Below are 57,671 nucleotides of genomic sequence, written 5' to 3' on the forward strand. Positions count from 1 at the left end.
CCGGCATCAAAACCACACTGCTACGCACCGCCCACGCCTTCCACCACCCCGCCATGGCACCCCTGAAACAGCCCCTGCGCGAAGCCGCCGCAACCCTCCACCACCAACCAGCCACCATCCCGGTCATCACACCCACCCCCATCAGCCCCGAATACTGGGCCGACCACCTCGTCGAAACCGTCGACTTCCACCGCACCATCACCACCCTCCACACCCTCGGCACCACCACCTACCTCGAAATCGCCCCACACAGCACCCTCACCCCACACCTACACCACACCCTCGACCAGCCACACACCATCACCACTCCCAACCCCCACCACGCCCGCACCCAACTCCACCTCCACGAAGACCCCGGCACACCGGCGCTGCAGCCGCCCCCGCCCACCTACCCCTTCCAACACTCGCGGTACTGGCTGGACACGCCGCCACAGCGCACCGACCGTCCCGACCACGAGAAGCTGCTCTGGCAGGCCGTCGACGATCAGGACGCCGCAGCCGTGGCCGGGGTCCTCCGTCTGCCCGCCGACCGGCGGGACGCCCTGGACGCCCTGCTCCCGGCGTTGACCGCGTGGCGCCGCCAGGACCGCGTGCTGCACCGCCTCGCCTGGGAACCGGTCCCCGAGCAGGCCGGTCCGGCACAGACCTTCCTGCTCGTACGCACCACCGCCGCGCCACTGCCCGGGGACGGCATCACCGACCTGCCGGTGGCGCCCGGAGATGACGTCGCCGCCACGGTCCGCGCGGCGATCGAGCGGGAGCGCCCCGACGGCATCCTCGCCCTCGACGCGGCCGACGCCCTGGTGGTGGCCCGGCTGGATGTTCCACTCTGGGTGGTCAGCCGCGGCGCGCACGCGATCACCCCGGATGACCCGCCGGCCGACCCCGACCAGGCCGCGCTCTGGGACCGGGTGCGGACCGCCGCGGCCGCCGACCCGGCGGTCCCCTACCGGCTGCTCGACCTGCCCGCCGGCGCCACGACCGACCTCCGGCGGGCGCTGGCCGGCGACGAGCGGCAGGTGGCCCTGCGACCCGGCGGCCGGTACGCCCGCCGCCTCGTACCGGTGCCGGCAGCCGCCTCGGCGGTCCGGCCGGCACCCGGCGCCGACCCGACGGTGACGACCCTCGCCGAGATGGAGACCGCCGGCGCCCGTACCTCGTCGGTCTGCCTCGCCGTCGCACCCGGGCTCCAGGACACCGTCCCGGCCGTGCTGGACCGGGCCGGCGAGCTGGCGCCGGGCACCTACTTGCTGGCCGACCCGGCCACGACCGTCACTCCCGACGACATGTCCCGCCGGCTCTGGCAGCGCGTGCCCGCAGCCCTCGCCGCCCTGCCCGAGCCGGCGCCGACGGCGACGGCGACCACGGCCGTACCGCGGATCGCCGACCTACCGGCGGAGGGCCGGCTGGAGATCCTGCTGGCCTTCATCCGCGAGCAGACCGCCGGGGTGCTGGGCCACTCCGATCCGGACGCGGTCGGCGCAGACGCCGACTTCCTGAGCCTCGGCCTGACCTCGGTCACCGCGCTCGACCTGACCGCCCGCTTCAGCGCGGTGGGCCTCACCCTCAACCCCGCCGCCGTGTACGACAACCCGACGCCCGCCGAGCTCGCCGGTCACCTGCACGCCGAGCTCGGCGGCACCACAGATGAGTTGGAGGAACAGCCATGAGCAGTCCCATCGTGATCGTCGGCGCCGGGCCGGTCGGCCTGATGCTCGCCGGTGAGCTCGGCCTCGCCGGGGTCGAGACCGTGGTCCTGGAACGCCAGGCCGAACCGAACGAACACTCCCGGGGCGGGGCGATCAACTCGGCCGTGGTGGAGATGCTGACCCAGCGCGGCATCATGGACTCGCTGCGCGGCATCGGGATGGAGTTCCCGCTCGCCCAGTTCGCGCACCTCCCGCTGAACACCGCGCCGCTCGCCGGCCGGCACCCGTTCTCGTTCGCGATTCCGCACTCGCTGCTGGAGCGCCGGCTCGAGGAGTGGGCCGTCAAGCTGGGCGCCGACGTGCGGCGGGGCAGCGAGGTGACCGGACTGGCGCAGGACGCGGACGGTGTCGACGTCACCGTGCGGTCGGGCAGCGCGGAGCACACCGTACGGGCGTCCTACGTAGTGGGTTGCGACGGCGCAGACAGTGTCGTCCGTACGCTGGCCGGCATTGATTTTCCGGGAGTCGACCCGGTTTTCTACGGCATGCTCGGCGATTTCCGGGTCGGGCCGGGTAACCCGCTGCTGGCCCGGATCGGCTCCAACCAGTACGACCGGGGCATCTGCACGGTGGTGCCGACCGGTCCCGGCACGATCCGGGTCATCACCGGCGAGTTCGAGGTGGCCCCTCCGGACCCGACTGCACCCGTGACCGTGGCGGAGATGACCGCGGCGATCGCCCGCCTGGTCGGCGACGAGCTGGCCGGTGAGCCGTTGTGGATGACCCGCTGGGACGCGCGCACCCGGCAGGCGGAGAGCTACCGGGCGGGCCGGGTGTTCGTGGCCGGCGACGCTGCGCACGTGCACTTCCCGCTCGGCGGGCAAGCGTTGAGCACGGGCATCGAGGACGCGGTCAACCTGGGCTGGAAGCTCGCCGCGGCGGTGGACGGCTGGGCCGGACCGGATCTGCTCGACAGCTATCACGACGAGCGGCACCCGGTCGGCGCCCGGGCCTGTTCCAGCACCCGGGCGCAGACCGCGTTGATGCACCGGATGACCGAGATCGGCCCACTGCGCGAGATCTTCGGGGAGCTGATTGGATTTGCCGACGTCAATGCGTACCTGGTCCGGATGGCCGGTGGGCTGGACGTCCGCTACCCGATGCCCGGCGAGGGCGACCTGCCCGGCACCCGCCTGCCGGACGTGCCGCTGACGGTCGGCGGCGACGAGACGTCGGTGGCGCAGCTGCTGCATACCGGCCGCGGTCTACTGATCGATTTCACCGCCGAGGCGACGCTGCCGGCCGGCTGGTCGGATCGGGTCGACCACGTGTGGGCGACGCCGACCGACCGGATCGACGCGAAGGCGGTGCTCCTGCGGCCCGACGGCCGGGTGGCGTGGGCGGCCGGCCTGGCCGGCGGTGACCCGGTCGCCGCCCTGACCACCTGGTTCGGCGCGTCCCGGTAGCGGAGAGGGCGGGCGTCAACTTCGATTGACGCCCGCATCTTGTCAGGCTAGACTGACAGACATGACGGAAGCCGATATCGCGACCCTTCTGGCCGCCCACGATCCCGCCGTCGGCCTGCGGGCCGTCGGCGCGCTCCATCGGCTCGCCGAGCAGGTGGAGGCGGCGTCCGTGACCCGGGCCCGCGAGCAGAGGTGGTCCTGGGAGCAGATCGGGGACGCACTGGGCGTCTCCCGTCAATCCGCACACGCCAAGCACGGGAAATGAGGCTCTGATGTTCGAGCAGTTCTCCGCCGGGTCCCAGGCCCTGCTGTCCACCGCCCTGATCGAGGTCGGCCGCCGCGGTGACCGGCGCGTCAGCACCGAGCACCTGCTGCTCGGTCTGCTGCACGACACCGGCTCGCCCGCGACCCGCGCACTCGGGATCACCCTCGAGTCGGCCCGGGCCGCACTGGAGGCACTGGACTCCGAAGCGCTGGCCGCCCTTCAGCTCAACGTCACCGGGGTGCACCGCACGCCGCTGCCGCCTGCCTCCAGCCACGCGCCGTGGACCTCGGCGGCTCGCGCGGCACTCAAGCGCACCGCGGCGATCGCCCGCACCGGGCGGAGCCACTCCCTCGAGCCGCAGCACCTGCTGCTCGCTCTCCTCGAGACTCCCCGACCCGACCCGGTCGCGGAACTGCTGGACCGGCTGGGCGTCGATCGCGCCGCCGTGCGCGCCGCGCTGAGCGCGGGTCCGGCAGCGGCGGCCTGATCGGCACGCCGGTCAGCAGACGACGATCGTCACACTGAAGTGCGGCGGCTTCCTGGTCGGGTCACTGAGCTCGAAGGCCAGGAAGCCGGCCCGCCCGGCATAGACCCCGCTGGTGCCGACGGCCCGGAAGATCTGCGTCATCTGCCGGCCCAGCGCGTTGCAGTCGATCAGCCCGGTGATGTCCAGGGCGCCGTCGTCGAAGGTGGCCACACTCCGGTGTGCCTGCCACATGTGCGGCTTCATCTGCACCACGACGGCCCCACCGGTCATCGTGCCGACCCGGTTGCCCTTATCGTCGTGGAACGCCTCGACATACCGCACGGTAGTGCCCACGCCCGCGGTCTCCGGCGGATCGCTGACCGTGAGTTCCTCCGCGAACTCGGTCACGGTGCGTACCAGGCACCGGTCGACGGCCTTCGCGGGATCATCCACACCGGGCTCGTGAAGACCGGCCACGGTGGCGGCCGCCACGGCGAGCGCGTCCACGCTCAGCGGTCCCTGATCGCCCTGGTACGCACGCAGGGCGTCCGCACCGGCCTCCATGGCCCGCTCGTCCACGCCGGCGGCCACCGGCGGCGTTCCCTCAGTTGTCTGCGACATCGCTCAACTCCGCAATTCGATGTGAACCGTACGGTCGCTGCGACGCTACGGCGACGTTCTTAAGAGCCGCTTGCGCGCGGCTCGGCCGGGCCGGCCTTGGTCCGGATGGCCTCGAGCAGCCGAGCCTGCCGCAGCGTGTCCTCGTCCGGCGCCGCCCCGCGGCGTACCGCGGTGGCGAACGACCGCAGCGCGAGCGCCACCTGGTCCTCGGCGGGCAGCCGGATCTCCTCGACCCCGCCGCGGTGACCACGGCCGTGCCGTTCCAGGCGCAGCACCGGATGGAAGTCGGCGGGCGGGGTGAAGGCCCGGTCGACCACCACCCGGCCACGGTCGCCGATCACCTCGTACCGCGACGCATACGCGTGCCGCATGCCGAACGTCAGCACCGCCCGGACGCCGCGCGGACCGTGCAGAACGGCGGAGCCACCGTCCTCGACCGGGAATCGGTCATGGCTGGTCAACGTGGCCTCGGCCACCTCAAGCCGGCCGCCGAGGTGGTGCACCGCGGCCCGCACCGGGTAGAGGCCGATGTCGAGCAGCGCGCCGCCGCCCAGATCTGCGCGGTACCGGATGTCGTCCGGCGGCAGCTCCGGAATGGTGAACGCGGCCCGCATCTCGCGCACCTCGCCGATGGCACCGTCCCGGATGAGCCGGCGCACCACGACGTGCTGGTGATGGTGGATGAACATGACGTTCTCGGTCAGCACCAACCGCTTCCCGAAGGCCAGCGCCATCAGCTCCTCGGTGCGGTCCACCTCGGTGGTGAGCGGCTTCTCGGCCAGCACGTGTTTGCCGGCCTCGAGCGCCGCCTCGACCCACGGGGCGTGCAGGGCGGCCGGCAGCGCGATGTAGACCGCGTCCACGTCCGGCATCTCCAGCATTCGCGCGTAGCCCTGCACCGCGCGGCCGCCGAACCGGGCCGCGAACAGATCCGCCTTGGCCAGGTCGCGGCTCGCCACCGCGACCACGTCCACCTCGTCGAGCGCGCTGGCCGCGGGCAGGATCCGGCGTCTCGCGATGGAGGCGCAGCCCATTATGCCGAGTCGCACCGGAGTCATCGGAAATGTCATCGTCATGGCAGCGGATCCGCATTCCTGAATGGCGACGAAACGGCCGGATGAAGAGCGCAAGCGCAATTATGACAGGCCACGAGACCAACCATCGATAGCTCTTTCCGGTCCGGTGGTGCCGCCGAGGTGGACGTGCCGCTCGCCGCAACGTACCGGGATCACGGGAGCCCGACAAGGGAGTTAGCCCACGTGGGCCCACGATAGACGGCCTTTAGGGGGTGACCGGCGGACCGTCCGGTCACCCGCCTCCTGAGCCCCTAGGAGACCCCGACGGCCAGGCTAGGGGTATGCAACCCGTCCCGGTGAATTCATAGACTCTCGCTGGGACTCACGGGGGTCGCCGTCATTCTTCAGGGATCGGAGAGCCGACGTGCCATTGCTCGATGGCGATGACGACTTGTGGTTACGGCGATTCGACGGGGCGCCGCCGGACGGCGTACGGCTGGTGTGTTTCCCGCACGCCGGCGGCTCGGCGAGCTACTGGTTCACGCTGTCCCGCCTGCTGCGGCTCGAGGTCGTCGCGGTGCAGTACCCGGGCCGGCAGGAGCGCCGACGCGAGCCCCTGATCGACACCATCACGGAGCTCAGCGACCGGGTGTTCGAGGTGATCGACCGGCTGCCGCCGCGCCCGACCGCGTTCCTCGGGCACAGCATGGGCGCGGTCGTGGCGTTCGAGGTCGCCGAACGGCTGACCCGTGCGCACGGCACCGGCCCGGAGCACCTGTTCGTCTCGGGACGGCGCGGCCCGACCGTGCACCGAGCCGGCACCGTGCACCTGCAGGACGACACGCGCCTGGTGGCCGAGCTGCGCGGGGTCGGCGGGACCGACCCGCGCTTCTTCGACGACCCGGAACTGCTCGAGACCATCCTGCCGGTGACCCGCAACGACTACCGCGCGGTGGAGACGCACCACTGGGTGCCCGGCCCGCCGCTCGACTGCCCGATCACCGCGTTGGTCGGCGACCACGACCCACAGACCTCGGTGGACGACGCGCGGGCCTGGTCGGCGCACACCACCGGCGAGTTCGGCCTCCGGGTCTTCCCCGGCGGGCACTTTTATCTGGACGCGCACCGGCCGGCCGTCGCCGAGACGATCACGGTCGCGCTCGCGGGCGCACGCACACCGCTGACGTTTGAGGAGGCCGCTTCGTGAGGTATGAGGTTCTGGGACCGCTGCGCGTGACCGACGGTGGCACCCACACGTCGATCAGCGCCCAAAAAATCGAGACTGTCCTGTCGGTGCTGCTGATCCGATCCGACCAGATCGTCGCCCTCAGCCAGCTGATGGACGAGATCTGGGGCGAGGACCTCCCGCACACCGCCACGGCGGGCCTGCACGTCTACATCTCCCAGCTGCGCAAGTTCCTGCGCCGCCCGGATCGCCCGGACAACCCGATCGTCACCCGGCCGCCCGGCTATCTGCTCCGGCGCGGCACCGACGAGATCGACTTCCACATCTTCCAGCAGCTGGTCAACCAGGGCCGGTCCAGCATGCGGCAGCAGCAGCACGAAGAGGCGATGTACTGCTTCGAGGACGCGCTACGGCTGTGGCGCGGCCCGGTGCTGGGCGACCTGCGCGGTGGATACATCGTCGACAGCTTCGTCACCCACATGGCCGAGGCCCGGCTGGAATGCCAGGAGATGCTCGCCGAGGCGCAGCTCGTCCTCGGCCACCACCGCGAACTCGTCGGCCGGCTCTACCCGCTGGTCGCCGAGAACCCGCTCTACGAGGCGTTCTACCGCCAGCTCATGCTCGCCCTCTACCGCTCCGAGCGGCAGGCCGACGCACTCAAGGTCTACCAGACCGCCCGCAGTACGCTCCGCGAGGAACTGGGCCTGGAACCGTGCCAGGCGCTGCGCGACCTGCAGCGCGCCATCCTGGCCGCGGACGGCCGCCTGCAGCTCAACGCCGCCTGAGCCGCGCGGGGCGGTCACGCCCCGCGCCGGCCGGCCAGCGCCAGCATGAGCCGCAGCACCAGCACCTGGGGGCCGCGCACCCCACGCGCCCGCAGCAGCTGCAGGGTGGTCCAGAGCTGGGTCTGGCGCACGTGACCGGGCGCCGCGTGCACATCGTCGTGCTCGAGCAGCGCCAGGTTACGGACATTGCGCTTCAGAACCCGGACCTCGTCGTACGGAATGATCTCGTCGCGAAGACTTGCCGAGTACGCCAACGGGATGTCCAGCGACCGCAACTGCTCGTCGGTCAGCTCCCACCCGCCGACGCCCGGCCACGGGTCGGCGCCGGTCATGTGCACCAGCGAATCGGTGGTGATCCGGGGCAGTTTCGCCTGCCAGTCCGCGTCGGTGAAGAACGACCGGACCGGCGCGCCCACCGTGACCACACCCCGGATCCGCTGGTCCTCGACGGCGCAGCGCAGCGCCAGATGCCCGCTGAGGCTCAGCGCGGTCAGGTGGGTCCGCGACACGTCCGCGCGGTCGGCCAGTTCGTCCAGCAGCACGGACAACATCCGCCAGCTGTCCGGCGTGTAGGGCAGGGTGTTCTCGCCACAGGACGGCATCTCGGTGACCACCGCCGCCATGCCGAGCCGGCGAGCGTGCACCAGCATCGGCGCCCACTGCTCCTTGACGGTCACGTTGCCGCCGAGGAAGACCAGCAGCGGCTTGCGCTCGGTGACCGACAACCCGGCCGTCCAGCAGCGCACCCGGCCGTCGTCGAGCTTGATCTCGAGCGGCTGGATCTCCGGGTATGCGACGCACCACCGATCGACGGCGGCCACCGCCCGGTTCAACGCGTCCTGCCGGGCCGGGCCGTCGACGAACGGGAACCGGGCCAGGGCGTACCGCCGGGCCGCCCCCAGCAGGTCACCGGCCTGCTCGGCGTTCTCCGCCGACCGGCACCACTCGGCCACCCAGGACCCCGGCTCGGCGCCGTGGTCGGACTCGATCCGGCGCAGCACGTCGCGGAAGTCGTCCACCCGCTGGCCCCGGGCGTGTGCCTCGATGTACGCCTTGAGCTCGCTGACGTCGTTCATCATGATCCTTCCGGTGCGGTGGTGGCCGGTACGAGGCCGCCGTCGTACGGTGGGAACTTCTCCAGGCGTTCCTTGATCTCGCCGAGCACGTCGGCCGCCTCGGCGCCGTCGATGACCCGGTGGTCGAAGGTCAGGTTCAGCCGCATCACCGGCGCGATCGTGACGGCGCCGTCCCGCACCACCGGCCGGTCGGCGATCCGGCCGACGCCCAGCGTCACCGTGGTCCCGCCGACCGAGTGGAACCCGTCCACCGGACGGTGCCCGAGCGAGGTCACCGCGAACGTGCCCATCGTGTCGGCCCGGCGGGCCAGCGGCCGCACCCCCAGCCGGAATGCCAGCCGGCCCAGCGGACGGGGCAGCCGGTGCAGCGACCGCATCGCGGCGAACTCGGGCATCGTGTCCGGATCGCCGTCGCGGAAGTGGTCCACGTCCCGCTGGATCGTCTCCAGCTCGGCGGTGGCCAGCCCGCGCAGCACGGTGGAGACCACCACGCGCTCGCCGCCGACCTTCTTGTCCAGCGTGACCTTGCCGTTCACAGTGTCGAAGTAGGCCAACCGCGGCCGCCACCCGCCCCGGACAGCGGCGTTCGCCGCCGGATGCCCGCCGAGCACCCGCCCCGCGGAGTGCAGCACATAGGACACGACGGAGAACCGCCGATCGGCGGCGCGGGCCGCAGCCCGGTGCGCCCGGACCGCGGTCATGTCGATCTCGGTATCCAGGTGCACCGGGCTGAACTCCCGGATTCGGTCGAGAAAGAACAGCGTGTGGCTGCGCTCACGAGGCACCGGCGCCTGCCGGCTGTGGCTGGGGGTGGGTCGTGTGGTCGTCATCGGCGTCAGTCTCGGCGAGCCCCCTAAAGCTGCCCTTGCCGGACATCGCCGGGTGCCTTTGCCGCCGCGTTGTCGCGGCTTCAGGGATCGCTGGTGTCCTGCAGGCCAAAGAACCGAGGAGGCCCCGTGGTCCAGGAGAGGGCGCCCACGCGCCGCGGCCCCGACGATGTCCTGTCCCGATTCACCCTGTCGGCGTCGGCCGGGGATCAGGCGCTCACCTCTTTGGCCGCGTTCCACCGGTGGTGGGCGGGCCATTCCGCGAAACGTTTCTCGGTCAGCCGGGTGCCGTTCGCCGAGCTGGACGGCTGGTATCTCGATCCGGACACCGGCAACCTGCGGCACGACAGCGGCAAGTTCTTCTCCATCGAAGGGCTGCGCTACCGCACCGACGACGACCGGGACTGGACCCAGCCGATCATCAACCAGCCGGAGACCGGCATTCTCGGGATCCTGGTCAAGGAGTTCAACGGCGTCCTGCACTGTCTGATGCAGGCCAAGATGGAACCCGGCAACCTCAACACACTGCAGCTGTCCCCGACCGTGCAGGCCACCCGCAGCAACTACACGCGGGTGCACCGCGGCACCCTCACCCGCTACCTGGAGTACTTCCACGGCCGGCGGCGCGGGCAGGTGCTGGTCGACGTGCTGCAGTCGGAGCAGGGCGTCTGGTTCTGGCGCAAGCACAACCGCAACATGGTGGTGCTGGTCACCGAGGACGTGCCGGCCGACAAGGACTTCCACTGGCTGCCGCTGGACCAGGTGTACGCCCTGCTGCGCGTCGACAACCTGGTCAACATGGACGCCCGTACGGTGCTGGCCTGCATGCCGGTCGGCCCGCCGGTGCGCGTAGACCCGGCCGCCGCCGGCCCTTTCACCCGGGCTGTATGGAACTCGTACGACCCGGACGCCCCGGCGCTGCACTCACGCGCGGAGCTGCTCAGCTGGATCACCGACTGCAAGGTGGCCTGCGAGTGGAAGGTCGACAAGGTGCCGCTGAACCAGGTGCCGGACTGGACCACCACGGCGGACGAGATCGCGGGCGGGCCGGACGCCCGGTTCCGGGTCATCGGGGTCGCCGTGGGCGCGCCCAACCGGGAGGTCACCCACTGGAAGCAGCCGCTGCTCGAACCGCGGGAGCACGGCTTGGCCGCGTTCCTGGCCAAGCCGATCGACGGCGTGCTGCACCTGCTCGTCCAGGCCCGCGCCGAGCCGGGGCTGCGCGACCTGGTGGAACTGGCGCCGACCGTGCAGTTGCCCACCGTGCCGGGCACCCCCGAGACGGTGGCGTTCGCGGCCGAGGCGACCACCGCGGACACCACGCGGATCCGGGTCGACTCGCTGCTCTCCGAGGAGGGCGGCCGCTTCCAGCACGCACTCACCCGCTACCGGGTGGTCGAGGTGGGCGACGACTTCCCGCCGGCCATCCCGGAGAGCTTCCGCTGGATGACCGTGCACCAGCTGTCCGGGCTGCTCGAACACGGTCACTACCTCAACGTCGAGGCGCGGACGCTGGTCGCGTGCGTGCACTCGCTTCGCTGACAACCGAAGGAGTCACATGCGAGTTCTCTTCACCCCGATGGCCTGGCCCACCCACTACTACCAGATGGTCGGGCTGGTCTGGGCCTTCCGCGCGGCCGGGCACGACGTCCGGGTGGCCGCGCAGCCGGCCCTGCTGCCGGCGGTCACCAGCACCGGCGGGATCGGCGTTCAGGTCGGCGGCGGCTATGACCTGATGGAGGGCGTCGCCGACCTGGTCAAGGTGCGCAAGAGCGTGGACCAGGGCCCGAACATGGTGGGGCCGGGCGAGTTCCATGCCGACGTCCGCGCCCGGCTGCTCGAGCTGCGGATGGTGCCGCACATCAAGACCGCCGAGGACATGGCCGAGGACCTGGTCACGTTCGCCCAGGCGTGGCGGCCGGACCTGGTGGTCACCGACCCGCTCTGCTACGCCGCGCCGCTGGCCGCCGCCGCGGTCGGCGCCCCGGTGGTCAGGCATCTGTGGGGTCCGGACATGTCCCGGCACGTCGGCCTGCCCGGCACCGGCACCGGCCCCGAGGAGGACCCGCGGGCGGCATGGCCGCAGGGCCTCGTCGACGTCTACGAGCGGTACGGCGTCAAGCCGTCCGCCGACATCGCCGACGTCACCGTGGACACCTGCCCGCCGAGTCTGCAGCTGCCCGGCGTGCCGAACCGGATGCCGATGCGGTACACCGCGTACAACGGCCCGGCGATCGCGCCCAGCTGGGTGCTCGACGAACCGGACCGGCCGCGGATCCTGGTCACCTGGAGCTCGTCCTGGCAGGCGCTGATGACCGACGAGGCGTTCCTGGTGCCGCGCATCCTGGAGGCGCTGCGCCCGGTGGACGCCGAGGTGGTGGTGGCGGTCCGGGCACACGACCGGGCCCGCGTGCCGGAGACCACCGGCGACGTCCGGGTCGTCGAGGACATGCCGCTCAACCTGCTGCTGCCGACCTGCCGGGCGATCGTGCACCAGTCAGGCTCGGGGGCGGCATTGACCGCCGCGCTGTACGGCGTACCGCACCTGGCCCTGCCGCAGGTGGCCGACGAGGGCCTGGTGTGCGACCAGATCGTGGCCAGCGGCGTCGGCGTGGGACTCAAGGCCGACGAGGCCGACACCGGGGCGATCACCACGGCGGCCGCCTCGCTGCTGTCGGAAGAGAAGTTCACCATCGCGGCCCGCCGCATCCGTGACGAGCTGCTCGCCCAGCCCAGCCCGGCGGACGTGGTCCGCAGCCTGGAGAAGCTGCGCTGAGAGGCCACAGGAAAGCGGCCCGGGCGATTCGCCCGGGCCGCTTGGCAGTGCCTCGTCAGCGCATCAGGCGTTCCAGGTCGGCGGCCACCTCGGCCGGGGTCGGCTGGGCCAGCAGTTCGGCCTGCAGATCCCGGGCCGCGGCACCGACCTCGCCGTCGCCCAGGGCGGTGAGCACCGCCGCGGCGATCTCGTCGGCGTCCGTGCGGGCCGCGTTGAAGGTGATGCCTGCGCCCGTGCGGGCGACGTGCTTCGCGGTATCCAGTTGGTCGAGGATGCCGGCCACCAGCACCTGCGGCAGGCCCAGCGACGCCGCGGTCAGCATCGTGCCGGTGCCGCCCTGGTGCACGATCGCGTCGCAGGTGGGCAGCAGCAGGTGCAGCGGCATCTGCTCCACCACCCGCGCGTTCGGCGGGACCTCGCCGAGCAGCGCCCGGTCGGCCGTGGTCACCGTGGTGACGACCTCCACGTCGTACGCGGCCAGGCTCTTCAGGATCTGCGGGACCAGGAAACCCTCCGAGCCGGTCAGGTGGCTCGTGGTGGTGCCCCAGGTGAGGCAGACGCGGCGGCGCTCGGCCGGGGTGGACAGCCACTCCGGGATCTCCCCCGGGCCGTTGTACGGCACGAACCGGACCGGCGTGCGGTTCGGGACGTTGTCGAACTGCAGGCTCGCGGGGCACGGGTCGACGACCGCCGCGGCGTACTCGGCCCGGACCTCGACGCCGTACCGCTCGTAGAGAGCCTTGAGGCCGTCCGCCCAGATCTCCGGCCGGGCCCCGTTGCCGGGGAACAGCCCCATCTGCCGCTCGAAGGCCGGTCCGGTCAGATGGTGCGCGAACGGGACGCCGGCGATCTCCGCGATCAGCGGCCCGACCATGGCGAACGGGTTCGCGATCACCAGGTCGGGACGCCAGCCCTGCACGAACGGCACCAGGTCCGCGGCCATCGCCACGGCCGTCTTCACGAACGGGCCGAACTTGGCCTCCAGCGCCGGCTTGAGCACCTCGATCGGGATGTCCGGCAGCGCGGTGCTGTCCGTCTCGTCGTCCGGGTTGTCGCGGTTGTGCTGGGCCATCTGATTGGTGACAGCCTGGAACTCGGGCATGAAGTCGTAGTCCCGGCCGATCGGCAGCACGGTCAGGCCGGACTGCTTGACGGTGTCCACGACGTGCGGCTGGGCGGCCACCCGGACGTCGTGCCCGGCGGCCCGGAACGCCCACGCGAGCGGCACCATCGGCATGAAGTGCGTCGGTTGGGACCAGGGTATGAACAGAACCTTCACGGCGGCCTCTCTCGGTTGGCGTCAGGTGACGGTGAGCGCGACGGCGGCGACGTTGTAGCCCTGAGTGCCGCCCAGCATCAGCACCCGGTCGCCGGGCTCGACCTCGCCGGAGTTCAGCAGGTGGTCGAGCGAGAACACATGATCGCTCGCGCCGACATGCCCGATGGTCCGGCCGAAGTCCCACGTCGACAGGTTCATGCTGAGCCCCAGCGGGCCCATCACGTCGGCCTCGATCAGGGCCGCGCCGGCGTTGGTGAAGACCACCTTGGTCAGGTCGGTGGTTCCGATCCCGGCCTCGGCCAGCGTCTCCCGGGCGATCTCGGCGTACATGGTGCTGAAGATGCGGTGCATGTCGAGGGAGTCGAACTCGGAGCGCACGGCGAATTCCCGTGCACGGGCCGGCACGTCGACGGTGAGCATGGCGATCGACTCCTGGTCGGCCAGGTCCAGCGCGCCGCGGTGCAGTCCCTCCAGCTCCGGCAGGGTCCGCGAGTTCACCGCCTCGACCCGCGCCACCCCGGGGCTGCGGCTGAGCAGCACCGCGGAGGCGCCGTCGCCGAGCGCCATGCCGAAGCCGGCGCTGGTCCACCGCTGCAGATAGGGCGCGATGGCCCGCAGCGACGAGGTGACCAGTGCGGACGATCGGTCCCGGGCGGCGCTCAGCCAGGCCGCCGCCAGCTCGATCCCGGCCAGTGTCCCGTTGCAGCCCTGGTTGATCGCGAACGACGCGGCCCGCCCGCACTTCAGCTCCCGCAGCAGATAGCCGGGGGACGCCCAACCCTCCGGCGCCTCCCGGGACATCGGCGCGTGCACCAGCAGGTCCAGGTTCGACGGGTCGAGCCCGGCTCGCTGCAACGCCTGCCGGCCCGCTTCGACCGCCATGTCCGCCGCCGCCACCCCGTCGGCGACCGGCACCTCGACCAGGTCGCTCTCGAAGAACTCGTCCTCGTCGCACAGCCCCGCGTCGATCGCCGACTTCAGGCTGGCCCGGCCGGCGGGCAGGTGCACGCCGACCGAGGCGATGTGCAGATCCGGGGTGAGCATCAGAACGCCGGCGGGGCGACGGAGCGGATGTTGCCCAGGTACGGGTGCCAGAGGTGCTCCGGATCCTTCTCCACCGCGGTGACGATCTCCCGCATGGCCGGCAGCGCCTTCGGCTCCTCGTCGTCGTAGAAGTCGCCCTGGAGCATCTTCAGCACGTCGAGGCGGTAGCGCGGGTCCTGGACGAACGTGGTGAACAGGACGTTCAGGCGGTAGTAGATGGAGATGAACTCGTACCAGTGCGTCACCGCCCGGCGGATCTTGTGCTCGAAGGTGGCGAACCGGTCCTTCGAGTAGTCGCCCGCCTTGTGCGCGGCGATGATGTCCTTGCTGGCCAGCCGGGCGCTGTTGAGAGCGACGCTGACGCCGCTGGAGAAGATCGGGTCGACGAACCGGGCCGCGTCGCCGACGAGCACGAACCGGTCGCCGCAGATCTGCTTCATCGAGTAGCTGTAGTCACCCTCGGTCTTGAACGGGCGCAGCCGGGTGGCCTGCTTGAGCGCGTCGTGCAGCTCCGGGCGGCTGGAGATGAAGTTCCAGAAGAACTCTTCGCGGTCCTCGTTGGACTTCGAGAACCGCTCCTTCTGGGTGACCACGCCGACGCTGGTGATCGTGTCGGTGATCGGGATCTGCCAGACCCAGGTGTCCTCGATCGGCAGGAAGTGCACGTAGATGTAGTCGACCTTGTTAGGCGCGACGGCCAGTGCCTCCCGGTCCAGGTTCTCGAACCAGCTGTGGATCGCGTACTGGTTGAACACCGGGTCGGGCACCTTGAGGCCGAGCTGGCGACCCAGCGTGGTGTGCCGGCCGGACGCGTCGACGACCATGTCGGCGGTGAAGGTGGTGGTGTGCCTGCCGAACCGTACGTCCAGCGACGCCCGGTCCGGGTCGGAGTCCAGATCGACCTTCAGCACCCGGCCGCCGCTGACCACGTGAGCGCCCAGGCTCTCCGCGTGCTTGAGCAAAATCAGGTCGAACTGGCCACGGTCCACGTGGTAGGTGTAGTCGCGGTCGACGCCGAGTTGGTCACGCTCGACGAACTGGACCTCGGCGGTCCAGTCGTGGTCGAGCATGTCGTTGAGCGGAATGTTGCGGGACTCGGCGGACGTCCATGCCGCGCCGTACTTCTTCGGGAAGTTCGCCGCGTCGATCGCGTCCATCACGCCGATCTCGTTGAGCACCGGCGTGGCCGCCGGTACCAGCGACTCGCCGATGTGCTCGCGCGGGAACATCTCGCTCTCGAAGACCACCACCGACAGTCCGGCGGCGGCCAGGTAAGAGGCGGCGGTCGCCCCCGCCGGACCCCCGCCGATAACCGCGACGTCGAAGTCAGAAGCCATGCCTCTCCCCCTGCCCGGCCCGCCTTCTGGCGGGTCATACGAATGTGCGCAACGATTCACCGGCGGCCTTAAGGCAGCCTTGTGGGTGCCCGTCAGGGCTGTGCCGAGACCTCGGCGACGAGGTGCTCGGTGATCGCGAGGACGCTCGGCTGGTGCCACAGCAGGGTGGCCGGCAGTTTCCGGCCGAAGCGCTGTTCCAGCCGGCGCCGGATGATGATCGTCATGACCGAGTCCAGGCCCTGCTCCATCAGGGGCCGGCGGACGTCCAGGGCGGTGGTGGCGAGCCGCATCTCATCGGCGATCTGGGCGCGCACCACCTCAGCACGCGGTTGCCGAGCTCCTCGCGGGACAGGCCGGTGAAGCTCCCCCCCGACGGCCGGTTTCCGTCCGTCTCCGGGCCGGTGGCGAGATCTCGCAGCAGCGGCCCGCGTTCCTGTCCCTCGGTGAGCGGCACGGTGCGCAGCACGGCGACGTACCCCGTTCCGGTACGCGCGGCGCGGTCCCACGCGCTGAACGCCCCGGCGGCCGAGATGTCCGTGACGCCCTGCGACCGCAGCCACCGGTCGGTCGCCTCGTTCACCGCCATGCCGTACCCGCGCCAAGAGGTGAGGCCGAGACTCGTGGTGTCAGGCCGGTGCGCCGCGAGGGCGTCCAGGAACGTGTTGGCGGCACCGTAGGTCGCCTGCCCGGGCAGGCCGAGCAGCTGCCCGCAGGAGGAGAACAGCACCATGAAGTCGAACGAACCGGGCGGGAACAGCCGATGCAGCACCCAGGCGCCGTCGGCCTTGGGCCGCAGCACGGTGCGCAGCGACTTCTCGTCCACATCGGTCGCCAGCCGGTCTTCGAGCACCCCGGCGGCGTGCACGACGCCGGCGATCGGTGGCAGGCCGGTCGCGTCCGGGGACAGCTCCCGGGCGGCGGCTCCGGCATCCGCGACGTCCAGCCCGATCACCCGGACCGTCATGCCGCGAGCCTCGAGCGCCCGGACTCCGTCGATCCGGCGCCGGGTCTCCGGGTCGGCCGGATCGGCCCAAGCACTGCGCGGCGGGAGTCCCTGCCGCCCGGCCAGGATCAGCCGCCGGGCGCCGCGGCCGGCCAGCCAGGCCGCCACCTCCAGGCCGAGCCGGCCCAGACCGCCGGTGATCAGATAGGTGCCGTCCGGGCGGCAGCTCACCGGGTCGCCGGTGGCCGGGCTCTCGGCGCGGCGCAGGCGGGACGCGAAGGCCGCACCGTCCCGGATCGCGACGACGTCCTCGCGGACGTCCGAGCGCAGCACGTCGAGCAGGACGGCGGCCAGGTCCGCTCCGGGTAGGCCCTCCCCCGGCAGGTCGATGGTGCCGCACCACAGGTCGTCCTGTTCACCGGCCAGCACCCGGCCCAGGCCCCACATCGCCGAACCGGCCAGGTGAGCCTCGTCCGTGCTCTCCCGCACCCCGGCGGTGATGCCCCACAACCGGGCGCCGGGTTGCCCGATCAGCTGCCGCGCCGTGCCGATCAGCAGCGCCGCGGACCGGGCGGCCACGTCGGGCACCGGCTCGCCCGGCTTCGGGACCGCGGCCACCACCAGCACGTCGGCGGGTGCGGTCAGCTGCAGCGGCCCGGCCTCCGCGACGGCCCGGCAGCGGGCGCCGGCCTACGCCAGTGCGGCCAGCATGGCGGGCTCGGCGCCGACCAGCACGAGGTCCCGGGCCTCCGCCCCCGGGGCCGACTCCAGCGGCTGCCAGGTGAGTTCGTGTACCAGCTCCGCCGGTCCGGCCGCTTCGTCCATCGAGCCGTACCGCAGGCCGTCCAGCCGGGCGACCGTGCCGCCGCGGGCGTCGTCGACGGCCACGTCGAGCTCGCCGTCGCGCACGGTCACCTGGATATCCACCGTCTCCGGTGGCACGCCGGCGAGCCGCAGCCGGGCGAGGCCGGCCACCATGCGCAGCCGGTCCGGACCGCCAAACGCGGCCGGAGCCACCGAGAGCACCGCGTCCAGCACGGGTGCCCAGGTGTCCGCCGGGCCGACCTCGACTCGGGCGCGGATCGCGTCGTCGCCGCGGAGCAGCTCGGTCACGGTCCAATCGAACGCCATGGTGGGCACGCCGACGGCGGTGAGCAGGCGCCGGACCGCGGCCGGGTCGCCCGGGCGCAGGCGGCGGGCGCGCGGCGGCGCCTCCACCGGGCCCTCGGCGGCGGTGGCGACGGCGTGCTGCAGCCAGTCGCCGTCACCGGACCGGGAGGCAAGCCGGACAGTGCCGTCCTCGGCGACCACCTGCACCTGCCGGGCCTCCGCCGCCACCACCAGCGGCAGCCGCAGGTCCACGTCGTCCAGCGCAGCGCCACCTTGATCAGGGCGGCCACCCCGGCACCCGCCCCCAGGTGCCCGATGTTCGGCTGACCGAACCGAGCAGCAGCGGAGCTTCGGCCGGGCGGCCCCGCCCGTACACCGCACTGATCGCGTTCGCCTCGAGCGGGTCACCGAGGGGGGTGCCGGTGCCGTGCGCCTCGACGTAGTCCACCGAGGCCGGCTCCACCCCGGCCCGGCGGGCGGCCTCGCCCAGCAGGTCCCGCTGCGCCTCGCCGTTGGGCGCCATGATGCCGTTGGTCCGGCCGTCCTGGCTGATCGCGCTGCCCCGGATCACCGCGAGCACCCGGTCGCCGTCGCGGCGGGCGTCGGCGAGGCGCTTGAGGACCAGCACACCGCCGCCCTCACCCCGGCCGTATCCGTCGGCGGCCTCGTCGAACGGCTTGCACCGGCCGTTCGCGGCGGTCGCGCCGGCCGCGTCCAGGGTGAGCGTCAGGCCCGGTGACACGATCAGGTTGACGCCGCCGAACAGGGCGACCGTGCAGTCGCCGTCGCGCAGGCTCTGGGTGGCGAGGTGGGTGGCCACCAGCGAGGCCGAGCATGCGGTGTCCACCGCGAGGCTGGGACCGTGCAGATCGAGCGCGTACGAGATGCGGTTCGCCGCCGCGCACATCGCGCTGCCGATGCCGGTCCACGCCTCGATCGTCGGCAGGTCTTCCAGCATCCGCCGCCCGTAGTCGTCGGAACCGATGCCGACGAACACCCCGGTGTCGCTGCCGGCCAGCTGCGCGGCGGGATACCGGCGTGCTCCAGTGCCTCCCGGGCCAGCTCGAGCAGCAGCCGCTGCTGCGGGTCCATCAGCTCCGCCTCGCGCGGGCTGAGCCCGAAGAACGCCGACTCGAAACCGTCGATGCCGGTGAGGAAGCCGCCGGGCACCGCCGCCCGGCGGAGCGCCGCCGTGTACTGCGGACCGAGGGCGCGTACGGCTGCCAGCGCTCGACGGGGGGTTCGGAGATGTCGTCGCGGCCGGCGACGAGCATGTCCCAGAAGGCTTCGGGGAATCGGCGTCACCGGCGAACCGGCAGCCGAGACCGACCACGGCAATCGGCTGCGGGGGTCGGAGATGTCGGTCATGCCAGTCTCGCCTTCTCTGCGTCAGATGTCGTCGAGCGCGGCAGGGTCCAGGGAGCAGGTGCGAGCATCTCGATCACCGCGCAGGAGATCGGCACCCCCGATCCGACGCCGAGCAGCAGTACGTGGTCGCCGGGCCGCACCTGACCGGAGGTGACCAGGTGGTCCAGCGAAACGATCTGGTCGCTCGCGCCGAGGTGTCCCACCTCGCGCCCGAACTCCCAGGTGGACCGGGACATGGCCAGGCCGAGCGGCACCATGCACCGCTGCTCGACGATCTCCCGGGAATAGTTCATGTAGGCCACGCGGGTGACGTCGCCGACGCCGAGGCCGGCCTGGTCGAGCGTTCGTTCGACGAGCGCGAGCGTCTGCTGGTGGATCCGGATCAACGCGATGGTGCCCTCTCCGCTGCCCTGCGAGGCCTTCTTGAACTCGGCGTTGCGGTCGGCGAAGTTCAGCGTGCTGCCGGTGGTCGGGCCGGGTGGGAAGAGCGGTTCGTCGCGGGTGCATCTGTTCCGCCTCGGCCACTGCGACCGAGCCGGTCGCGGCCACCCGGGCGAACGACGGCTCGGTGCTCAGCAGCACCGCGCTGCCCGCGTCGCCGGCTACGAACCCGGGCCCATCCGCCAGCGGTCGATCATCGGGGTGCCGAAGTTGTCCGCGGCGACCAGCAGCGCGTGCTCGGCCGCGGCACCGCGCAGGTACGCCGCGCCGAGCTGCAACGCGCCGAGCATCCCGTTACAGCCCTGGCGTACCTCGATCGCGACCGGGTCACCGCCGACCAGGTGCCGTTGCAGGTAGTACTGCGGCTGCCACCCGTCCGGGCCCTGGTGCCACGCGTCGACGTAGAGCAGCAGGCCGACGTCGTGCGGATCGTGGGCCGCCCGTTCGACGGCCTGCCGCGCCGCGCGCGGCGCCAGCTCGGGCGCGGGGACATCGCCGGCGACCGCCGCCTCGCCCAGCTCGTGCAACGCGGCCTCGGCCGCGGGATAGTCCCGCGGACCACCGCGGCCGGCACCGTGGTCAGCGCTGGCAGGTGCACCCCGATGCTCTTGATGAAGACGTCCGGAGGGGTCATCAGCTGTGCCTTTCCCGCCGGCGAGCAGTTGGTCGCGGGACGATCGGCAACGATCCGCTGACTTCTTAAGCCGGCCTTGCGGCGCTCTGCGTAGGGGTTGGGGCGCGGTCACGGGCGTTCCTACGATCGGCGTACCAACCGGAAGGGGCCGTCCGATGACCGCTTCGCCACCGACCGTCGGCGTGCTGAGCTGCGGCAGTTACGTGCCCGACCGGGAGGTCAGCAACGCCGAGATCGGGCCGGCCGCGGGCGTGACCGCGGAGTGGATCGAGACGAAGACCGGCATCCGGGCCCGCCGCTGGGCGCATCCCGGGCAGGCCGCGTCGGACCTGGCCTGGGCCGCCGCGAAGGAGACCCTCGACCGGGCCGGGGTGGATCCGGAGCAGTTGACGGTCATCGTGGTCGCAACGTCCACACCGGACTCCCCGCAGCCGCCGACCGCGTGCATCGTGCAGGATCGGCTCGGTGCCCGCAACGCCTACGCCTTCGACCTCAACGCGGTCTGCACCGGCTTTCTGTACGCCGTCGAGGTCGCCCGCCGGATCAGCGCCGGTGGCCTGGCCCTGGTGATTGCGGTCGACATCTATTCCCGCATCCTGGACCCGGCCGATCGGCGCACCGTGGCGCTGTTCGGCGACGGGGCCGGTGCGGTGCTGCTGGGCCCGGCGCCGCCCGGGCGCGGCATCGAGGCGATCCGGCTGGCCAGCTTCGGCGAGCACCACGATCTGATCGGGGTGCCGGGCGGTGGCAGCCGGATGCCGCTGGACGAGCGGGCGCTGGCTGCCGGCGAGCAGTTCTTCAAGATGCGGGGCCGGGCGGTCCGCGAGTTCATCGAGCTGCAGCTGCCTCCGGCGATCAAGCGGTTCCTCACCGATCACGACGTGGACGACGGCGAGATCCGGCACTTCGTCCCGCACCAGGCGAACGGCCATCTGGTCGCCGGACTCAGCGACCGGCTCGCGCTGCCGTCCGCGCGCACCCACGCCACCGTGCAGACGCTCGGCAACACCGGATGCGCGTCGGTGCCGGTCACCCTCGCCGCCGGGCGCGACCAGCTGGCGCCGGGCGACCTGATTCTGCTGGCCGCGTTCGGCGGCGGCATGACCGTCGGCCTGGCCCTGCTGCGCTGGTGACCGGCGGTCAGCCGGAGTCGCCCGGCCGGACGATGCCGGCCTCGTAGGCGAACACCACGATCTGCACCCGGTCGCGCAGGTGCAGCTTGGTCAGGACCCGGCCGACGTGGGTCTTCACCGTCGCCTCGGACAGCGACAGCGACGCCGCGATCTCCGCGTTGGACCGGCCGCGAGCCACCTCGGCCAGCACCTCGCGCTCGCGTTCGGTGAGCCGATCCAGCCGCTCGTCGGTGGCCGACCGGCCGGTGGTGACGTCCGGCAGGTGGCGGGCGAACGCGGTGATCAGCCGGCGGGTGACGCTGGGCGCGACCACTGCGTCGCCCACGGCCACCGCCCGGATGCCGGTGAGCAGGTCGGCCGGCGGCACGTCCTTGAGCAGGAAGCCGCTGGCCCCGGCCCGCAGCGCCTCGAATACGTACTCGTCCAGCCCGAAGGTGGTCAGCACCAGCACCCGCGCGGGCGAGCCGGAGCTGACGATCAGCCTGGTCGCCTCGATCCCGTCCATCACCGGCATCCGGACGTCCATCAGCACCACGTCCGGCTGCAGCGTACGGGTCATCGAGACACCCTGCCCGCCGTCCGAGGCCTCGCCCACCACCTCGAGGTCGGCCTGCGCCTCCAGCACCATCCGGAAGCCGAGCCGCAGCAGCGGCTGGTCGTCCACCAGCAGGATCCTGGTACTCACATCGCGCTCCCGCCCTCGAAGCGTAGCCTCGCCGACACCCGCCAACCACGGCCGCCGGCGGCGGGACCGGCCTCGACCCCACCACCGTACGCGGCCGCCCGCTCGGTCATCCCGGCCAGCCCGCGCCCGTCGGACCTGGCCACCGGCCGCGCCGCCCCATCATCAACGATCTCCAGGTCCACGCCGTTCGCGCGGAAGTCCAGCCGGACCGTCGTGGTGGCGTCCGGCCCGGCGTGCTTGAGCGTGTTGGTCAGTGCCTCCTGCACGATCCGGTAGACGGTGAGCCCGGCGCCCGGCCCCCATGCCCCCGGCACCCCGGTCCTGGTCAGTGCGACCGGCAAGCCGGTGGCGCGGACCTGCTCGACCAGCGTGTCCAGATCGTCCAGGCCGGGCTGCGGGCTGCGGCCGGCGCTCTCGTCGGTGTCGTCGGTGTCGTGCAGCACCCCCAGCAGGCGGCGGACCTCGCCGAGCGCCTGCCGGCCGGTCTCGGACACCTGCGTCATCACCCCGGCCGCCCGCTCCGGGTCGGCACCCACAGTGATCGCCGCGGCGTCCGCGAGCGCGACCATCACCACCAGGTTGTGCGCCACTACATCGTGCATGTCCCGGGCGATCCGGGCCCGTTCGGCGGCGGCCGCCAGCCGCGTCTGCTGGTCGCGTTCGAACTCCAGCCGGCGTGCCCGCTCCTCCAGTTGATCGAGGTATGCGCGGCGGGTGCTCGCGGTGATCCCGAGCAGGACGGCGGCGGCCAGCACCGAGGTGATGAAGCCCAGGGAGGTCCACTTCGGGCCGTCGATCAGCAGGGCCACGGCGGCCGGCACCTCAATCGCCGCGACCGCCGGCCACAGGTGCCGGCGGGAGCAGTGCCGCGCCACCGTGTAGATGGCGACCACCAGCGCCGCCTCCGGGAAGATCCCGGTGGCGAGGATCCCGCCGACCGACGCGGACAGCACGACGACGACGTAGACGGCCCAGAACACCAGCACCGGGGCCCGCCGCCGCCACACCAACGGTGCGTGCACGGCCACGTACACCACCCAGGCGAGAACCCCCGCGCCGGCCGACATCGACCCGGCGCCCTCCACCAGCATGAGGAGGACGACCAAGCCGGTGTCGACCCACCGGGGGTGCCGACGGAACGCGGTCCGCAGAGTACGCATCACCGGCAGAGTACGACGGCGCTACGCGTCCCGGACCTTCAGGAGCGTCGCGCCGCCGAGCAGGAACAGGGCGGCCCAGCCGACCAGCACTCCGGCGGAGGCCGCGGCGGAGAGCATCACGAAGGATTCGGTCCCGCCGCCCAGCGTGTACATCGCCTGTCCGGTGACGGTCGGGGTGAGCTTGGCGACGTCGTCGGCGATCCGCTCCGGCAACGCCGGCGCAATCAGCACCGGCAGCACGAAGAGAATCGCGACCAGGGTCGTGATCGCGCCGGCGCTGTGCCGCAACACGGTGCCGATGCCGAGCCCGAGCAGGCCCATCAGGATCGGCGCGGCGGCTGCGCCGAGGACGGCGCGAAAGACGCCCGCGTCGCCGAGCGACGCGCCGTAGCTGCCGAGGACCGCCTGGCTCAGGAAGAACGAGCCGAACGCGATCACCAGCATCACCGGGAGCGTGATCGCGATCTGGACCAGGGCCTTGGCGGCGAGCACCGGCAGCCGGCGGGGAACCGCGGTCAGCGTGGCCCGGATCAGGCCGGTGCTGTACTCACCGGTGATCTGCAGCACGCCGAAGACGCCGAGGATGAGGATGACGAAGTCGATCGGCAGGAACGCCGAGGCGATCGCGTCCGGAATCGACGCCACCATGTCGCCCCGGCGCAGCGCGCCCTTGTAGCCGTTGGCGATGACGCCGCTGAGGCCGACGGCGAGCAGGATCGTGACGCCCATGACGATCCAGGTGGAGCGCAGGGAGAGCTGCTTGGTCAGCTCCGAGCGCACCAGCCGGGGGAACGTGAGCTTCGTGGTCGTGGTCATCGGTACTCCACCGCCTCGCGGGTCAGTTCCATGTATGCCTGCTCCAGCGAGGCCCGGCGCGGCGTCAGCTCGTACAGGACGATCTCCCGGCCGAGCGCCAGCTCACCGATCTCCTCTACCGGCAGGTCCGTCACCTGCAGGGTGGACGGTTCCACGCTGGTCACCGTGGCGCCGTGCGCGGTCAGCACGTCCCGCAGCTCGGCCGCCCGCGGGCTGCGGACCGTCACCGTGCCGACCCCAACCCGGGCGATCAGGTCGTCGATGGAGGTGTCCGCCAGCAGCTTGCCCCGGCCGATGATGATCAGGTTCTCCGCGGTCACGGCCATCTCGCTCATCAGGTGGCTGGAGACCAGCACGGTCCGGCCCTCCGCCGCCAGCCCGTGCAGCAGATTGCGCACCCAGAGCACGCCGTCCGGGTCCAGCCCGTTGACCGGCTCGTCGAGGATGATCACGGCCGGGTCGCCGAGCAGCGCGGCCGCGATGCCGAGCCGCTGGCCCATGCCGAGCGAGAAGCCACCCGCCCGCCGGTCTGCCACCGACTCCAGGCCGGCCAGGCCGAGCACCTCGTCGACCCGGGCGCGGCTGATGCCGTGGGTCTGCGCCAGCGAAGTCAGGTGGCTGCGCGCCGTGCGGCCCTTGTGGATGGACTTGGCCTCGAGCAGTGCACCAACCGCGGTGAGAGGTGCGGCGTGCTCGCGGTACGGCCGGCCGGTGACGAGCGCCTGCCCGGCCGCCGGACGGTCCAGACCGAGGATCATGCGCATCGTGGTCGACTTGCCGGCGCCGTTGGGACCGAGGAAGCCGGTGACCTGGCCCGGCTTGACGGTGAAGGTCAACTCATCGACGGCGACCTTGTCGCCGTAGCGCTTCGTCAGCGCTTGCACCTCAATCATGCCTATGACGTTAGGCACCGGCGGCGGGCCGGCCGACCGTCGCGAGGATCGTCCTGCCGGCCCGCTTCCTCCACCGGTGGTCGCATGTCGTGCTACCTCCGGCGGACCCGCGGAAGGCCAGCGGCGGCGGGTGGCCACGGGCTGGGCGCAGCGGTCGAGGCGCTCGTGCACGACACCGTGTTTCCGGCTGACCTGGACCTCATGCTGAACCGGCGGCTCGGCGCCCCGGTCGAGGCCGCAGCGTACTTCGCCGTCGCCGAGGCGCCTGCCAACGCCGGCCGGCACAGTGGCGCCACTCGCGTGCACGTGACCATCGCCGACGACGGCACGGCCCTGCACATCACCGTCCGGGACGACGGACACGGCGGCGCCGACCCGGCCCGCGGCACCGGCCTGCTCGGCATCCAGCGACGGTTGGCCGCGTTCGACGGCGAGCTGCGAGTGAGCAGCCCGGCAGGCGGTCCGACGGTGCTCGACATGGAGTTGCCGTGCGCGTCCTGATCGCCGAAGACCAGGCGCTGCTCCGCGACGGTCTCACCCGCATGCTGACCGCGTACGGCTTCGACGTCGTGGCGACGGTGGCCGATGGCACCGGCCTCGCCGAGCGGCTGGTCGAGGTTCGTCCCGACATCGCCGTGGTCGACGTCCGGCTGCCCCCCACGTTCACCGACGAGGGGCTGCGCGCCGCCATAGCCGCCCGACAGCGGGTGCACGGCCTTCCGGTGCTCGTACTCTCCCAGTACGTCGAGCGGCTCTACGCCCGAGAACTGCTCGCCGACCGTGCCGGTGCGGTCGGCTACCTGCTCAAAGACCGGGTCGGTGATGTTCGCCAGTTCGTAGCCGCGCTGCGCCAGGTCGCGGCCGGCGGCACCGTCATCGACCCCGACGTAGTCACGCGGCTCCTGCATAGCCGCGACGCTTTGACCGAGCTCACCCCACGGGAGCAGGACGTACTGCGACTCATGGCGGAGGGCCACTCCAATGCCGCTGTCGCCGAAAAGCTCGTCATCACCGAGAAGTCGGTCAGCAACCTGATCAACGCGCTGTTCGCCAAGCTCGGCCTGCCCCCATCGACGAGCCACCACCGGCGGGTACTCGCGGTGCTGGCCTACCTCGACGACCGGGACCGATGACGAGCGCCTGCCGTTCCGCTCCGCAACCGGGTCTGGGTGGTACGACGCCGGGTGCGCGGGGGTTCCAGTCCTCACCGTCGTCGTAAAGGCCGCCCTCGCCGACCTCTCCGAGCAGCCTTCGTCGTGATCGGTTCCGGACCGCACAACACGGTCGACGTCGAGTTAGCCTTGGGTCGAGGTGATCGTGAGGCGTTGGTCGACCTGGGCCGCACTCGTAGGAACCTTGTCCAGGCCTTCGCGTCGACCAGTCCGTCATGTGGGCGAAGACATGCCGGGACGCCCAGAACTCGAAACGAATGAATGAGTGTCCCGACGGACTTGAACCCCCACGACGCATTGTTGCAGCGTGGGGGCTAGACAAAGGGATCAAGGAAAGCAGAAAATGCCCGGCCAAAACCGGACATTTTATGTCAAGCTGGTGTCCGAGGGGGGATTCGAACTCTTGTACGTATCACCTGTGCGCCATTCAGGGTGCGCATGCCCATAGGTTACGGTACGGCTAAGATTAGTTCAATCCCCAAATCCACATCACTGTGCGTGAGCATGAATGGTAGCTCGGACACATTGGGCCACATGCCTTGCGCAGCGGCTCGCCCCGTCATCGACTGGCCAAGATGAATGTGCAGCTATCCCCTATGACCGCTCAATCAGGCGTCGGCGAGCCGCCGCTAAGAATTTCTGCCTTTGGCGCGCTTCAGCCGGTCGACATGCCGGCAGCCGTAGCGGTCGGATTCTTCGGCGCTCAGTGCACGAGATTCACCGCCCTCGTTCGATGTCTGCGCTGGTCAGCCGGCCGACGACGGCTGGGGCCCGCTGGCGCACGGGATCTCTTGAGGCATGTCGAGTACGTCAAGCGGCCAGCCGCAGCCTCGGTGTCATGTTGCGGTGGCCGCCAAGTCGTTAAGGGCTGCGTTGATCACGGGCCAACACATGCTGAGAGTATCGCGGTCTGGAGCATGGCCGATCTTCACCTGGGCGTTGGGATGCACGAGGTTGCGGTATTCGCGGAGTTTTCCAGCGAAACCGCGGACGTCGGCTTGTATCCACTTTTCATGGTGGGCGGTCTCGATCAGCTCGTGCAGGGTCCACTTGTCGAGAGGCTTTTGTGCGTTGGGCGTGCGGGCCTTGACGGCGTCGAGGAGAACGCCTTCCAGAAGGCTGCCGAGCATGATGATCGCGCTGGCGTAGGCACCGTTGCGGTCGCAGATACGTGCCTCGTTGAGCCGACTTTCAAGGACGATCGCGAGGTCGGCGTCGCGGACGATGTCTGCCATGGCCACGTGGAGCATGACGTCTGGTGACTGTTGCTCTTGGTCCTCTGGCTGCTTGTAGGGCCGAATGACGGGTCGCCCCTGGCTGTGTGCGATCTCGAAGCCTTCGATGGCGAGGATGCTGTTGAGTAGCTCGGTGACCTCGGCGGCGGCCAAGGGCTCGTTGCGATGAACGTACTCACGTCGGTCGGCAAGGCGGCAGACGAGCGCGTCGATGGCCCCGGCTGCGTCTCGACGTTGACGGAGCTGGTTGGTGAGCCAGCTTCGGCGCTGTTCGCCGTTGTAGGGCGCGACGTTCTCCCAGCCGGCTTGTTGGAGAAGCTTGGGCAGCTCGGCCCCACGTCGATACACGGGGTAGTCGTCGCCGCCACAAGCGATTCGGGCGATCTCATCGAGGGTGTTGTCGTCGATGCTCTCGAGCACGCGGGTCTCCTAGAGGTCGTCTTCGTCATCGGACAGCGTTGTGGGTCTCCAACGTGGCTGCTGGCGTGGTGCTGCGGGCAGCGAACGGGGTTCGATGCCTCGTTGCTGTAGCTGCTGCCAGAGTGGTTCGAGGGCGGCAGCGGGGTCGTGCAGGTATTCGCTGTCCCGGATGCGAATGAACTGCCAACCGGCTCGGCGTAGCTCTCGCTCGCGGTGTAGTTCCTGCTGGACCTGCTCGGGTTGTCGGTACCGCGACGGTGTGTCGCACTCGACGGCCAGCCGGCCGTTGTCGCCGACGACGACAAGGTCGATGGCTCGGTGGTCGACGGGGTAGTGCGGGACTACGGCGTAGCCGCGGCGCCGCAGCTCCAGGAAGACGCGTTGCTGCAGCAGGCAGGCGAAGGGTTCGGTGCGGGTGTCGGGGGTGACGTCATCGAGCTCGGGATCGACCGTGAAGGTCGCCGGAGGGTGGAGCATGTAGGTCAGCAGGGAGTGGCGAAGGTCGGTGGGATTCAGGCTGTTAGGGGGCACCGAGGTGAACAGCCAGAGTTGGTCACGGGCGCGACTGGCGGCGACGTTGTACCGACGCTGCTCGGTGCGGCCGGTGAGAGCCGTTCTGGCCTTCGTCACGACCATGGACAGCAGGACGATGTCGCGTTCGTCGCCTTGGAAGTCGGGTGGTTGTCCAACTCGAATTTGTCGGTGGCGTATGTCGGCCGGGTCGATGCGCTCGTAGAGCAGCTTCTCAAGGATCTGAGTCTGTTTGCCGCTCTGCAGCGCGATGATGCCGATGGTCTTGTTGCGGCACATCGGGTCGTCGATGATCTTTTGAACGTGATCGATGATGGCGCTGGCTTCGACCTGGTTGCGCAGGGTTGCCCGTTGTCCCTCTTCCATGGCGTCGTTGACCTGCACGACTCTGAGGGGGTCGAGGCGGTCGGCCCCGAACTGGCGGAGTGGGATAAGTCTGCCGTCGTAGAACTGCGCAGAGGACCATCCGATGATTTCGGGCATGCATCGGAAGTGTTCGGAGAGTCGAACGACATCGGAGAAGCGGGTGGCTAGGAGTTCGTAGAGATTTGAGGTGGGGAGGAAGCCGTTGCGGAGGTTCAGTTCCATGTCGGCTAGGTGCCGGTCGAGGCTCTCTTGGACGGCCTCGGAGTCGTTGTTTCGGTAGTTGGCACCGGGTGCGCACTGCTTCTCGTCGCCGACGACGATGACTCGTGGTGCCAGCCACAGAAGGAAGAGGTTATCGACGCTGGCTTGGCTGGCTTCATCGACGATGACGACGTCAAAGGCGTTGGGTCGTGGCGTGATGGTGTCGATCACGGCTGATAGGGGCATGACCCAGGCGGGGACGGCCTGCTGAGCGTTCTTCATCGCCTCGAACGCTGCGGTGAGGTACCGGTCCTTGTTCTTGCCCTGCCCTCGGCCGTAGGCGCCCATGTTGGTCTTGTAGGACTGGAGAGCTTGACGCTGTTCTTCCGTTATTTGTTCCAGGCAGTGTTGCAGAGCCTGTTTACCAGCTAGCTCTGCGGTCACGCGGTTGAGTTCTAGTTCAACATCGCCGATGCGCTGCTCGTGGATCTGCTCGGTATCTGTTGGCCGGATCATCTGGTGGTAGGCCGCTGCTGCGCTCCAGGCCCACGACGCTTCGAGGTCGTTGAGGCGGTGTCCCCAGGTTGGATCGTTGAGGTTCTCGCTGATCTGGGTGGCGAGTGCCGGGTGGGCGGCGGAGAGTCTCTGGAGCAGCTGTTCGCAGCGCTGTTGTGCGTCCTTGTCGCTCCTGGCCAGATCAAGCTGTCGGCGGGCGGCCGCGTAACGGTCGATGTCGCTGCTTCCGAGAGCAACGCTGAGCTCGGCGGCTTCGGGGGCGACGTCTGGGTTCCGGCGCCATGTCTGCATTCTGTTGGTGAGCTCAGTGATGGCTTCGGACGCCTGCCGTGCCCCGGTGATAGTCGTTCGGTTGTGGCCAATGCGGACGAGGAGGTCCCAATCTTGCGGGCTGCGGACTGCGAAGCGGATTCCGTGGCTGCGTAGAAGGCGCTCCACTGTGTCCCGCACGGCGGCGAGCGTGCGCAGGGCCGAGGCGTTGTGTGAGATGTCGTGGAGATGTGCGACTCGACGGCGTAGCGGCCCGTGGAACGTCGGAACGCCGACCTGGGCCCATGCTTCCAGAGCCGTGGTGACGGCTGTTTCGGCCTGAAGGAAGGTGGACAGTGCGGTCAGTTCTGAGGTGGTGGCGGGCGGGGCGCCGTCAACCGTGCAGCTTTGCAGTAGGTCCGTGGCGTCGAGCTGGGCGCGTGGGGGCAGGTAGCGGCGTAGGCGTCGGCCATTGGCCAGGTGCCTACGCAGACGCTTGGCCTGGCCCGAGAGGCGGCTGAGGTGGGCTGCGGTGAGGGGTGTAGCGCCCAGGTCGATGTCGCAGTCGTTGAGCGCCGTGAGGGCATGTACGTGGGGCTCCACCTCTCGCAGTTCGGCGAATAGGGCCTCCCAGTAGGCCGGGCTTTGCCGGGTTAGGAGCGCTTCGGCGGCTCTGCGTCGCCAGTCTGCGGGGTCCCAGTCAGTGATCGCGTCGGGTAGGCCGCAGGATGCCAGGGCATCGGTGGCAACCGCGACGTGGCGCTGAATTTCAGCAAGGGTGGCGTCATCGAGGGTGGTGAGTGACCAGGCGGTGGCGGTGTGGTCGGCGCCGAGGATCCGCTCAGCGTGAGCGATGGTGGCGATCGTGGCGGCGACGTCCGCGGCGTGTGGAACCTGATCGGGGTCGGGAATGAACTGCTGGGCTCGTGCGGCGCGTTCTGGTGTGGCGGAGGTGAGAAGCTGCCACAACTGTTGGGCCTGGTCGTTCGACAGGGGCGCATCCCCGCAGGCGCCGGTGGGTAGGGGTTCGATCCAGCCGTGCTGATCGCGGCCGGCGTTGATTTGTTCGACGATTTGCGCGAGCGTGCCGCCGTAGCCAGCGGCGATCGGCGGGTGAATCGTGTACTCCTGCTCGCGGATCACGCCCAAACCCCGGATCGTCTGCTTGAGCTGAGCGCTCAGGCTGGCGCGCTGTTGCCGAAGTTGGGTGATGTCGCTACGTAGCTCGTCGACGGTGATCGTGGAGGACAGCTCCGACAGCGCGGTGATGCTGCGGTCGAGTTCGTCTGTTCCTGTCCGTTGCATGCCCGTCATGAGTACACACAGTTGCCGCACCGACTCGGGTAACTTCTCGCGGAGCACGCGCAGCGCTTGGTCCTTCTGGCTCGTGATGAGCAGCCTCTGGCCGTCGGCGAGCAGCGCGCAGATGAGGTTGGCGATCGTGTGTGTCTTGCCCGTGCCTGGTGGGCCCTGCACGACGACGGTCGTGTCGTCGCTGAGCTTGGCCAGCACCCTGCGCTGCTCTCGGTTACTGGCGAGAGGAAACAGCGGGTCGTCACTGTTGACCGGGCGATCCCGTCCCGCGCCCTTGAGCCAATTGCAGCGTTCCGTTGCCTCGATCGGGGTCACGAGTTGCGCCAGCCCGAGGGGGGTAGGAGATTCCGCGTCCTCAAGGCTGTCAGCGATGGTGCGGTAGACCCGCTCCAGTCCCTTGCGGTCACGGCGGCGGAGGAACAGGGCTGGGGCGAGGGTCAGCCGTGTCGTGTCGGCCTCGTCGAGGAGCGGAGGTTCCCACCGGTCGTCAGCAAGGTGGAGAGCACGGTCCCAGCATCGGCGCCGCCAGAGTTGCAGTAGGCGTACCACCTCCGGCGAGAAGGGGTGTAGCTGCGCTCCCGTATCGAACCAAGGAGATTCGAAGGGTTTGGCGCGGTATCCGTCCTGTGACGTGAGAAAGTCTTGGTCCTCGATCTTCATCCGCCGGTCGAGGGACAAGGCGACCTGCAGGCTGTCGGTCGCGGGGTCCTCAACGATGGCAGCGTTCCAGACCAGCAGGTGCCGCCGAACAGCCCAGCGGCCAGCGGCGCTGGAGGTAAGGAGACCGACACCCAGCACAAGCTCCTCGGCATCGCCGCGTTGCTGTGCCAGGCGCTGAAGTCGCTCCAGGTAGGTGTAGGTCGCGCGCTGCTCCCCCACGCGACGCTCCTGCTCGGCCCACTTCGTCCACACGGCGAGCCAGTCCTCGTACTCCCGCCGAAGGGAGTCGGAAATTGCCGGACCTGTCGCTGCGCGCCCACTGTCGCTCGTCACGAGCTGGAGTGGCGGGCCTTCGGCATTGCCGTACTCCGTACCGTCTAGCAGGTCACGAAGCGCTGTTGGGGGTACAGGTGGTTCCGGTGGCGGAGGGTAGGCGACCTGCATGATGACCGGTCCGCGGGAACGCGCGTTGCCTTGCGGCAGCCTACGAAACCAGTAGGTGTTGGCCTCGTCGATCGCGTCGCGATTCGGCCGCTCGCTGCTCTTGACCTGCGCGAGCAGGTGCGCTACGAGGCCTTGAGTCAGACGTCTCACGGTAGGGCTCGTTGGGGACACGGGGTCCGGCATTATGCCTCCTCGGGGCTCGCCCAGCCCAACAGGATGCACGCAATCAACTACTGAAGGCAACCATCTGCCGGACGTGAGACATCTAGCGCCTCGACACAGTGCACAGGGTGCAAGTCGACGTCGACTGTGCCGCACTTTGACGCGACAGGCCGCCCGGGACCCGACGGGTAAGCTGCCCCTCATGTCGGGCCTCGATGTTGCGGCCACCTACGACCTGCCACAGCATGGCGAGTCTGCACCGTTGGCGGAACAGGGCGCCGTAAGTCAACCCCAGGCAGCTGCCGTCGTCGACAACCAGACGGCTGCCCATAGCCGGTCGAGGGATGCGGGCGCTGGTAACGAGGTCAGACCGGCGGACTGCCTGCGTGGGGCTCCGCCACGGTCCATCCCAAGACAGCGCAAGTAGAGCAGATTCGACGATGTGTTTGGCATCCAGCGATAGCCACCGGGGATCGAAAGCGCGTGACCCGGACAGAAGATTGAGGAGTTGGTTACGGCCCTGCTGCTACATACGCACCAGCACGGCAACCACGTCACCCCCCTCGGGCAGCGATCCGTAAGGCCGGCGTAGCGACGATGCGCACCGACGTCGCGATTACCCTGGCTAAGCCGCCGGCAAGATGGCGTGCCACTGCGCGCCGCTGCGAGGGACAGAAGTTCAAGATGGTTACCCTGCTGGACTCCGACCCGCCCGGCGAGCAGGCCGCGACGCAGGACGTCCGACGTCCTACTCAGCGAAAGCGAACTTCATGGCCAATGATCCTCTGAACCTCGACGAGTCCGCCGAGTGGGCAGGTCTCTGGTGGCTCCCCGCCGACCCCGACGAGCGAATCCCCGGCGTGCTGCGTTACGAGCCGGAGGACGGCATAGTGCTCTCGTTGATCGGCGCGTTCGAAGACCGCATCGTGTCGAACCCCTCTCCTGGCGTCGCTCTGGTTCACGAAGGGCACCAGACGTGGGACGTCATCCTCGGTGCGGCCGAGCAGCGCGAGATAAGCCTTCTCGTTTGCGTCCCGAAGAGCAGCAAGCGGACCTTCGGTGCGCGAGTACGGAGCCCAGACAAGCAGACGGTGTTGGTGACGACGGCGCTCATCGGGGCGCACGTCAGCGGGGAGGACGACGCAGCGTTCGCCGCGGCCGAGGTGTCTGTCGAGGACCTCGGGCTGTGGGCAGCTTCGTCGGCGTTCGAGGGCTTCGTGGGAGTTGCCGACGGCACTCCAGACGGAAGCGGAAGCATCTTCGTGAAGACGCCGGAATCCCAGTCGATCACGGTCGATGGAACTGAGTTCCGCCTCTCGCACCGGCACACGCTGCCGTTCTTCGATCAGCGGAGGGGCGGAACCGTCGGCCGCATGCGCGACAGTGCGTTCATGCGGATCGTTCCTACGGACCCGTTCTCCTTCAGGGGCGCACTGGGCGCGGCCAGCCTGGTTCAAGATCTGATCGCGCTCGCAACACACCGTGCCGCCGGCGTGATCTGGTTGCGACTGCAGCTGGCAAACGCGGACTCTGTAGCGCGTGATGACCGGCCGTCGCTGCGCCGAAGTGCTGATGTGCTCTACTCGCCCTCCGTGCTTGGTAAGCACGATGCCAAGGCTGTCGACCACCACCTCGTGTTCTTTACGTGCGCATCGTTCCCGTTCGAGGAGGTCGTTCCCCGCTGGTGCGAGGCGCACGGGCGGTTACAGCTGGCGATCAACATGATCCTGGGTCTTCGCTACGCACCACCGCGCTATGTAGAGATCAATCTGTTGACAGCGGTGGGCGCAGCTGAGGTGCTGCATCGATGTCTCGGCATCGACGAGCGCCCGATGCCCGCCGATGAGTTCAAGCCAATGCGCGAAGCGATGTTGGCGCACGTGCCCGAGGACCACCGAGAGAGATTCAAAGGAGTTATCCGCAACGACCCGACTCTGCGGGACCGGCTGTACGCGCTCGCTGCGCGTCCTGATGCTGAAGCGGTCGGGCTGCTCATGACGGACGTGGATCAATGGGCGAGGAGGACCACTCGGGCTCGGAACGACCTGGCGCACGAGGGCGGGACCCCGAAGCACTCAACCAAGGAGCTGATCGCCGTTGTGGAGGTGACCACAGCAGTCGTGATCCTCAACGTGCTGCACGAGCTCGGATTGCCCGCCGAGCGACAGCGCGAGATCGTGCGGGAGCATCCACAGCTGCGTGCGACGGCCAAGAGCGCCCGCGAATGGCTGGTCGCCACGGGAACCAACTCCTGAGCCTCGCCTTCCGCAGCGAGGGAAGTGCTGCATGGGAGGGTACCGTTCGACTGGCGGCCGGGTCGGATGCCATAGACCCAGCCGTCCTTGCTCGACACGTATGGTAAGGCCCGTTCCGTTCCTCATAGATCGGAGTTGTGCTGTTGCGAACCGTCTTCGTGTTGGGTGCTGGCTTGTCGCTCGCGATCTCCGACAAGATGCCACTGACTGACGCGTTGGGCAACCTTGTGCGCGGCCGCCTTCCCTCGGCGGCAGCCCGGTCCCCGCACGGCTTCAAAGGCGGCTATTTCGAGGCATGGTTGTCTCGACTCGCCGAACCTCAGCCAGATCTGCTCGATCATGAGAATTACAGCAACCACGGGCTGTTCCTGAACGTCACCGACAACATCTACACGATCGTTCAGGAGTGTCAGCTCAATGTGCTCGCTGGACAACCGGACTGGTGGCTGCAACGTCTGGTCGGGCTCATGCACACCGGTCTATCCGACGTGATCACGTTCAACTACGACATGCTGATCGAGCACACCATCGAGTACCTGTGTCCGGGGCAGTGGCCGGTCGGCGATATCGCGCGCGCGTTCCGGCTGGTGCGCGACGTGCCGCCGTTCTACCGCCAGCCGGGCTTCCTCGTAGCCAGCAGCGCGGGCACGTTTAGGCTGCTGAAGCTGCACGGCTCGCTCGATACATTTTGGGTGCCCGGTGACAGTTCCGGCGCCACGATCCAACGCTGGGAGTTGCAGGGCGGCTGGGGTGATCCGCAAGGCGTTGACGAGGACCGCCGCCGGCAAGCTCTGCCTGGCCGGAGTCCGTTCATCGTGCCGCCCGCCGCTGCGAAATCCGCCTTCTACAACAACCCGGTGACCCGCGAGCTCTGGCGCTCGGCATCTGAGGCGCTGCGTGCGGCCGACCGGGTCGCGCTGATCGGCTACTCGCTGCCGCCGACCGACCTGGTCACCTCCGGCATGTTCATCGACACACTCCGTGGCACCGACACGCAGGTCGACGTGGTCAATCCCTGTCCTGACGACATCGCGGACCGCCTGATCAACCTCGGTGTTCCTGACGGCAACGTCCGCCGGATCAAGGGCACCAACCCAGCGAGCGACTACACCGACCTGCTCGAGGACGAAGCCGCCCGCACCATCACCGCCAAACTCTCAGGAGCGGACCCCTCGCGGCTGCTGGTGGTCGCCACATCGGCCTACCGGGCTGCACGTGTCACCGGGATGCGCCGCAATGGCGACACTGTGGTCCTAACCATTGAACCGGTCACATCGCTGGAGGCCACCGCGCGCAAGCAGCATCACCTCACCCAGAAGGTCGTGGATACCGCAACGCTTCTCGGGTACCTGGATGACGACAGCCGCGTCACGGTCGACTACGCCGATGGCACACGAGCGGCAATCATCGCGGTCGGCGAATGGCACACCGGCACAGGTCTTGGCGACGGGCACTGGACCGTGCTGATACCGCCAGCGATGCCCACAGCAGAGCTCCGATAACGCTCCCCGTAAAGGTCGGTGAAGCCGTCCGAACAGCACAGCGCCACCCGCTTGAGCATGCGGCTGTCCTGCGGGTCCGTGGACGGCATTGTCGCGCCGACAGCGAAGGAGCACCATGCCACGTATCAACCGATCCGTAGTCCCGAGACCGCGGTCTACCCGCTCAACAAGGCATCACTGAGAACAGAGTATTGGACGTACTCCTGCTCAAGCCGCAACGAGGGCGCGAAGACGTCATCAAGGAGTTCGCCGACGAGTGCTCGTTCTTCTGCGGTAAGTCGCGAGAGTGCACGGCGAGTCGGACTGGGTTCGGTCCCCCAATGTCCACGGTGCGCCAGCAACGTTTCTCGGTCCATGAGCATCGATCGAACATGCGGAAAAATCTCCCGGATCCGGTTGAGGATCTCGAAGCCGTGCGTGTCAATATCGCCCCAATAAATGAGGTTTCGATCGAGAAGCCATGCCAAGGACTCAAGTTTCGCCACCGCGTAACCACCTCCGAGGATTATGGCGGCGTCCTCGATGGCGGGGAAGGCAAGGAAGGTGATCTCGTTCTCGACGACGTAGACAGTCGATACGGGCGACGGCACCGCAGCCAACTCCTCGGCACGCAGAGTCATATCGGTGAACGGCGTGGAGCGTCTGCGTTCGTCCAGGAAGCGGATCCGAACCAACACCGGCTTGGGCCGCAGTCCGTAACGTTCGGCGAACGCGGACGGCGGATGAGCGGTATTGACACTCTCGGCGGGTAGGTGCCGGTCCAGAAGTTCGGCAAGGATGCCGCGGCGGGTCTCGATGAACTTCGTGTCCACACCGGGGACGTCGACTTGCCGAAGATACGTGGCGGGGTTGGCGTGACGGCCGATCCAGGTGACCGTGTCGAGGAGGCGAGTCCAATCCTGGCGGTGGTGGAGCACCTTCATTGGGTGCTCCATGGCCCACTGAGCTACCGGCGGTGAGGCAGCGTGGGTCAGGCCGAGCAGGGCTTGGTAGCGGTCGACTAGCTGGCGAACGCCGAGCGTTCGCCAGAGGGCGTCGGGGGTGTCGATCCACGCTTTGTGCGGCAGTTGGTTGGTGCCGACCAAGCGACCGCCGACGCGTCGGTATTCGACGCGCACAGTGCCGCTGTCAGTCTGCCGCCAGCGGGACGCCCACTGTTGGACGTCGCCGAACTGGTTGGCGATCTCCGTGATGTTCGGCCCTTTGAGCGGCACGCTGACCGGCGTCGGCGGGATGCGTTGGGCGACGTGACGGAGAAAGTCGCCGCGGTCCCAGCGTCGTCTGAGGCTGGCGATGACGTCCTCGAAGGTGCTCCAACCGGTGGAGTCGCTCCTCGCGGGCATAGCTAGACCTCCGCCGAGGCATCCGCGTGGGCTTGCCGCCGGTGTTGGTATTCCTCGATGCTCAGTGTCTGTAGTCGCGAGAAGTTGCCGGTGGGGTTGTCGACGAAGCCGACGGCGGATACGTGTGGCTCGATGACGTGGATCTTCTGCAGGGGCGTGACGATCAGCAGTTGCAAGCCGAGCCGCTGAAACAGGGCGAGGGCGAAGCGGGTGGAGTCGTCAGAGCCGCGGCCGAAGGCTTCGTCGATGACGACGAAGCGGAAGGTGCCGGTGGTGTCGGCGTCGAGGCGGAACTGGTAGGCCAGGGACGCTGCCAGGATGGTGTAGGCGAGTTTTTCCTTCTGCCCGCCGGACTTGCCGCCGGAGTCGGCATAGGTCTCGTACTCGGCGTTGCCGTCTCGCCAGCGTTCAGTGGCGGTGAAGGTGAACCAGTTGCGGACGTCGGTGACGCGCCTGGTCCAGGCGCGGTCGGGTTCCGTTTGGCCCTCGCGGCCTCTGAACCGTTCGATGAGGGCCTTGACCTGAAGGAACTTGCGCTCGGAGTACTGCTCTGAGTCGTCGTTGCCGAGGGCGTCGTCGGTGCACGCGCGCAGCTCGGTGCGAAACTCGCGGATTTCGACGTTGGGGGTGGGGTTCCCATCGAGCCGGATGTATCGACCTGGGTTGTAGTCGATGCCGACGAGGGACTCGTTGATGGTCGCGATGCGTTCTTTGATGAGCGCAGCCTGCTGACGTAGCTGGGAGTGGAAGGTGGCGATGTCGCGGATGGCGTTGGTGTTGAGGTAGGTCTTGAATTCGTCCTCGAAGCGGGGCAGGTCATCGTGGACGAGGCGCTGATGCATGGCCCGGTACTCAGCATGGGCGGCGAGCGAGGCGTCCATCTCGGCGCAGTCGACGGGATACCTGCTGCGGAAGGCCGCCATCAGGCCGACGGCCTTGTTGCTCTCCTGATTCTGCTTTTTCATGGTGTCCTCGCGTTGACGGTTCAGCGTCGTCGTGAGGCTGTCGCGGAGCCGGTACCAGCCGTCCGGGGTGGCCGGCGGGGCGGGGATGAGAGCCATCAGTTGGGGGAAGTGAGCGGTCGCTGCGTCGTGGCTGGGATCGTGAAGGAAGTCGTCGGCCTCGGTGCGCCGTTGCGTGGCTGCGGCCGACTCGGTTTCCGCTACCGTGATTGCTCTGTGGTGTTCGTCGCGGCGGACTTTCGCGTCGGTGATGAGACCGCTGAGGCGTTCGAGATCGGCGGTCAGCTCCGCGATTCCCTGGGCGCCTGCCTCGATGCGTTGTTTCTCCTCACGTAGAAGCCCCGCTTGGCGGGAGGCTGCTTCCCAGTCGAGGTCGGTGAAGTCACTGAACATGGTGATTTTGTGCAGGTCCGCCAGCCGCAGGCTCAGCTTCTTGAGGGCGTCGCCATGCTTGCGCTCGGTGGCGCGTGCTGCTCGCAGGAGGGCGTCGATACGTGTTGCCTCGGCGATGAGCGCCTCGATCTTGGACTCGCTGGACCAACCAAGGACATACTGGCTGCGGTCGTCGATGCGCCTGCGGTCGTCCTTCTCGTGTCGCCCGGAGGGGTCCTTGAGCTGCCCGGTACGGGTGATCGCCTTGGGTTCGTGCCGGAAGTCGGCCATCGAGATGACGCATCGATGCGACGCGCGGTGCCGCAGCTCCCGCTTGAGCCAGGCGCTGAGAGGGGTGTCTTGCAGGTCGAGCGTGTCACAGAGCAGGAGAGCATCGTCGGCCGTTGGCTTGTCAGCCGGCCGGAGCACGGCGAGCGGCACGCGGTAGTAAACAAGCCGCCCGCCCAGGTGGTGACCGTCAACCCAGTCGGCGACCGCTCGGTAGTGCTCCTCGGGGACGAGCAGCGAGAGCGCGAAGCCTCTCAGCACGCGCTCTGCGGCGCCCTCCCACTCCGCGTGCTCGGCACGCACCTGAATAAGTTCACCCACGTAGGGCAGCTCGCCTTCCGGCAGTTCGATTGCGGCGCACAGTCGCTGCCGGAGGGCCAGGTTGTGCCGGGGGATGTTGCTCGGCCGGCCATTCAGGCTGCGCAGCTCATCGTTAACCTCTGCGGCCTCCTTTTCGAAGTCTCGAACAGCGACACCTGCGTCGGTGGCGGCGGTATGCAGGTCGGCGACCTCGCTGTCGTGCTGCTGAATCTCTTGCGTCACGGCCGCCTGTCGGGCAGCGAACGTGGAGGCGTCAGCGATTCGCGCTAGCTTGGCGGCGTCGAGTAGCGCGTTAAGGCTGCTGAGGCGGTTGCGCCGCAGGTCGAGGGTGTTCTCCATGTCGGTGATGTGGCGTTCGAGTTCGCCGAGGCGGCCGCCGCCGAGGCCTTCCCGGGCGAGGTCGGCGCGGCGGTGCGCGTCCTCCATGCCTTTGATGTCGTGATCGACCTGGCGAACGAGCCCTTGGTTGCGTTTTCTGTCGTCGGCCAGGGCTGCGATCTGCTCGTCCAGGAGATCAGCGCTACGGCGTGCGGCCAGGTGTGGCAGCGCGGCGCGTTGGGCATCGACCGTTTCCAGGGTTCGCCCGAGCCGGTCGTGCGCGTCGCAGGCGTCGATGATCGGATTAAGCCCGGCGATCTGCTCTCGCGCCCGCAGGACGGCGTCATGGGCGCGGTTGAGGTCGTCGAAGTGGCTGATGAGTTGACGGATCACCGCTGCGGAGTCGAAGGGCTCGAGCATGTGGCTGCGGACGAAGTCGTTGAGGTTCCCGACCGCTTTCATCGATACGGTCTGGTGGAACAGATCCATTGCCTGCTCTGAGGCGATGCCGAGTCGGCGACGGAAGTCCTGACCGTATTCGGGGAAGTGGTCGGCGATTTTCGCCCCGTGCTGACGTAGCCGTCGACGCAGTTGGCTGATCTCGGTGCCGAAGTTGAGGAAGTCGTCGGCGATCGTCAGTGCGGTGCCGGCGGTGACGTAGAAGCGTTCCGGTTGGCCGGTGTTCCCATCGTGCAGCCAGAACACCTGTGCGAGGGTGACCGTCGTGCCCACGCTCTCGTCGGTGAAGACCCCGAGGATCACTGAGAAGCAGCTACCTGCGCGCAAGCCGACCGGCCGGGATGTGCCGGTCGCGTCATTGCTTTCTGACTTGTAGTAACCGAGCACGTAGGAGCGCAGTGATCGTTCGCGAGTCTCGGCTCCGGCCGCCTTGTTGTAGGAGATCTTGTTGGCCGGTAGCAGGAGGGTGGTCACCGCGTCGACGAGGGTTGATTTCCCGGAGCCGATGTCGCCGGTGAGAAGGCTGTCGGCTCCGTCGACGTGGAATGTCCAGATCCGCTGGTCGAAGGTGCCCCAGTTGCGGACTTCGAGACGGTGCAGACGGTAGCCATGTTGTGTCATGCGGCGCCTTCCGCGTCTGGGGAAAGTTCGGCGGCGTACTCGGAGAGCCGGGCGTCGAAGTCCGCGAGCCACTGGGCGTCGACGAACGCCTTGACGATCCGGCGGACCTCGAAGCTGGGCTCCTTGTCCTTTGTCCGGCGTAGGAAGCCCAACTCGATGACCTTTGTCAGATGCGCATCGATCTGGTCCACCAGGCGGGCGTCGTCGGCACCCGAGGGCATGAACACGGTGAGCATGTCGATGATCTGGCGGCGAGAGAGAACGAGTCGAGGGTCGGACCCGCTGGCGTCTGCCTCGGCAAGTTTGCGGCGCAGCAATGCCAGCAGGAGACTGACGTGAAACGACAGGGACCGACGAGGCACCAGCCGCGGCACAGGCGGAAGGTCCGGGTCCTCAGGTCGGGACTTCAGATAGGCGTAGCCCTCCGACTCGTCAACGACGACGACCAGGCCGAGCACAGCGACGTGGTCGCGGACGTGCGGCTGCAGGACTGACAGGTGGTGCCACGCCGCCGTGTGGGTGTCGCGGTAGACCACGCCTTTCATCAGCTGGGTCACCGCCACCGACAGCGATGGCTCGTCCTGCGAATCGGGTGGAGTCACCGGCCGCTGTCCTCCCTGTCGCGGACGAACGTCACGGTCGGAGCGGTCGCGGTGCGACGACCGCCTGCGGCATCGGTCCAGGTGATCCATTCGCGACGCGCTTCGTCGAATGTCACCGTGAACGAGCCGTCGTCCAACGACAGGTAGGCGACAAGCTCAGCTAGGCCCTCTTTCAACGGATGACGGCTCATCACGTCTCGCAGGGGCACCTGAGACTGCTCGCGCAGCAGGTCACGTACGGCGGCTATCAGGCGGGCGGGGTCGACATAGACCTGTTCGAACAGCGCGGACATGTCGACCTGCCCGGTAGGTTCCTCGGCGGTGACGCTGTCGACGGCATGCCCGGCGCGGGGCCGGTACAGCGGCCGTTCCATCGGCAACACGACATCGACCTTCGTGTCGTCGATCGACGTTTTTACCGCCGACGTGTCGCCGTCGCGCAGGATCAGCGCGTGCGCTTCGATACTGCGCAGGACATCCATGACCCTGCGATTTTCCAGCCACGCTTGGTCGTCGAGGAACCGGCGGAGCTGTTCCGAGAGCAGCCGGACCGTTGATTGGGTTCGGCCGGCCGCGTTCAACCAGTCGTGCTGCACGCGGATGATGCGTTGATCGACCTGTCCGACGGCGTCCAGGGTCTGCACGCGTTCCAGCAGGTCGGTGAACTCCTCCTGTCGTCGCATCGACAGGAGGAAGTCGTAGAACGCGTCGAAGCTGCGGCCCTGATCTGACCCGGAGATCGCGTGGCGGCCGCCGACAATCTCATCGAGCAGTTCGCCCTTGGATCCCTGCCAGGCCGCGATCCGCTCACGTACCCGACGATCCAAGGCGCGGACGTTTTCCTCTACCTCCCGCAGATCGCCGAGCAGGCTGCGCGCTGTCGCCACGAACTGTTGGTACCGGTCGCGTTGGGCAGCATCGTCGAGGACCGTGAAGTCGCCTACGCGAACCCGAGCGATCTCCGCGTCGATCTCACCGCGGCGTCGTTGTAACTCCTCCAGGCGTGCGTCGGGGTCGGTCTCGGCACCAAAGGCCATCTGCCGCAGCAGATCAACCGCGATGTTGAGCCGTGACTCCGTACCAATGAACTCGCGCGCCTGCAGAGTCCGCACCCATGCCAGAGCGCGTTCGACGGCAGGGGTCGCGTCGAAGTGCACCTCGTCGGAGTCCGGCGGGTAGTAGCGGCGTAGCCATCCAGCATCCGCCCAGTCACCGAGGTAGGCGCGGGCGTTCTTCGGAAACGTTGCCTCGCCGTACTGTTCGTTGAGCGCGAACAGGGTGTCATCGAGCCGTTGGGCAAGTTGGTCCCCCGAGATTGACCGGATGTTGTCGTCGACGAACACCTGTCCCAGGAACCGCAGCACCAGGGGGGCGTGGTCGGCGCGAAGCAGCCGCCAGGCCTGGTCCTGCCGGCGCAGCCAGTCAATCTCGTCGTACTCCACCGGCGCCTTCCCTCTCGGGCTCGCATAGCGGCGGTAGGTTAACCGCACCCTGCGACGAAACCAATGCCTGTGGTGATCAACCGACAGAGTTTCGGCTATCGCGGTGACGGTGGCGGCGTGGGCTGTCTCACCGGAGCTTGTTGAGCGGCGTCCCGTCGCGCTCCCGACGCCAGGCGGTCCAGCCGTTGGCCGCTCCCCCTGCGCAGGCACTGGCGGCGTCGGAGGGCGACTGGTAGCGGCGGCCGTTGATCTCCAGCTCCCCCGAAGCCAGAACGACAGCGATGAAGGTCTTGCCAAGGCGAGGTCGACGCCAGTAAAGGCGTTCCCCCACCTGGAGGTCCCCGCGGGCCATGAGAGGGGCGAGCGGACCTTTCGGCGGACCGACCGGCTGCGCCGGCGCGCTCGGCTGGTCGGCGACGTCAACGACGACTCGCACTCGTAGGGGTTCCTTGCGACGCAGCCCGTCAATGACGAGTTCGTCGTCAATCACCAACGTGATCTCCACAGCCACCACTTCCCATCTATTCTTCTGAGTTCTTAGCTTGCGTCAGATGTCGGTGATTGTCAAGTACGGATGCTGCGATCAGGCCCAACGACGACCAGCACGATGACGGCGAGTCCACCGTCCGCGCCCTCGGCACACGAGCGGTCCATGAGGCTGCCTGGCTGTCATGGCTTAAGGCCTGCGACGCGCGCCAAGTCCGAGCGCGACCGGAAGACCCGTCGGTGTCGTGCGAGACTGTCGACGTGGTGAGCGTCCTTGAGCGTGAAGTCTTCTCTGAGGCCGAAGCGGCGCGGCTGCTGCGCGTCGCCCAGTGAACTTCGGGATGGCCGCAATCCTGGCCGGACCGGATCTCGTCCGTAGTCGATTGGTCATCGGCACAGCTCCTGCCAGCGACGTCGTGCGCCGCTTCCGAGGGCGAGGCCGTGTGCGCGGATGACGACCGGGTGGGTGCCGCTGCTGCGCCCGCCGAGCCAGCCAGCCAGCCAGCCAGCCAGCCAGCCAAAGAGCGTCACACGCGCCAGGCAGCATGAGCACGAAGCCGGCCCACGGACAGGAGGACTCGGTGGCCAAGACCGCTGCAGAGGCGACCACCGGCACAATTTACGTGCTCAAAGACCCCCGCGACCTGCACGTCTGCTACGTCGGAGCGACCACCGTCCCGCTCGTCACTCGACTCAACGGGCATCTCACCTCACCCGCGTCGGATGCGCTGCGGGCTTGGATCGCCGAACTCAAAACGGTCGGTCTCGTGCCGATGGTCGAACCGCTCCAGGAAAACGTGCCCGTCGCCGGGCTCGCCGCAGCGGAGACTGCCGAGATCCACGCGAGGACGATGCGCCGCGAGCCGCTGCTAAACGTCAACGGTAAGGCCGCGGCACTGAGGATTCTCGCCGAACGCGAGGCGGAGAAGGCTCGCCGGCGCGATTTGACCCACTGGCGGACCACCGCCTCGCGGATCCGGGCCGTCACCGGTCCGTTGTCTCCCGGCTTCGACACTGCAATCATCCTGTCCGACGAGACCTGGGAGGCGATCCAGGAAGTCGCCGCCGTTCATGCTGCAATGGAGGAAGCCCAGGCGCAGCCGCCAAAACCTGTACACGAGATTTCTGACCCTGACCACTACCTTCCGGAGAGCGCGCGGTTGCTCGGGGAGTTCGGCGACGCGGTCCGCGAGGCCGAAAGTCTCGTCTTGGCCGACGCGTACCTCCAGGTCGGTCTCGCCGACGCCTGGGGGCGCTGGGACGAGCAGGTCCGAAAGTGTGTGGAGGCGGCGGCGGGCATCGAGCACTTCACGAGTCGCTACGAGGCGGGCCGCTACCTCGCTCTCGTCCGGTGGTACCTCGCCGTCATGCCACCGTGGCGGCAGCTCGCGTACCGCTGCGGCATTCCTACGGCCGGCCCCGAGTTCCATGCCTGGGTCAGCGATGAGGAGGACGTCCGCGAAGCCCTGCGAATCGCGGAGAAACGTGAGCCCTTCATCGGCCGTGCCGCCGACGCCGTCAACGGCGACAACCCATACCAACCCGGGCTCCTCGACATCCTCGACACGCTCACCTCCGTGTACAGCCGCCGTCGACTCGAACCCGGTGTCGTCGGGCCCGTACTGCGCCTCTTCGCCCGCCGCGGCTGCCTCGACAAGAAGATGGCTACGGCCTTACGTACCGTTGACCCGCATGCCCTCGACCACATCTACGGACCCGACCACGCCACCCGCATCGACCATGACCTCGACCTGCCTGCCGGCACCGCCGCCCAGGTCATTCGCCACCTCGGCGGACTCTTGAAACACAACGACGGCCTGCGCACCCTCGTCAAACGGGTCGACGCCCATCTCCCCGTCGCAGCTCTGCCCGACATCGCCGACGACTGCGTCCACACGCCCGGCGCCCGCGCCATCGTCGCCGCCCTCATCACGGCCGGTCGGATTAAGGCACCCGTCTCCGAAGCGACCGCCTACGTCACGGCGGTGCGCGCTTGGTGGACACCACGGCCGCCCCGCAGCTAGGGTGTGGACCCGTCCGCGCTCATGTTCCCGTGCGGAGGCCTGTGGGTTGGTTGGTGCCCGATGGTGCTTGGATGTCGAGCACACGGTCCACCGCTTCGGACGGCATTCGCGCCGTTCCGCGCCAGCTATCTGGTTGAACGGGTTCAGGGACAACCTCGACGCGTTGCGCGACCTCGGCGATCGTGAGCCGGGTCCGTTCCCCGACTGGGAGACCGCCATCTCCCGAGGGTCAGCACCTCCCCCAGCGCCCGGAACTCCTTCCGCATGCCGGTAATTGCCAGCCACGTCAGCTCTAGCTCAACCGACGTGGGGTGATGTCCGAGGTCGAACGGCTTCGCCGGGGGGATCAAGTTAGCTGGCGGCGACTGCCGAGGCCATTCCTCCGTCGGGCGCCAATCGCCGTCTTTCTAGAATGGATGCGCAACGCGGAGCGGAGGGGCTGTTGACCATCGGTGTAGTCGAACGCCACGTCCAAGGCGCGGACGAGGAAAACACGCCGCTGGACGGCGACGGTTTTCTCGACGCCAGCGCGGCCGCCAGCATCACGCCGGCCGGGGACCTCGCCGGACGTCCGGGAAACTTTGTCCTGCTCGCGCCAGGCGGCGTCGGAAAGTCGGTCGTACTCGATGGTCTGCGGCGGCAGGAGAACGGCCTCGAGGTCGACCTCGTCGGGCTCCGGGGCGCCGATATCGGCCGAGCGATCGGTGCGGCGATCGCGCGCGGGAAACCGATTTACCTCGATTCCTTGGACGAGGCCCTGCTTACCGAGCCGGCCCTTGTCCGGCTGGTGAACCGGGCGATGTCCGGACCCGGGACCGATGGGGTCGAGTGGCGGCTCGCGTGCCGCCCTTCGGCTTGGACCAGTGCATTTGTCGACGGCGTCAAGAGTGTCGAGAGACTGCGCCTGCTGCCGATGACGCGTGATGCGGCCCGTCGCCTGCTCGCCTCCCTCGATGTCGACGAGGGCTTTCTGGATGCGCTGGCTGCGGCGGGCCGGAGCCGGTTAAGCGCCTCGCTGTTGCATTTCATCGCGGCGGCCCGGCAGTGGCAGGAGACGGGTCGTCTTCCGGGCCGGCGCGTGGATGCCCTGGAGTCGGAGGTTCAGCGGCTGCTGACCGAGCGGGAGGATCTTCGGCAGCCGTTGCGGACGGGCGCGGACGTGCGGCGCCGGACCGCCGGCCGGCTGGCTGTCTTCGCTGCGTTCGGTGGCGTCGGCCGGTTCGCGTTCCGCACCGGCGCCGGTCAGACGGCAATCGCGGTCGCCGAGCTGCCGACTAGGCCGGAGCCGGACCGCCCCGACGTCACGGTTGGGGGCGAGGTCTACGCGGAGGTGCTGGGCAGCGCATTGTTCGACACCGCGCCGCAGGACACCGTCGCCTTCCGGCACCAGGAGTACGTTGACTACCTCGCCGCCAGGTACGTGGTGGACCGGGCGCCCACACGGTCCCAGGTCGCGGCCCTGCTCGGCCTGACCGATGGGGTGCTGCCGCGCTCGATAGTCGCGGTCGCGGCGTGGGTGGTAGCGCTGCGCCCGGAGTTCGCCGACGTCGTAGCACCCGCTAATGCAGCGGCCTTGGTCGAGTCTGAAGTTGACCTGCCGCCGGCCGCACGGGCGGCGGTCGTGGACGCGCTGCTCGCGGACGCGCGGGAGCACGAGGCGCCGCCGCGGTGGTCCCTGGACCTCTCGGTCGTCGTCCACCCCGACCTGGCGCGGCAGCTCACCGACCGGCTGTTGACCTGGATTGACCAGCCTTTCGAGGCGTGGTGGATCTGTCGGCTCGCCCTGGCCGGACGAATCTCGGCGGTCGCCCCTGCGGCGCTGGCGATCGCGCTCGACGACCGGCTTCCGTCGTGGGTCCGCAGGCCTGCGATCGATGTGGTGACCGACCTAGGCTCAGCGCCCGAGCGGGCGGCTCTGCTCGACGGCCTGAAGCTCCACCCGGACGCGGACCCAGACGACGAGCTGCGCGCCGGACTGCTTGACGGGCTCTACCCACAGCACCTGACCACCACCCGGCTGCTGCCTTTCCTCACCCGGCCGCGGCGTGCCAATTTCATCGGCGCATATCGAAAATTCCTCTGGGAGTTTCCGGCCAGGATCCCGAACGCCGATCTGCCCGAGATTCTCGCCTGGGCGCGTGCAAGCCGCGAGCCTCATGGATCCGCCGAGGCCCGTCGTTGGACCAGCGATGTGCCGGTTCGGATCGCGCAGCGAGCCGTAGCCGCATCCGATGACCCCGCAGTGCTGGGGACCTTGGCAGAGCTCGTCATCGACCTGACCGGACACATCCGCGTCGACGCGCACTGGGCGCTAGACACCGCCCAGCGTCGACATCTCACCCTCGCCGTCGCGGCGCGACTCGACGAACACCGATGGACCGTCCTGCTCCAACTCGGTCTCGTCACCGCCGACGACATCGACTGGCTGACGGACGCAGTCAACGAGGAACGAGCCACGAGCCACGACGTCCTGGCTCGATGCCTTCAGCGGCTAATTGCCCCGCCTGCCCCAACAGAAGACGAGCAAGAAGACGACGAGCAGGAAGCCGAGGACCGGCCCGACGCTACCGCACTCCGAGCGGCGATCTCGGCTGCCCGTCAAGACCTCGCCGCGTGGGCCGCCATCCCGATAGCTCTGGTGCTGGGCAACAAGTTGGAACCGTTGTTCTTCTGCGACCTCGGCGCTCTCCAGGGCTGGTCGCTGCTGACGAACGACGAGCAGCGAGAGGTCCTTGACCGGGGCCTCGAATACCTCGTTGGGCATTCACCCAACCCGGACCTGTGGTTGGGCAAAGCCGAGATCGGACTCGACGTCATCCGCGAATGGTCCGGGGTCTACCTGCTGACGACGCTAGCCCGCCACGCGCCCGAGCGCCTCGGCGACCTCCCGCAGACGGCGTGGGCCAGGTGGGCGCCCGCCATCGCGAACGCCTGGGCCTTCGCCGACAACGACCTGCTCGGGGACCTTGTCGACCTCGCGCCCGCCGAGGCGAAGGCCGAAATCCGTACCGCGGTGCGAACTTCACTCGACAGCCGCACCGAATGGCGGCGCACACCCCTCTACAAGTACTTCGCCCAGGACCTGGTGCCTGACCTGGCCGCAATCCTGCCGCAGCGCCGCTACCCCGACGACCAGAACGCTGACATTCTCGCCTTCCTGATCGAGCATGACCCGCACGTGGGCGCTATCTCGGCCCGGTCGGTGGCTAACGGAGACGACTCGCAGCTGTCCCGCGCCGCGAACCGGCACCTCGCCCACGTCGACAGCCGCAGCACGATCGACCGTCTCTTAAGCGAGTCGACGCCGCCCGGCGGATTCCTCGAACTCGTTGAGAGTCTGCCGCTGGACACGGTCGACGACGGCCAGCTGGCCGACCTGGCCCGCCTCCTGCTCGGTCGGCTGCTGTTCACCAACCCTCGGGAAGATGAGGGTTCGTTCGACAGCCCGGCGCAGAGGGAAGCCCGCATGTGCAACTACGCAGTCGAGATGTTGGCCATGCGCGGCCTCGCCACTGAGCTCAAGGTGCTGGCCGACGGGCAGCCACCGCAAGCGCAGGCGCTCATCCAACGCCATCTGCGTCATGCCCGCCAGATCGCGGCCGACAACGCCCAGGCCCATCTCGACCCGGCCGGCCTGCTCGACTTGCTCGGCCGCTCGGATCTACGGCTCATCCGCAACTCCGGCGACCTGATCCATGCCCTGCTGAACCACCTCGACGACCTGCAGCACGAAATCTCGCGCAACAACGGCTTCCGCGACCTGTGGTCACCGAACGGCAAAAACCTCGGCAGCGAGGACGACATCACCGACTGGTTGCGACGCCGCCTGACCGACCAACTCGGCCGGGACCGCGTCATCCTCGCCCGGGAGCCCCAGGTCGAACGCATCGCAGTCAAGGGCTCCGGCACGCGCATCGACCTGACCGCAGGCGCCCCGACCAACACAACACCCGTCGGAGTCGCCGGAGCGATCATCGAGGCGAAGCTGGTCAGCAACGACGAGTTGCCCACCGCACTACAAGATCAGCTCGTGCGGCGATACCTCGCAGCGACCAGCCAGCGGCACGGCATCTATCTCGTGTACTGGCTTTCTCCCGAACAACGGACCTCCGGGTCGCGGAAGTATGCCGACAAGCAAAAGCTCCTCGACGACATGCGGCGCTGGGCCGCGGAGGTGGCACCGCAGTTCGACGTGAGCGTCTACGTGCTCGACGTGAGTTGGCCGAAGCGTCAGTGATGGCGAGGCACGACGGACGTAGAGGTCTTGACGACGGGGCAGGAGCACTCCGTCGCCGCGCTCGGCCGCGCTCCGAGGCGGGTCGGGACAAGACCTGAGGCCCGAGCGACGGCCCACCTGGCACGCATAGATCCCCCGGTGGATCAGATCGGCCCAGCCAAGTAAATCGCGGCAGTAGACTGAATCCGTCTGAGCGGTATCCATGAGGCTCCGCTCCAAATTCGTTGACGTTGCGAAACCGGTGACCTCATAATCCGAACGTGACAGATCCGGCAGTCGACTGGTCGCCAGCCGACAATCCTCATGCCATTGCGGTCTCTGAGGCTCAGTGGTGGCAGCGCACGGCCCAGCTGGCGATCCGACGCCTCCAGGATCCCGACGATGATCGCATCTCTTGGTTCAGCTCTCGGCAGATCGATGCGCGGCAGCTTATATTCGCCTTACGGCAACTTCTGAATGCCGAACAGTTGGTGCAAGCCGCGCTGGAGGACCTCGGCGTGGATGAAGCGGTGCGCGATGCGCTTGGCCGAGCAAGGCTTCAATACGAGACGTCGCTACCAGGGTTACAGCACATCCGCGACGCCCTGATGCACTTCGACGAGTGGGCGCGCGGGAAGGGCCGCGGCCCACCGAAACGGCGCGTTGATTCCGGGGTTTCGCTGCGTCAGGTTGCCGGCGACTACTGGGGCTTCGCCTACGACCCCGACGCGGGAACGATCTCCTTGGGCCCTTATCGAATCCGGGTTGACGTTGTCGAGGAATCTGTTGCCAGGTTGTCTGACGCAATCTACCTAGCGGCCCGCGCCATAGACCAGCGAAAGGCACTGGACCTCAAGTTCCAGGTGCTTGAGGCCTTGGCGGCGTCAGGAATTCCCTGCAATGCATCGGATACGCCGATTAGAGTCATTTTGGGCAGGGACTGCAGGGTATGGTTGTCTCTGGCGAGAGAACCGGATGCCGGAGCGGACATAAGTCCGGCCCAGCGGATCATCGAAGCGCTCAGGAGCATTAACGTCGGAGTGGTATCTATGACTAGGCCCGATGATCTAGACCTGGCCGGACGTCTCACCGCTGGCGAGGCCCTCGCTTGCCAAACGAACTCTGGGTAGCTAAACACCATAAACGGGTTGCGAACTATCAGCATCGTGTCGGGATGGGCTCACTGCGCGGCGGCGCGTCCGTGCTTCCGGACGCGATGCGGTGGATCAATTCGTATGCACGTCAGTGCTCGCCAAAACACCACGCGCCGTCTCAGACGTTTCCCCAGGAGGGGCCGTCCACCCCTACCTCCGGAGCGGGGCATCTCACCAGTCACGGTGCTCGAGAAAGCGGCGGTCATGGTCGACCTCCAAGCGGATGGCTGCCTCTGCTGTTTCAACCAGTTCGTCATAGAACGCCCGCTCTGGCGAACCCTCCGCCAGTGTTGCCGCAACGGCGCGACTCCGGTCGCGCTGCTCGACATCCTGGGGGAATGGTTCACCGACCGTGCCTCCCCATCCGCCGCTGCGCACAGAGCGGTGAAGGCCGCGGCGAACTTCTCGGCGGCAACGTTCGCCGTGCTCTTCCGCCGCGCGAAGGACTCGGACGACGAAGTCCGAGTGCACCCAGACGAACGTACGCTGCGCGTGCTCCAGAACTACGCCGAGTGCCCTGATGTGCTGCATCGAGTTGGTTTCCAGCGCTCGGTCCAGCGTTTCCAGGACGTCGTCGTCGAACGTCACCGCCACCGCCGCGAAGAGCGCCCCACAATCATCGACGCTAGCGTCGTCGATGTTCTCGGCGACCCAGTCCAGGGACTCCCACAGGAAATCGCGGAAGCGCACGGTACCGCGGAACCGTAGAGTCTCCTGCCATTCGGCCGGCAAGGCACGATACCCGTCGGCCTGCGGTTCCGCGTCCGGCTTCGCCCGGCGCTTCAGTAGCCGCATGACCGCCTCGGGCTGCACTGCCGAGAGGCCGGCCAGGAAGTCTTGGACCTCGTACTGCTCGATCGTGGCCGATCCGGCTATTCCGGCGAGGAGCTGTTCGCGGTCGGCGGCGTCGACATCGCCGTATGCCAGGTAGCCGTGCTCTCCGAAGGCGGAGAGCACCTCCTTGGCCACGGCCGGCGAGTGCTGAAAAGAGACCGACAGGACAAGGTTCGCGGCGCTGGCCCGGTCGTACTCGCCGATCCACCGCACCGCCTGCAACGCCAGGCGTCGGGTTGTCTCGTCCTCGTGGTGTAGCAGCTGGCGGAGTGTCGCCTGCTCCCGGGCATCCATCGGCCCTTGGTGGCCGCGGTAGCGGCTAAGGCCGTTCGCAGTCAGCCGAGTGAGGGTGACATGATCGCAGCGCAGCAGCCTGCTCACCGCTTCCCATCCAGCGTCGGCATCACTCAGCAGGAGTTCCTGTGCCGCAACCGGAAGCAGGCATGCCACCGGGCCTTCCGGTTCGCGGATCACCGACGCCACGAGAGCCTGCGCGAGCGAGGGCCGGTTTCGCATCAGGGCACGGGCGAACGGCTCAGGATTCGCCTGCCGGCCGGTCAATGCGGCCTCCTGCTCGGCCAGCAGGCCACCGGCGAGCTCGTCGAGCAACGCTTCCTCCGACGTATTCGCCAGCACCCGGCGCGCGAGGGAATCCAGCTTCTCGGCTAGTACCCGCTGCGCCTCGCGGAAGTCGTTCACGTCATCCAGCAGATCGCCCCACCCATCGTGCAGAGCCACTGCGATCTCGTACTCGATAGAGTCGGGGAGCGCGTCCAGGACCGATCTTGCTGCTGCCCTAGTCACGCCGGGTGCATGACGAGCGTGCCACCTGAGGCTCTTGCCGACCGCGATCGCGACAACGGGGTCGATCGGCCGGGTGGCAACACGGTCGCCGAGCAGGCCAAGCGTTTCCAGGAAGTCGGGTGTCCACTCGTCCCGCTGCTCCGCGGGAACGGTGTATCCGTAGAACCCGTGAGGGTACTGCAGCGCCTTCTGCAGGGTCTCTGCGGCGCGGACGGCTTCCCAGCGGTCCGGCGACCACAGTTCGTCTAGAACGAGGTCGACGACCTGCCGTCGTAGTGACGACACCGCCACGGGGTCCAGCTGGAACTGTTTCAGAGTCACCTGGGTCCCATCGGACTCCTTCTCGTCGACCTCCGTGGCCAGCAATGGCTGGAGAATCTCCAGCGGCGAGACCCGGGGGTTGCTGCCCGGGCTCGCCGCGATCCACCGCTTCGCGGCGTCGACCATTCCGGTGTTGAACTCCAGCGGCTTCCACCGCTTGAACTCGGCCAGGTCTCGCAGGACCTGGACGGGATGATCTATCTGCCGCTGGTCTGTTCGCCCGTCCTGCCCAGCCAGTTTCCAAAGGAGATCGACCGAAGCGGAGAAGGTTTTCCGATCCAGCGCTGCCTTCTCCAGCACGGGCGGCAGTGCAGCCCTGATCCGGTCCCGGCACTCTGGATCGGCGTCAGGTGCCCTACAGTCCTCGTACGCGAGCTGGCAGATCCTCAGCAACGCGGCTGCCTGATAGAAGACCACCCGTCGCAGCCGCCGGAGCAGGGCCAACTTGTCGTCGAAATCTGTCCGGTCGAAGCGCGCGACCAGGGCGTCCCACAGCTCGTCCACTAGAGAGGGCCGCGACGCCGGCGCCGCGTGGCGGACATTCCAGTCCACCCGACTGGCGTTGAGCACCAGATGAAGAAGCGCCTCGCCGTCGACCACCCGCAGGATGCGCTCGAGGTACCCTGTGCCGACGCCCGAGCGGATGTCAACGATGGCGTCGGCGAGAAGAGTGTCACCCAGCAGGTCCGGCACCACCCGCAGCGCATTCTCCCTGCGCAAAAGGACCCCAGCGTTCTCCAACTCACGGAACTCGGGCAAAATCTGATCGAACGCCCTGCTGGTCAGCACCTTGGCTGCGGCCCGAAACTCCTGCTCGTTCAGCCGGAAGGGCTGCAAGGCCGCGATGGCGTGCAGCACCTCCCGCCGCAGGCCGGGGTCGGCGACCGCCGTATCCGTAGTGAGCGCCTTCGCGAAGGCCGCCATCACCTCGTCCCGCAGTAGGTCATCGCTGGTCACACGGCCGGCGTCTAGCCTGCCTCGGCGAATAAGTCCCCCACCCACCACGATGATCAACGGGCAGTCACGGCCGATCACCGCGAGCCTGCGCGCCACGTCCTCGTCGTGCCCCGCCCCAAGCACCGCGCCGGCGAGAGCGGCCGCCTCTGCGAAGGACAGATCCTCCAGCCGCCAGTGCGGCACGTCAACGCGGTGCATACCGGCGCCGCGCAACTCCCTCAGCAGGTGATCCACGCCGTAGGGCCGCGTCGCGAACAGGATCCTCGCCGTCGGCCGCTCGTGACGGATGCCGACGACCGTGGTGGCAACACCCAGCGACTCGTGGGCATCGTCCACGATTACCAGGAGCCGGTCCGCCGAGGGCAGCACCTCAACGTCCTCAGACTGCACGAGCACCGACCGGTCGACAAAGCGCACCACATAGCCGTGCTCCCTCGCCACGACATCAGCGAAGGCACGTAGCAGCCGGGATTTCCCGATCCCACCTCGACCGCTGAGCAGGGCGACGGTGGGCCCGTCCCCGGTGAGCCACTCGACCAGGCCATGCAGTTCCGGCCCGCGCCCGACCAACGCCCAGTCGTGCGAGTACAGGCCGGTGCCGCTGTGCAGGCCGAAGAACCGGTCCGTCTCGAGCCAGATGCTGGGACGACCGCTGCCCGGCATGATCACCGTGGTGTTGATGGTTCCGTTGTTGTCGCCACCGACCGCGACCGCTCCGGGGCCAGACGCCTCCACCGGGACAACTTTCGGCGTGTCGGGAGCGGCCTGCCAGCGCCGCCAGAAGATCATGGCCGCCGCTGGGCGTCCGGTCCGGTGACTCGGGTGCTGATCGGCGCGGTGCTGTCACCGCCGACAGCAACCGAACCCAGCCCGCCCGCATGAACGCCAGCCCCCCCGCCGGGCGCCGGGGAGGTCAATTTTGCCACTCCCGAGACGTCGGTTTGGATCTGGCCGCCGCTGCTTCCACCGATGCCCACGGCGCCGACTCCCAGCGCGGTCACCGCCCGGGTGGCGTGGCTGACCGCCCGGGTCTGCCGCCACGTCAACCAACCAAGGAGCAATCCGCCGCCGCTCAGGGCCGTTGAGACGCACACGCCGACGATTGAAACCCATTTCTCCGCCCGGTCGAGTCCCTCGCCGAGCAGGAACCATCCCGCGCCGACCGCCCCGACGGCGACCAGGAACACCGCAGCGCCCACCTTGAACCCGAGCCTCATGTCCCCATGATGCCAGCGGCATACTCATCCAGCCGTTTAGCAGGTGGACCTGCGCTCTGCCGCCGGCTAGCGGGCGTTCCGGGCCCCTGTGCAGTGCGGCTGGCCGTTCGAGCTCCGCGGCGTTGAGTGGTGGGCCGGCCCGTTCACGGTCGCGGGCGGCCGCGCGGGCGCGTTCGGCGTCGCGGGCCTGGCGGCGCCGGTCGGTGCGGGTCCACGACTCGGGCGCGTCGGTGCGGTTCTGCAGCGCAAGCAGCGCCTTAGCCACTTCGTGCTGTTCGGTCCTGCCGCTGCGGCGCGCTGACAGCCGCAGCGACGCCGATCGCCCAGCCAAAGCGTGAAGACCTCCACCAACGTCCCACTGTCCACACAGCGCACCGGCGCCGGCGAGAAGATCGTCGGCCGCAAACGCGGCATCATCACCGACACCCTCGGCCTGCTCCTCGCCGTCATCGTCACCGCCGCCAGCGCTAGCGACAACGCCATCGGCACCGACCTACTCGACCGGGCCACCGCCGCCTACCCCACCCTGACCAAGACCTGGGTCGACGCCGGATTCAAGAACCGCGTCGTCGAACACGGCGCCGCACTCGGCGTCGACGTCGAGATCGTCACCAAAGACCCGCAGGTCAAAGGCTTCAACATGGTCAAACGCCGATGGGTCGTCGAACGCACCATCGGCTGGCTCATGCACCACCGGCGACTCGTCCGCGACTACGAAACCCGGCCAGACAACTCCGCCAGCATGATCACCATCGCCATGATCGACAACCTCGCCAAACGCGTCGCCACCGAAACCACCCCAACCTGGCGAGACGACTAAACCACAACACACACAAATACGTGAATCCGACGACCTCTGAGGCACGCCGCCCTGCGGGGTCGAAGCGGTGGGAGCCGATCCAGCCCCCGGCTCGACATCGCCAGCCGCTTTGTCAGATGCGCCGGCTGCTCACCGCCGGTCGACGCCCGTTGATTAACAGCAGGCATGCCCACAGCAGGTCGCCCGGGCAGTGGCAGATCAAGGACATTCCTGATTGGCGCTTCCGCGAGGAAGGTCCCGTCATCCATGATGGACGTCGTGCCCAAAAGACACCTGACCGCTGGCGCGCTATGCCTGTTGATCATCGTCTCGCTAGTGATGATCTTCAGTGGCAGCCTCGATGGCGCTGCAGCCTGGGCAAATATCATCGCATTGCCGGTCGCGATCATCGGCGTGGTCTTGACGACTCGCAGCGCCAGCAATTCAGCGCCCTCTTCAGGCGCTCAAGATCGGGATGTCCCGAGCAGCCCGACGAAGCCGGCTCCCACCGTCAACCAGATCGGGTTTGGTGGGCAACGTCAGGTCAACGTCGCAGGAAACTACTTCGAGCGAGGCCATGGCGATCGCGAGGGCAGGTGAGGGTGGTAGACCAGCAAAACGGCTTTGGGGAACGTCAGGCCAATGTCAAGGGGAACTACTACGAAGGGCCCGTCTACAACAACCATTTCGGAGCCAAACCTGATGCCGAGCGAAGCGAGCCTGAGGTAGCGGAATCCAGCTCGGGCCACGGGACGGCAGCAGCCGCAGGCGGTGGTGGACTGGGCGTGGTTGTCGCCCTTGCCGTCTTGGGCTACTTCATCTTCGGCGGAAATGAGCCCTTCCCGATGACATCGGATCCCTGGCCAGCTGAAGTGAAGCAGGAGGCCGTCATCGCGGCCGCAAGCGACTGGCTCCTGAGGTGCGCGAAGTCGACGTCTGCAACTCCCGCCAACTGCCCGCAATCCATCGCCGACACATCAGATGTCTCCGAGGTCCGATGGGCCTTCTACGGCAACCCGCTCGAAGCTCCGGTCATCCAATACACCGAGGTAGAGAGCCGCTTCGACATGCTTGGAACCGTCATCGTGACGGCCGACTACACGGCCTCAAAGGAGGCGCGTCGCGTCGTGACGCCAGCGAAGTACTGGGCCAAGGTGAAGTGGGCCGACGGCAAGCTTGACGTCCAAGAAATCAAGGAGCATTCGGCCATAGGTGACCCCGAGGTGTCGAAAGAAGATCCCAAGGTGGCATGGGAGCCAGCGGCGGAGAAGCTGAGCGAGGCGTTCACACGATGCGTCCGCAGCGCGAAGTCGGCCATGCCGGCCGGATGCCCGGAGTGGAGTCCACCTTCGGGCGCCGAGAAGATCAAATGGGCCGTCACGGGTGATCCCCTACTGACCGCCCGCGCCACCTTTGACCCGCAGTTCGGGATCTACCGCGTCAAGGGCACGTACCAGTTGTCGGTGCGCTACACGTGGCTCGGAACCGCGAGGACTGATAACCGGAATCCCATCTATGAAGCTTTGATCGCGCCGACCGCCACAGGGCCAGTCGTCCTCCAGATCAAGGACACGACCACGGTCTAGGTCCGTTCGTCGCCAACTAGGGGGAACGATACGTCGTCGACACCTTCCCGACTGTCAGTCGACAGGCGGTGTGGCCAGTGGGTGGAGGTTGGCAACTGCGGACGCCCAGCGCGGTGCTAAAGCACGTTTCCTGGCTCAACTGGGTCGGATGGTGGTTGTGGTTGGCCTGACCCAGGCCGGAATCCCAGTCAACGAGCCAGCCGACAACACCGTGCGGATTGTGTCCCCCATGGGGCCGGATCTCAACGACGCCGAGTGCCGCCTTGGCCAGATGTCGGAACCCCCATCCGCAGGGAGCCAATGGTTGCTGCCGCGTTGCTGAACCAGCACACCACGTGCCGACGACTAGCTTTGTTGCCGCGCTGCGCCGCATGGCGCTGTGGATGAGCGGCACCTGCTAGAGACCATCCATATCACCCGAAAGGGTGACCGATCTGCACGAGTCGTCCGAGGCCCCTTACTCTGGGTGTGGGAACCAGGACGGGGTAGACGCACCGATCGTGGAGGTCCTATGGCGACGAGGGCGACGGCAGAACCGGGAC

The 57,671-nt window shown here is 68.4% G+C and carries 45 protein-coding genes and 2 pseudogenes (1 of these 47 running past the window's edge); 20 read left to right on the forward strand and 27 right to left on the reverse strand.

Annotated features, from left to right (window positions below):
* The 4 genes from D7223_RS00005 to D7223_RS00020 form a co-directional block, all read left to right on the forward strand.
* Positions 1–1,670, forward strand: a 1,670-nt coding sequence (locus tag D7223_RS00005) for a phosphopantetheine-binding protein (RefSeq protein WP_238161360.1), incomplete at its 5' end; no start/stop codon positions are given.
* Positions 1,667–3,115, forward strand: coding sequence for an FAD-dependent monooxygenase (locus D7223_RS00010; protein ID WP_120723461.1), 1,449 nt, complete (start codon positions 1,667–1,669; stop codon positions 3,113–3,115). The genes D7223_RS00005 and D7223_RS00010, both read left to right, overlap by 4 nt.
* 61 nt (positions 3,116–3,176) lie before the next feature.
* Positions 3,177–3,380 carry a hypothetical protein gene (locus tag D7223_RS00015; protein WP_120723464.1) on the forward strand — a complete coding sequence of 68 codons (204 nt, stop codon included), beginning with the start codon at positions 3,177–3,179 and terminating at the stop codon, positions 3,378–3,380.
* Positions 3,381–3,387: 7 nt separating this feature from the next.
* A complete protein-coding gene (locus D7223_RS00020) occupies positions 3,388–3,867 on the forward strand; it encodes a Clp protease N-terminal domain-containing protein (RefSeq protein ID WP_120723466.1) in 480 nt (159 codons plus the stop codon).
* 12 nt (positions 3,868–3,879) lie between these two features.
* Here D7223_RS00020 and D7223_RS00025 read toward each other — a convergent pair whose 3' ends face one another.
* Together D7223_RS00025 and D7223_RS00030 are read right to left on the reverse strand one after the other, a co-directional pair.
* Positions 3,880–4,467, reverse strand: coding sequence for an allene oxide cyclase barrel-like domain-containing protein (locus tag D7223_RS00025; protein WP_147252472.1), 588 nt, complete (start codon positions 4,465–4,467; stop codon positions 3,880–3,882).
* 59 nt (positions 4,468–4,526) lie between these two features.
* Positions 4,527–5,525: a Gfo/Idh/MocA family protein gene (locus D7223_RS00030; protein ID WP_120723470.1), complete on the reverse strand. Its 999-nt coding sequence runs from the start codon at positions 5,523–5,525 to the stop codon at positions 4,527–4,529.
* A 382-nt stretch (positions 5,526–5,907) separates the two neighbouring features.
* Here D7223_RS00030 and D7223_RS00035 point away from each other — a divergent pair, with 382 nt between their 5' ends.
* Together D7223_RS00035 and D7223_RS00040 are read left to right on the forward strand one after the other, a co-directional pair.
* Complete coding sequence (locus D7223_RS00035; RefSeq protein WP_120723472.1) at positions 5,908–6,690, forward strand: thioesterase II family protein; 783 nt, start codon at positions 5,908–5,910, stop codon at positions 6,688–6,690.
* Complete coding sequence (locus D7223_RS00040; RefSeq protein WP_120723474.1) at positions 6,687–7,454, forward strand: AfsR/SARP family transcriptional regulator; 768 nt, start codon at positions 6,687–6,689, stop codon at positions 7,452–7,454. The genes D7223_RS00035 and D7223_RS00040 overlap by 4 nt, the downstream gene beginning before the upstream one ends.
* A 14-nt stretch (positions 7,455–7,468) precedes the next feature.
* Here the strand turns inward: D7223_RS00040 and D7223_RS00045 are convergent, their stop codons facing one another.
* Both D7223_RS00045 and D7223_RS00050 read right to left on the reverse strand, forming a co-directional pair.
* A complete protein-coding gene (locus D7223_RS00045) occupies positions 7,469–8,530 on the reverse strand; it encodes an alpha/beta hydrolase (RefSeq protein ID WP_120723476.1) in 1,062 nt (353 codons plus the stop codon).
* Complete coding sequence (locus tag D7223_RS00050) at positions 8,530–9,360, reverse strand: 2-oxo acid dehydrogenase subunit E2 (protein ID WP_120723478.1); 831 nt, start codon at positions 9,358–9,360, stop codon at positions 8,530–8,532. Before D7223_RS00050 ends, D7223_RS00045 begins: the two co-directional genes overlap by 1 nt.
* Before the next feature lie 171 nt (positions 9,361–9,531).
* Here D7223_RS00050 and D7223_RS00055 point away from each other — a divergent pair, with 171 nt between their 5' ends.
* Positions 9,532–10,899, forward strand: coding sequence for an NDP-hexose 2,3-dehydratase family protein (locus D7223_RS00055; RefSeq protein WP_120725523.1), 1,368 nt, complete (start codon positions 9,532–9,534; stop codon positions 10,897–10,899).
* Positions 10,900–10,915: 16 nt separating this feature from the next.
* Complete coding sequence (locus tag D7223_RS00060) at positions 10,916–12,133, forward strand: nucleotide disphospho-sugar-binding domain-containing protein (protein ID WP_120723480.1); 1,218 nt, start codon at positions 10,916–10,918, stop codon at positions 12,131–12,133.
* A 55-nt stretch (positions 12,134–12,188) separates the two neighbouring features.
* Here the strand turns inward: D7223_RS00060 and D7223_RS00065 are convergent, their stop codons facing one another.
* From D7223_RS00065 to D7223_RS33290, 10 genes and pseudogenes are all read right to left on the reverse strand, one after another.
* Positions 12,189–13,412 (reverse strand): nucleotide disphospho-sugar-binding domain-containing protein, encoded by a 1,224-nt coding sequence (locus D7223_RS00065; RefSeq protein WP_147252471.1) that lies wholly within the window; start codon positions 13,410–13,412, stop codon positions 12,189–12,191.
* A gap of 21 nt (positions 13,413–13,433) precedes the next feature.
* Positions 13,434–14,456: a ketoacyl-ACP synthase III family protein gene (locus D7223_RS00070; RefSeq protein WP_120723484.1), complete on the reverse strand. Its 1,023-nt coding sequence runs from the start codon at positions 14,454–14,456 to the stop codon at positions 13,434–13,436.
* Positions 14,456–15,793, reverse strand: coding sequence for an NAD(P)/FAD-dependent oxidoreductase (locus D7223_RS00075; protein WP_120723486.1), 1,338 nt, complete (start codon positions 15,791–15,793; stop codon positions 14,456–14,458). The genes D7223_RS00070 and D7223_RS00075 overlap by 1 nt, the downstream gene beginning before the upstream one ends.
* A 92-nt stretch (positions 15,794–15,885) precedes the next feature.
* On the reverse strand, positions 15,886–16,083 hold the full coding sequence (locus D7223_RS34180; protein ID WP_202864554.1) for an acyl carrier protein: 198 nt from the start codon (positions 16,081–16,083) through the stop codon (positions 15,886–15,888).
* Complete coding sequence (locus D7223_RS34185; RefSeq protein WP_202864555.1) at positions 16,041–17,354, reverse strand: SDR family oxidoreductase; 1,314 nt, start codon at positions 17,352–17,354, stop codon at positions 16,041–16,043. The genes D7223_RS34180 and D7223_RS34185 overlap by 43 nt, the downstream gene beginning before the upstream one ends.
* A gap of 72 nt (positions 17,355–17,426) precedes the next feature.
* Positions 17,427–18,098: a hotdog family protein gene (locus tag D7223_RS34190; protein ID WP_238161369.1), complete on the reverse strand. Its 672-nt coding sequence runs from the start codon at positions 18,096–18,098 to the stop codon at positions 17,427–17,429.
* Between the two features lie 25 nt (positions 18,099–18,123).
* Positions 18,124–18,369, reverse strand: a complete 246-nt coding sequence (locus D7223_RS34195; protein WP_244948864.1) for a hypothetical protein — start codon at positions 18,367–18,369, stop codon at positions 18,124–18,126.
* A 135-nt stretch (positions 18,370–18,504) separates the two neighbouring features.
* A pseudogene (locus D7223_RS34200) lies at positions 18,505–19,214 on the reverse strand (beta-ketoacyl [acyl carrier protein] synthase domain-containing protein); the annotation flags it as partial.
* Positions 19,211–19,600: a 3-oxoacyl-[acyl-carrier-protein] synthase III C-terminal domain-containing protein gene (locus tag D7223_RS33285; protein WP_238161376.1), complete on the reverse strand. Its 390-nt coding sequence runs from the start codon at positions 19,598–19,600 to the stop codon at positions 19,211–19,213. The pseudogene D7223_RS34200 and the gene D7223_RS33285, both read right to left, overlap by 4 nt.
* A gap of 216 nt (positions 19,601–19,816) precedes the next feature.
* Complete coding sequence (locus D7223_RS33290) at positions 19,817–20,182, reverse strand: beta-ketoacyl-[acyl-carrier-protein] synthase family protein (RefSeq protein WP_238161378.1); 366 nt, start codon at positions 20,180–20,182, stop codon at positions 19,817–19,819.
* Between the two features lie 262 nt (positions 20,183–20,444).
* Between D7223_RS33290 and D7223_RS00100 the strand changes: the two genes are divergently transcribed.
* The gene (locus tag D7223_RS00100) at positions 20,445–21,422 is read left to right on the forward strand and encodes a 3-oxoacyl-ACP synthase III family protein (RefSeq protein ID WP_120723491.1); all 978 of its coding nucleotides are present in this window, start codon (positions 20,445–20,447) and stop codon (positions 21,420–21,422) included.
* Positions 21,423–21,429: 7 nt separating this feature from the next.
* Here the strand turns inward: D7223_RS00100 and D7223_RS00105 are convergent, their stop codons facing one another.
* Genes D7223_RS00105 through D7223_RS00120 form a run of 4 tightly spaced genes read right to left on the reverse strand, consistent with a single transcriptional unit; the run spans position 21,430 to position 24,976 of the window.
* Positions 21,430–22,107: a response regulator gene (locus tag D7223_RS00105; protein WP_120723493.1), complete on the reverse strand. Its 678-nt coding sequence runs from the start codon at positions 22,105–22,107 to the stop codon at positions 21,430–21,432.
* Positions 22,104–23,267, reverse strand: a complete 1,164-nt coding sequence (locus D7223_RS00110; RefSeq protein WP_120723495.1) for a sensor histidine kinase — start codon at positions 23,265–23,267, stop codon at positions 22,104–22,106. Before D7223_RS00110 ends, D7223_RS00105 begins: the two co-directional genes overlap by 4 nt.
* A 21-nt stretch (positions 23,268–23,288) precedes the next feature.
* Entirely contained in the window at positions 23,289–24,083 is a 795-nt protein-coding gene (locus D7223_RS00115; RefSeq protein ID WP_120723497.1) for an ABC-2 transporter permease, read from the reverse strand.
* Positions 24,080–24,976 (reverse strand): ABC transporter ATP-binding protein, encoded by an 897-nt coding sequence (locus tag D7223_RS00120; RefSeq protein ID WP_120723499.1) that lies wholly within the window; start codon positions 24,974–24,976, stop codon positions 24,080–24,082. The genes D7223_RS00115 and D7223_RS00120 overlap by 4 nt, the downstream gene beginning before the upstream one ends.
* 165 nt (positions 24,977–25,141) lie before the next feature.
* Between D7223_RS00120 and D7223_RS00125 the strand changes: the two genes are divergently transcribed.
* Together D7223_RS00125 and D7223_RS00130 are read left to right on the forward strand one after the other, a co-directional pair.
* Positions 25,142–25,477: a sensor histidine kinase gene (locus tag D7223_RS00125; RefSeq protein WP_120723501.1), complete on the forward strand. Its 336-nt coding sequence runs from the start codon at positions 25,142–25,144 to the stop codon at positions 25,475–25,477.
* Complete coding sequence (locus D7223_RS00130) at positions 25,465–26,109, forward strand: response regulator (RefSeq protein WP_120723503.1); 645 nt, start codon at positions 25,465–25,467, stop codon at positions 26,107–26,109. The genes D7223_RS00125 and D7223_RS00130 overlap by 13 nt, the downstream gene beginning before the upstream one ends.
* Before the next feature lie 875 nt (positions 26,110–26,984).
* Here the strand turns inward: D7223_RS00130 and D7223_RS00135 are convergent.
* Positions 26,985–27,803, reverse strand: coding sequence for a hypothetical protein (locus D7223_RS00135; RefSeq protein ID WP_120723505.1), 819 nt, complete (start codon positions 27,801–27,803; stop codon positions 26,985–26,987).
* A gap of 9 nt (positions 27,804–27,812) precedes the next feature.
* On the reverse strand, positions 27,813–32,234 hold the full coding sequence (locus tag D7223_RS00140; RefSeq protein ID WP_158610798.1) for an AAA domain-containing protein: 4,422 nt from the start codon (positions 32,232–32,234) through the stop codon (positions 27,813–27,815).
* 782 nt (positions 32,235–33,016) lie between these two features.
* Here D7223_RS00140 and D7223_RS00145 point away from each other — a divergent pair.
* Together D7223_RS00145 and D7223_RS00150 are read left to right on the forward strand one after the other, a co-directional pair.
* Positions 33,017–34,501, forward strand: coding sequence for an ApeA N-terminal domain 1-containing protein (locus tag D7223_RS00145; RefSeq protein WP_120723510.1), 1,485 nt, complete (start codon positions 33,017–33,019; stop codon positions 34,499–34,501).
* Positions 34,502–34,638: 137 nt separating this feature from the next.
* Complete coding sequence (locus D7223_RS00150; RefSeq protein ID WP_120723512.1) at positions 34,639–36,003, forward strand: hypothetical protein; 1,365 nt, start codon at positions 34,639–34,641, stop codon at positions 36,001–36,003.
* 155 nt (positions 36,004–36,158) lie between these two features.
* Here D7223_RS00150 and D7223_RS00155 read toward each other — a convergent pair whose 3' ends face one another.
* From D7223_RS00155 to D7223_RS00175, 5 genes are all read right to left on the reverse strand, one after another.
* Entirely contained in the window at positions 36,159–37,346 is a 1,188-nt protein-coding gene (locus D7223_RS00155) for a DUF3322 domain-containing protein (RefSeq protein ID WP_120723514.1), read from the reverse strand.
* Positions 37,347–37,348: 2 nt separating this feature from the next.
* The gene (locus D7223_RS00160) at positions 37,349–40,687 is read right to left on the reverse strand and encodes an ATP-binding protein (protein ID WP_120723516.1); all 3,339 of its coding nucleotides are present in this window, start codon (positions 40,685–40,687) and stop codon (positions 37,349–37,351) included.
* The gene (locus D7223_RS00165) at positions 40,684–41,289 is read right to left on the reverse strand and encodes a DUF4194 domain-containing protein (protein WP_202864556.1); all 606 of its coding nucleotides are present in this window, start codon (positions 41,287–41,289) and stop codon (positions 40,684–40,686) included. Before D7223_RS00165 ends, D7223_RS00160 begins: the two co-directional genes overlap by 4 nt.
* Positions 41,286–42,731: a DUF3375 domain-containing protein gene (locus D7223_RS00170; RefSeq protein WP_120723518.1), complete on the reverse strand. Its 1,446-nt coding sequence runs from the start codon at positions 42,729–42,731 to the stop codon at positions 41,286–41,288. Before D7223_RS00170 ends, D7223_RS00165 begins: the two co-directional genes overlap by 4 nt.
* Before the next feature lie 127 nt (positions 42,732–42,858).
* A complete protein-coding gene (locus D7223_RS00175; protein WP_120723520.1) occupies positions 42,859–43,236 on the reverse strand; it encodes a restriction system modified-DNA reader domain-containing protein in 378 nt (125 codons plus the stop codon).
* Positions 43,237–43,798: 562 nt separating this feature from the next.
* Between D7223_RS00175 and D7223_RS00180 the strand changes: the two genes are divergently transcribed.
* The 3 genes from D7223_RS00180 (at position 43,799) to D7223_RS32375 (ending at position 50,587) form a co-directional block, all read left to right on the forward strand.
* Entirely contained in the window at positions 43,799–45,241 is a 1,443-nt protein-coding gene (locus tag D7223_RS00180) for a GIY-YIG nuclease family protein (RefSeq protein ID WP_120723522.1), read from the forward strand.
* Between the two features lie 442 nt (positions 45,242–45,683).
* A complete protein-coding gene (locus D7223_RS00185; RefSeq protein ID WP_147252469.1) occupies positions 45,684–49,478 on the forward strand; it encodes an NACHT domain-containing protein in 3,795 nt (1,264 codons plus the stop codon).
* Positions 49,479–49,738: 260 nt separating this feature from the next.
* The gene (locus D7223_RS32375; protein ID WP_147252468.1) at positions 49,739–50,587 is read left to right on the forward strand and encodes a hypothetical protein; all 849 of its coding nucleotides are present in this window, start codon (positions 49,739–49,741) and stop codon (positions 50,585–50,587) included.
* A gap of 195 nt (positions 50,588–50,782) precedes the next feature.
* Here D7223_RS32375 and D7223_RS00190 read toward each other — a convergent pair whose 3' ends face one another.
* Positions 50,783–54,316, reverse strand: coding sequence for an ATP-binding protein (locus tag D7223_RS00190; RefSeq protein ID WP_120723526.1), 3,534 nt, complete (start codon positions 54,314–54,316; stop codon positions 50,783–50,785).
* Entirely contained in the window at positions 54,313–54,714 is a 402-nt protein-coding gene (locus D7223_RS32635) for a hypothetical protein (protein ID WP_158610799.1), read from the reverse strand. Before D7223_RS32635 ends, D7223_RS00190 begins: the two co-directional genes overlap by 4 nt.
* Positions 54,715–55,069: 355 nt before the next feature.
* Between D7223_RS32635 and D7223_RS00200 the strand changes: the two are divergent.
* The 4 genes and pseudogenes from D7223_RS00200 to D7223_RS00210 form a co-directional block, all read left to right on the forward strand.
* Positions 55,070–55,564: pseudogene (locus D7223_RS00200) on the forward strand (transposase); the annotation flags it as partial.
* 246 nt (positions 55,565–55,810) lie between these two features.
* Entirely contained in the window at positions 55,811–56,143 is a 333-nt protein-coding gene (locus D7223_RS32380; RefSeq protein ID WP_147252467.1) for a hypothetical protein, read from the forward strand.
* 2 nt (positions 56,144–56,145) lie between these two features.
* Positions 56,146–57,129, forward strand: coding sequence for a hypothetical protein (locus D7223_RS00205; RefSeq protein WP_147252466.1), 984 nt, complete (start codon positions 56,146–56,148; stop codon positions 57,127–57,129).
* Positions 57,130–57,640: 511 nt separating this feature from the next.
* Positions 57,641–57,671 carry the beginning of a recombinase family protein gene (locus D7223_RS00210; RefSeq protein ID WP_272948661.1) on the forward strand. 1,487 nt of this gene lie beyond the right edge of the window, so 31 of the gene's 1,518 nt are visible here — the first part of the coding sequence; it begins with the start codon at positions 57,641–57,643; the stop codon falls past the right edge of the window.

The organism is Micromonospora endolithica (genome assembly GCF_003626595.1).
Taxonomy (GTDB): domain Bacteria; phylum Actinomycetota; class Actinomycetes; order Mycobacteriales; family Micromonosporaceae; genus Micromonospora; species Micromonospora endolithica.

Bases quoted from the DNA above. Each gene is read 5' to 3' on its own strand.
- D7223_RS00010 (WP_120723461.1), top strand. From the start codon at position 1,667: ATGAGCAGTCCCATCGTGATCGTCGGCGCCGGGCCGGTCGGCCTGATG.
- D7223_RS00015 (WP_120723464.1), top strand. From the start codon at position 3,177: ATGACGGAAGCCGATATCGCGACCCTTCTGGCCGCCCACGATCCCGCC.
- D7223_RS00020 (WP_120723466.1), top strand. From the start codon at position 3,388: ATGTTCGAGCAGTTCTCCGCCGGGTCCCAGGCCCTGCTGTCCACCGCC.
- D7223_RS00025 (WP_147252472.1), bottom strand. From the start codon at position 4,467: ATGTCGCAGACAACTGAGGGAACGCCGCCGGTGGCCGCCGGCGTGGAC.
- D7223_RS00030 (WP_120723470.1), bottom strand. From the start codon at position 5,525: ATGACTCCGGTGCGACTCGGCATAATGGGCTGCGCCTCCATCGCGAGA.
- D7223_RS00045 (WP_120723476.1), bottom strand. From the start codon at position 8,530: ATGAACGACGTCAGCGAGCTCAAGGCGTACATCGAGGCACACGCCCGG.
- D7223_RS00050 (WP_120723478.1), bottom strand. From the start codon at position 9,360: ATGACGACCACACGACCCACCCCCAGCCACAGCCGGCAGGCGCCGGTG.
- D7223_RS00060 (WP_120723480.1), top strand. From the start codon at position 10,916: ATGCGAGTTCTCTTCACCCCGATGGCCTGGCCCACCCACTACTACCAG.
- D7223_RS00070 (WP_120723484.1), bottom strand. From the start codon at position 14,456: ATGCTCACCCCGGATCTGCACATCGCCTCGGTCGGCGTGCACCTGCCC.
- D7223_RS00075 (WP_120723486.1), bottom strand. From the start codon at position 15,793: ATGGCTTCTGACTTCGACGTCGCGGTTATCGGCGGGGGTCCGGCGGGG.
- D7223_RS34180 (WP_202864554.1), bottom strand. From the start codon at position 16,083: ATGCGGCTCGCCACCACCGCCCTGGACGTCCGCCGGCCCCTGATGGAG.
- D7223_RS34195 (WP_244948864.1), bottom strand. From the start codon at position 18,369: ATGGCGCCCAACGGCGAGGCGCAGCGGGACCTGCTGGGCGAGGCCGCC.
- D7223_RS00100 (WP_120723491.1), top strand. From the start codon at position 20,445: ATGACCGCTTCGCCACCGACCGTCGGCGTGCTGAGCTGCGGCAGTTAC.
- D7223_RS00110 (WP_120723495.1), bottom strand. From the start codon at position 23,267: ATGCGTACTCTGCGGACCGCGTTCCGTCGGCACCCCCGGTGGGTCGAC.
- D7223_RS00115 (WP_120723497.1), bottom strand. From the start codon at position 24,083: ATGACCACGACCACGAAGCTCACGTTCCCCCGGCTGGTGCGCTCGGAG.
- D7223_RS00120 (WP_120723499.1), bottom strand. From the start codon at position 24,976: ATGATTGAGGTGCAAGCGCTGACGAAGCGCTACGGCGACAAGGTCGCC.
- D7223_RS00145 (WP_120723510.1), top strand. From the start codon at position 33,017: ATGGCCAATGATCCTCTGAACCTCGACGAGTCCGCCGAGTGGGCAGGT.
- D7223_RS00155 (WP_120723514.1), bottom strand. From the start codon at position 37,346: ATGCCCGCGAGGAGCGACTCCACCGGTTGGAGCACCTTCGAGGACGTC.
- D7223_RS00160 (WP_120723516.1), bottom strand. From the start codon at position 40,687: ATGACACAACATGGCTACCGTCTGCACCGTCTCGAAGTCCGCAACTGG.
- D7223_RS00190 (WP_120723526.1), bottom strand. From the start codon at position 54,316: ATGATCTTCTGGCGGCGCTGGCAGGCCGCTCCCGACACGCCGAAAGTT.
- D7223_RS32380 (WP_147252467.1), top strand. From the start codon at position 55,811: ATGATGGACGTCGTGCCCAAAAGACACCTGACCGCTGGCGCGCTATGC.